Below are 57,671 nucleotides of genomic sequence, written 5' to 3' on the forward strand. Positions count from 1 at the left end.
GGCTTTGTGAGTTATTTGAAACTGGGCCAAAATTATGATTATCAGCTGACACAAGATGATTATTTGAATGTGCTTATGTCAAAAAACTACAATATTGTGTGTTACAAGAAAGGCTGCCCATATTGTGAAAGTAGTAAAACATCTATTTTAAAGGCAAAGAAAAAGAGCCCTATTACAACATTCTTTGTTGATGTGGACTCAAAATCTGGTAAAAAAATAGTTGAAAAATACAGTATTGAAAAGGCTTTTTCAATCATTGTTGTCAGGGATAATTTTGCAAAAGTTTACCAGTATGCACATAAGGATGAGAACGGACATATTGGACCAAACCAAGCAAAGATTAAGGAGGCCTTCAATGACTCAAAAAAAGAAGATTAGTAGGTGGGCAGAAACAGCTTTTCTATCTGACGATGAATTATGGCGTGCGGAAATAACTGAGGGAATGGTTGTCTTAGGTAAACTTCCTGATGGTACCTATACCTTGCACCGTTTTAACGATGAAGGGGGACATCTAAGTCATATTTCAGAAAATGAAGCTTTATGGTTAACGTTGGAACTCGCTCCAGAGAAGATGGATGCTCTTTAGGAGGATTTAAAAATGGGAGAAAAACAAATGAGACAACATATGCTGAAATGTTATCCTCAGTATTTTGAAGCGGTAAAAAGTGGTATCAAAAATTTTGAATGTCGCTATAACGATAGAGATTTTAAGGTTGGCGATGAATTATTATTGAGAGAATATGATCCAAAACAAGGATATACGGATCGATGCATAGTTAGAAAAATAACCTATGTTTTATCGGACTTTACCGGTTTAAAAGATGGCTATGTGATTTTAGAGTTGGCTAAGAGAGAGTCAAGTGAAATTGAACGAGAAAGAGCCTTTGATATCCTTAAAAGAAAAAACAGAGTGTTATCAACAAAAAATACAGAGTTAGAAGTTGATAATCTAGCTAAAGAATTTGAAATAAGGCTGTTAAAAACTGCTTTTGGAACTATTATAAAAGGTATTGCAAGTAAAGAAGTAGCAGTAAATTTGTTTGATTTATCTATGCAAAAGTTTAAGTTTAGATTGTCTGAGGTGTCAGTAGATAAAGCAAGCTCAGATAAAGTATACATAAAACAAATCAAGCAAGACTTTGAGCAGATTGAAAGTGAATTAGAAAGAAGAATTAGAACGGAGCAATAATGGGAATAATAGAATTAGATGCAAAATACTTCGCAAACTTCGGTAAAGTCCCCCCTTATAAAGCGACAGAAATAATTGGAAAAGGCTATCCAGATGATTTTATCACCCCAGGAGAGGAAAAGAACTTCCTTATTTTGAATCAAGAAAAAGCATGGATTGTCCATGCAGATTCATTAGTATCTGTAGCTGAAGAGTTAGAAGGATTCTTAGGGATGTCCGTGGATGATTTCATTATGGTTTCTCTTGGAACACCGTATCATAAGAGATTTATATTTAATGATGATTACGAGATTTGGGAAAGCTACTTTAAAAAATTAAGAGAGGCCTATTATTCGGACCAATCTTTTAAATAGAATTTATTTAAAAGATTACTGTCGGGGGTCTCTCCTTTTAAGAGACGGATTTTTAAATTTGAAGTGACGAAAAATTTTCCCCAAATATAGAGATGGAAGGGCTCACCAGATTGACAATGTTTTAATAATTTTTGATGTTGCTGGATATTTTCTTTTAAAACATCCGCATTGATAAACACTGCAGGTTTCTCAAAATAGGCATCATCAAGTTGACATTTTTGTTCAAATTCTAACAAAATCAAAAGTTGACCATTTTTGTTTCTTACTTTTTTAGCACTAGCTTTACCATGATGGATTTTCTCCTCAAAAGATAGCTTGTAATGTCCGTGACGCAATTCATAAAAGAAAGAATCTAGTGGTCCAGTTGTACCGTTGAAATTAACGATATCTTTTGGATGTGAGAGAAAGTGGTTAACGGTTGACGATAATTTTGAAAGACGAGTAGAACGGTGTTTAACTGTTGGAAACTCAAAATCAGATTGATATGTCTGACTGTTTTTCCCAGTTGAATAGTTCTTCTGAGAAGTTCCAACTTCTTCATAAGATGTTGGGTTACTTGAAGATAAATTGATAATTAAGTCTTCAGAAGGTTTATAAGTATGCGTATTTTTTTTCTTAGTAGAGCGTTTTATAACTTTAGTTATTTTAGAAATATTTGGGCATGAGGTGGTGTGCTTGCCATCATATCCACTCCGATATTTAAAGTATGGAGGAACCTTCCATTTATCTGGAGAGCTTCTTACATTGACTAAGGTTACGGGCACGTCACAGTTTTTATTACACCTGAATTCATCTGAATCAAGAGGACGCTTATGGAAGTAGGCATAGGCCTCTTGGGGTGATATGTCATCTTTGAAATGTTTCGAATATGCATGGTCGTGTTTCATATATAGAACCTCTTCTTGTAGTTACTTTATTTTACCACTAATTTATTATTTATAGAAAGCGTGTAATTAACATGATAGAAAAAATAGAAAAGATTTTTTTGACCATAACAAATGGTCCACTTGGCCAATTCATTCAACGGATTGTTTCTTGGTTTCAAGAGAATGTTATAAAAAGAAAACTCATCATTTTTAGCCTTTTAATGACGGTGTGGATTGGTCTCTTACTTTCAGCGATATTATCTCCGGAAAGGAAAACTTATTCACCAGATCAATTAAAAACGAAGCAAATATTTTCAAATGAATCTGGTGAAATTAATTTGATTAGTCAGCTCTATTCTCCAGAGACTGGAATTATTGTTCTTCAGTTTGAAACGAATGATGCTACTTCCAATATTGATCGTGGAATTGATACTAATAGACTAGAATGGAAGCTCTACTCAAAACAGAAGTCACTAAACGCTACTATGGACGTCGTACCAATCATTGATAAAAAAATATCGGTTATCATACATAATGTACCAAAAGATTTTGAAGCTTTTGCTATCGATATCAAAAATAAAACAGTAGTTGTTAAAGATGTTGATGTAGATTTAGATACGACTCCATCCTCAGCTAGGAGTAACAAATCAGCTCAAAGTTCTCCAACTAGTACAGTTCAGTTTTTTATAGCTAAGGAGAATCCAGAATTAAAATCTAAAGTAATTAAGAATACCACACGAGAACAGTTTACTTTATCTGAGATTAAACAGGAACTCAAATTTCAAAAAAGTCAAAAAACCAAGCTAAACAATTCGATTATTAAACTAAAAAATTCAATTGCTGATGATGAGAGCACAAAAATAAATCTTAATAATGAGGCTAAATATTTATCAGGTGATGACCTTGTTCAGAATCAAAATGATATAGAGTCAATCAATTCTAATATGGAGTCAAAAAACCAATCCATTGATACTGCTAATCAGAATATAGAAAAAGTAAAAGAAAAAATTAAGTCTCTTAAAAAGAAAGAGGCTGCTGTTAAAAATGGTACTTTTGAATTCTCTAGTTCAATAGTAACCATTCAAAAGAATTAAGAGTTAAGTTAAATTATGGAAAACGTTTTATATGTTTTGCTTATCAAATTATTGGGAATACTTGGTCTAACTGTACTATATCTAATTGCTATTTTAATTATAATAATTATTACAATACATAGGAGAATTGAAAATGAAAACTAAACTAAAAAAGATTATTCCTGAGGATAAAAAAGGAATTCAATTATCATTACTAATTTTTTTTAATTGGCTCATAAAATTTTTGTCTAGATGGACCTTTTTAATTCTATTAATGATTTGCATCGCTGGTCTTTGTGGTCGTGCTGCTCGGACGAGTGATTCAATTCATTTTATTCATGGAATATTTTTCATTCTTTTGGTAATAGAACTTTTAAAAATTAGACCAGGTAGAGAGTATAAATCATTAAAAAAAATATTTGAAATATTATTGTTAAATATTTTTTTTACCTCTGCATTAGAACAACAACTTACTGTCCCTTTGGTGAATAAAGCCCTTCAATTAACAAGTGTTTTTGCAATTATTTATATACTAGTCAGTTTCTTAAGTACAAAACTTTTACACCATTATCTTTATAAAAAAGTTCTAAATAAATCGTATTTAGGTATTCGCAAACCAAGTGATCCTCGAATGCCAGAAGATAATGTCTATAATGATTTTAAGATTCAAGATGTTAATGAGCGCTTAAAAAAGATTAATCTAAATGCCGTTCAAAATACCTATCATGAGTTTGTTAGATTAGATGAAGTACATTTAGAAGAAGTTTACTTTAATAAAATTCCTTTTGATATAACAAAAATAGAACGAGAAATAATTTACAATAGGAGTTATCAAAAAATAAATTTAGATTTTCAACTTTATCCTCTTGGTTTGCACTATTTTGGACATCGATTGATAAAACTTTCTACAAATTATTCTGATGCTACTTTTTATTATGCCTCTAAACTTTCTCTTAAATTACGTAAAAAATTTAATATCAAATAAAAAAATGAACTTCTAGAGAATACTACTAGAAGTTCATTTTTTACCGAAAAACTAAAGTTACCCCTTAACACCAAATAAAAATTTATCACTTATAATGGTTCTATATTTTAGAAAAAGGAGAACACTAATGGCAAGAAAAGATTTATCAAAAATTGATGCGGATCTTGAAACTGCAAAAGCAAAAGTAGCACTACTTGAAGAGGAAAGGAAAAAAGCTGAGGAAGAAAGCTTTCAAAAAATTGGTCAAGCATATTTTCAACTCAAGCGAAAAATGAATAAGACAATTACCCATAAAGAAGTTTTATCTTCAATAAAACAAGAAATTGCTACACTAAAAAATGAGTCAAAAAATTTCCCAGCTGAAGTTCATTTGAGTGATAAAAGCGATCAATAATATTTTGAATTGATCTTAAATTGATAAAAATTCCAACTTTTATCCTAAAAAATAGTGTGCTATAAATCAATTAAAAGATGTGCTATATGAAAAGAGGGATAAAAAAAGTGTGCTCTAACCTCTTTTTAGGGGTGTGCTATACTGACACACCTTGTGTGTCATAGGTAGGCTATGCCGAGAAAATTGGGGACACTGGAAACGTTGATACTATCAACATATCCCGACTAGGGATATCGGTTTCCCTTATGCTCTTTTTTGACTTTAAACACAGATTAGACAATAGTCTATATCGATTAGTGTTTATGAGTTAAAAAAACCGCAAAAATAGAAAATTTATTTTCGTACTGTTGCGAGGTTTAGGTTTTATTTTTTGCTTCTTTTTGCTTTTTCCTCGTGAAAAGAAAAAAGAAGGGTGCATTTTTATTGTGCTACATTTTAGAAAATGGAGAAATCTTCAAATGGTAAATATAAATAATAATGTGGAACTAAAAATTCGTGGTCTCGAAAAACAGGAAGTCGAATTTTTAAAATTACTTGCAAAGAAAAATAAGTTTTCTTCTCTAAACCAATTCTTAGTTTCAATTTGTCGAGAAAAAATAGAGGTTGGAAAATTAAATAGAGCAGAACATTTATATATTACATACTTGGAAAATATAAATCAATCCTCGAACTTTATTTTAAAACAAACTGAAAAACAAGTTAGACAACTTCAAGAATTTGAAAAACAAATGGATAGCTATGCTGATAAAATCTCAATGTGGTTGGAGTATGAAGGAGAGATAGAAGATGAGTAAAAAAAACATCCTGATTCGAAATGTTCCTGAATCATCTTTCCATCAACTTCATATGAAATCAAATGATTACCATTTTACAAGCTTTAATGAATTTATGCTTTCTCAAATAGAAAATATTGTTATTAATGACGGTTTAAACTTGTATCAAAATAAATTTGCTGAGACTTTAGAAAAAATAGTTGAACAACAAAAAGAAATATTAAATAATCAAAAGCGAATTGAAATAAATCAACTGGCTTTAAAAAATAAACAAATTATTGTTGAAGAATTGACAACTAATTGGCTTCATTTTATGGATGATATCGATGCGTTAGCTGCAGAAAGAAATGCAGGAGAGCTATGATGAAGAAAAATAAATTTTTTACTGTAATGATTATTTTTTTGTCAATTATTTTTGTTCAACCAAGAAGTAGACAATTTCTTGTATCAGTATTTACACATAATGATTTTGCTAGTCAGATTGGTATAAGTAATTCAACTGAAGAAAAAATAATAATACTCAGTCCAGAAAATAAAAAAATAAATCAAGAGTTGGTTAATAAAAAATTTGAAGGACAACAAGTTATTCAAGTAAATGACCATGCTCAATTTACACCAGAAGAACTGTCACTTAGTAAAAATTCATGGCAAAGTTTCTCACCTCTTGATTATTTAAATCGTGTACAGGTCGCAAATGCGATGTTGGGTAAAGAAATAATGCCGACTGTTCAGAGAGATGAAAGACTCACTGTAACACCTACAGGGTTTAGGAATAAAAAAATAATTATTAATGGAAAAGATGGCTATCTATTTAATAGATGTCATCTCATTGGTTATCAATTAACGGGAGAAAATTCTAATCCTAAAAATTTAATGACAGGAACTCAAAATTTAAACGCAAACTTTGAAGATGAAAAATCATCAATGGTCTACTATGAAAATATGGTGGCTCACTATATCAGATTGACAAATCATCATGTGAGATATCGTGTTTCACCACTATTTAAAAATGTTGAGATGGTTGCAAGAGGCATTCGTATCGAGGCCCAAAGTGTGGAAGATAATCAGATATCGTTTGATATTTATATTTTTAATGTACAACCAGGATACAAAATAAATTATTTAACAGGACATTCCGTAAAGGAAAATTAAAGGAGAAAAAATGGCCCAAGAAATTCGCAATAGAAGACATGTTTATTTAACTGATGAAACAATATATCAGTTAGCTGAGATTACAGAATTTTTAAAGTCAAGCCAAATGACATTTAAACAGGAACGTAATCATTCACAAATTATTAATCTAATTATTTCTACTTTTTATGACCTATTTATCAAGGGAAATGAGTCGAAAAATTACTTTGAGTTACTTGGTCAATATCAAAAGGGACAATTTGATTATCTAAATAGAATGGAGTCAACACTTAAATCATTTCAAAAACAAATAGATTTACTTCAATATTTAGAGCTAACAAATTTCCATGCAATCTCAAAAGGAACACAATTTGACATTCAAGATTTAGAATCTATTCATTCAAAAATTGATCCTCAACAACATGAATTAATTGCTCGTATTGAAGATATTATTAAAGCAGATATTGCAAGAGGTCAAACTCAAAAACATTATCATTAGTATTTAGTTATCAATTAGAAGGAGATAACATTGAGTGAACAAACAAGTCCTGGAATAACTTTTATGTTACAGTACACAGAAGCTAACAGCGGTTACGTGGATTATACCAATCGTTCAGAAGCTGTTTCAATTAATAATGAGTTAGCTTTAACGAAAGATCAAAAAACATTTGAGGATATCACTGAAGAACAACTCGTTTCAATTCAAGAAACGGTACCAGAACAAAAACTAAACTTCAAAGAATATATTGATTACATGAATAGATCATATGCTACTGAAAAACAAAATGAAGATGTGACGGCGATCTTTAACCAAGAATCTAACTATCTTCAAAGAGGAAAGATTTCTGAATTAAAGCAGAATTTAGAAGAAGCTTATAAGAATAATTCTCTTTTATGGCAGGGTGTTATTTCTTTTGATAATTCTTTTTTAGAAAGTCAAGGTCTGTATGATAAAGCTACTGGTCAAGTTGACCAACAAGCAATAAAAAATGTGATTAGAGATGCAATGCCAAAAATGATTGAGAAAGAAGGATTATCTGAATCAGCTTTCTGGTGGGGAAACATTCATCTTAATACAGATAACATTCATGTTCATATTGGTTTGTCTGAAATTAAATCAGACAGAGAAAAAATATTTTACGCTCCTCGAGGACGGATGGAATATAAGGGGAACTTCTCCCAAAAATCTATTCAAAAATTTAAAAGTGAAATATATAATGGTTTGATCAATGAAGAAACAAGATCAATTATTTTAAGGCAAGAACAAATTCTTTCAAATATAAAAACAGATCTCTTAAATAATGTGCTAGATCATAGTCAAACAATCACTTCAGCTGAAAAAAATTTTTTGGAACAGGCCTTCAATCATTTACCAAATCACCGAGTATCATATAAATCAAATGCGAAAGATTTTGCGGTTAGTAAATTCTTTATTAATAGATATATTGATTCTTATCTTATGAATGAGGGAAAAGCTGAATTTGATAACTATCTATCTGAAACAGTAACTTTTTTAAAAACATATGATGCAGCCTATTCAGGAATTAAAGGACAAAAATTTGATAAGTTACGATATGTTAATGGCCAAGCTATACGTTCTGAAGAATCTTCCCAAGGATATGACTTAGATAAATTATTAAACAAACGTATTAATGAGTTGAGAGAGCGATTAGGAAATAAAATACTATCAAAGTTTAAAGAAGAGGGCCCGCATTTTCAATCAATTCAGCTGAAAAAAAATTTGGATCAGTTTTCTTTCAAAAATCAAGAAAAAATATTATCACAATGTCCAGATGCAAGCGTGATAAAGGATGCTTCGGGATGGCAAAAATTGGGCTTTAAAGTTTCAAAGGATATTAAGCCAATACTGATTTCTAAACCAGTGTATGAATCTTATGATAAATATGGAAATGGTATTGGAGAAGTTAGTTACACATTAAAACCATTCTATGATATTAGCCAGGTATATAATGATATAGCTAATAAGCAATTAAATTTAAAAGATTTATCAATACTCAGTACAAATGAACTACGTCAATTAGTGGATGCTGCAAAGAAGAAAGAAAATCCTAATCAAAAAGAGCGACAGGAATTAGGGACCTATCGCTTTGCTTTGAAATTAAGAGGTATTGAAGATGAACGTGCTATGCTATTAGTCACTTCCCAGTTACTAAATTCTGTCCAACCAATTGATAGTGATAAAGCTTTTCTAACTGTCAAAAAAGAAGAAGTGACAGAAAGACTAAAACTAACTGAATTACAGTTAAAGCCCAATTATCAATTGACCCAAGTAGAACTAAATGAGAAAAAAGAACTAAGTGATAAATATGTCAATTGTGTACAATATCCAATAAAAAAATCAGATGACATCAGTGTTCAAAAACCCATAAATCAATTATTAAAGGAAATGAAGTCATTAGAAAGCTTAAAGGATGAAACTATTTTGACATATGTAAAAGGTTTTGAAGTTTCTAAAAGTAACTATATTGAAGAACTGAGAAATCAAATTACTATTTTTAAATTAAAGAATACGATTTATCATAATAATCACTTAATTGAGCAATCGTCTAATAATCAATCAGGTGAGTTGCTAAAACAGCAGAATGCAATTCACTTTAAAGAACTAAAAGAATTATATAAAAAGCTAAATCCTCCTGATAAAGAAAGTCAAAACCAGATAGCGCAAAGCGTATCTAAACAATTGTCACAGAATCGCCAACAAAAACAAATACTTCAGACTGAAAAAGTCCCATTTAAGCCCAGTAATGATTTTATGAAAGGGTTATCTAGTGTTCTAAGAGGCGCAGGAAGAAGCAATAAAAAAGCTCTTGAAGAACGTATTAGAAGCGATGAAAGAGCTGAGAGGGAGGAAAGAGGATTAGGACTATAGTTTTAGGTAAGAAGAAAGCAAAAAACAAGAAGCTATATTTCACCTCAAAACCACACTAATTAAACATATTGACTACAAAAAATTGTAGTCTTTTTTATTTGTCTTTTTTCCCCTTAATGCATGCTATTTATATATCTACTATTCTTAATATCAAGGAGGAAAACAAATGAAATTACTTTTTCCAGATTTTGAAATGCAAGACTTTGATTTTAATGAATTTTGGTTAATCAAAGCTATTAATGATGAGTCAAAAGACGTTTTATTTGAAGGACGTGGAAAGAACGCTGATTTAGAGGTTGTTCTTAACTATGCATCAAATGAAGATGATTTTAAACTCTTATCTGTTGGAGAACTGATCGTTCTATCCTCTCATCAATTTGTTGTTGATGACGAGGAAAATTATCAACCAATAATTGAACTCTTTTAAAGAAAGGATAAAAAATTTATATGGAAGATCAGAATATATTGAGTCCAGAAGCTAGAAAACAATTCAGAAAAGAACGTGTTGAAAAGGCTAGAACAAGGTCCATTTTAGATGTTGCTGAAGCTTTAAAAATGGAACTAGTTAAATCTGGAAATGATTATCGTTGGAAAGAACATAATAGTCTAGTGATTACACCAAATAAAAATGTTTGGAAATGGTTTTCTCGTGACCAAGGTGGGGATGCTATTGCATTGGTTGAAATGATAAAAGAGGTCAATTTCAATCAGGCTGTAGACTTTTTAAATGATGGAACTTTTCAGGAATTTATTGGTAATAATGAAATAATCGAAAACTTTAGTTACTATTTAAAGCCTTATGAACAAGAGTTTCTTGAAGGAAGAGATTATCTAAAGAATCAACGTAACTTATCAGATGAAACGATATCTTTCTTTCATGATCAGGGAGTTTTAGCACAAGCAAATGCTAAGTTGAATAATAGTATTGAACCGGTTATTGTCTTTAAGACCTTATCTTCTTCAGGCGAGGTGGTCGGAGCAACACTTCAGGGAATCAATGAGAATAGAGAAAAATGGCCAGAACGTGGCTATGCAAAGTCTATTATTCGTAATTCTGAAGCTTATAATGGAATGCACGTTGATATTGGTAAACCGAATCGATTAGTCTTTACAGAAAGCCCTATCGATTTAATGTCTTATTATGAAGTACATCAGAATGAGCTAAATGATGTGCGATTAGTTTCAATGAATGGTTTAAAAGAGTCGACTGTAGGACGTCATTTATCAGAATTAGAAGCAGAACTCTCTAATAGACCTTTAAATTGGTCAACTGAAGAACTTGGAAAAGGTTTAGATATTGCTTTAGAGAAAGGTTATTTTAACAATATTCAAAACGAAGGGAAAATTACCTTTGCGATTGATAATGATGGAGCAGGTATTGAATTCTTAAATAAGATGAAAGCTAAAGGGATTATCTTTATAGAGGATTTACCTCCCCTGCAACCAGGACAAAGTAAAACGGATTGGAATGATTATTTAAGAACAAGTAGACAAAAAAAAGCACCTGAAATTCAGGCACAAAAAAAAGAGAGGACCAATGGTAGTTCGGGGTCTTTACAGGACAATCCTGAAGGCAGTCCCACACCTGCTTCACAAAGTGAAACCTTTGAACGCTCTGTTACCAGTCGTCCTACACTATCCTCTCATTTACTTCATTTTAGCATAAGAGAGGACTTCAAGTCAAGTGGACGTGGTTCTTATAGGTATATTTCTCCAGCTGATTTAGATAAATTAAATAGACGGAGTGCGATTATTCAAGAAGGAGCTAATTTCTATTTGAAAGAACTGGCAAATTCAACTATAAGTTATATAACTTCTGAAGGGAAAATTGTTCAAGTACAATTCAAAGAAGAAAATTTTATGCATTTAACAGGGATAAAACCGTTAGGACATAATCAAACTGCGGAAAAAACATTACATGACTTTGCGAAAGGTAATGGTAATTTTGATAATATTATGCTTTCTCGAGGAGATGGTGCGTTTTCAAAACTTAATGTTTTACCTGATTTGCCAGTAACCCTTAGTTTAGATGCTTTCTATTTTGATAATCTTAATGACATTAATCGTTATTCAGGACGGTTTGATAGCTTAATCAAGTCCGATGATAAAGATATTATGTTACTCTTTAGGGCTACTGAAAAAGATGGAATACTTCCAGTTTCTGTATGGGAAGCTAGAGAGATACATATAAATGAGCTTAATCAAGCTAAAAAAAATGAAATCATTGCTATTTATCGAGAACGTGAGGGACGATTAGAACAAATTGCAATTAATGACTATTTCATACAAGACCAAGGAAAAGAACTACAAACAATCTTAGCTGAAAAACAATTTAACAATATTAATGCAACTGATAAAACAGAAAGCTTTACAGCTATCAATGATTATCATGTAAAAGTTAGTCAAGCTCAAAAACTTGGAGTAAGACAATTTGAGAGTGGAGAAAGCATTTCATATCAAGAATTTGTTTCAAGTTTATATAAAATAAATCAAGAAAATGATAATGAGCATTTAAGGATAAGTTTCAATATTTATGATCCTGATGGTCAACTGATTAAAGACAACGTTAATTATATTGTCGGCGAGGAGACAGAACCAGTTTCCAGACTATTAGGACTTGGTTTCGCTCGTCTAAAAGGACAACCAGAGCTTGCTGAAATTGATGAAAAAGTCTTATCACAACTAGAGGAATTAAAAGTCAATGAAGAACTGTCACTTGAAGCAAATGAATTATCAAAGAGGCAGTTAATTGCTGAAGAAGATAATTCAACTAGTGACATTAATCATTCATATAAGACAGCTAAACAGTCAGTTAAGGAGAGTCTAGCTCAAAAAGTAGAACAGATTGTAGAAAGGGAGAGTCAATCACAAGCTATTGAAGAATCACCTTTTGACTATAATACTGCTAGTGCTTACGATTTATCAGAAAAAGCACTTCAAAATATTAGAGATTTTACAGAGTCCCCTGAAAAACTGGAAGAATATCTAAATTTCATGAGTCAGTTTCCTAAACTATCACCTCGAAATGTCGCACTTGTTCAGGCTCAATGGCCTGGCGCAAATGCTGTGGCAACTTTTAATCAATGGAAGGAAATTGGAGATCAATTAGGTATCACATCAGATGATGTGACTATTTCAAAAAACACTTATACCAATAAAAAAACGGGTAAGACTAAAGAAGTTATCAATGATAGTCTGTCAGTTGCTGCTGGAGAAAAATCAAGAATTCGGTTATTTAGACCCCAAATGGTAAAAATGATTCCAGTCCTTGATAATGACGGAAATCAGTTGATAAATAGTAAAGGAAATCCAAAATTTAAACCACTTTCTGAGGCTACATCTGAAGAAAAAGAAAAAATCACCAATGGGGAGTTGCAGGTTAGACAATTTCAAGATAGAGATCTTAAAACTGGCCAAGGCAAGTTTACAACTTATAAAGTATTTGAACTCTCTCAAACTAATTTGAAACATGAAAGTTATCCTAAAGCAATGCCTAATAGACAATTTGACTTTAATATAGATAAGATAAAAGCTAAGAAAGTTTTTGACGGGCTCAGTCACTATGCTAAACAATTAGGAGTTCCTATGGAATTAGACCACACAAACTCTTTAGGAAATGCAAAAGGTGCCTTTTCTCCAGCTGAACAACGTATTTTATTAAATTCTAAAAATACTCCTGGAGAACAAATTGCAACTGCTATTCATGAATTAGCTCACGCCTCCTTACATAATCCAAAGTTTATTAAGGGGAGTCAGTTGTTGCTAACTTCTACTAAAGAATTTGAAGCCGAAATGTCTAGTTACCTAGTATCAAAACATTTTGGTTTAGATACATCAAAGGAAGCTATTTCTTATATGGCTAATTGGACTAATAACCTCAAAAAATTGGATGACAAAGAACTTCAAAATGCAATGAAACGAGTTCATAAAACTGTTTCAACAATAGTAACTAGTGTTGAAAAGAAAGCTTTACCAATAAAGTCTCCTAACTTGAAACAGAAAAAATCCGTAAATTTTTCTCAGCCTCTGAAGAGAGGTATTAAACTATAACGAAAAGGTCCATTCATTTATGAATGGGCCTTTCCCTTTAATGCAGTGATTAAATTTATTGATTAGACTACTAACAATAGTAAATAAGGAGAATATTATGTTAACAGTTATTTTAGCAGAAAAAGATCAACAAGCTCAAGACTACGCTGAAGCTCTTGGTCAGTACGTGTGTAAGGATAAAGTCTTTATTGTTGAGCAAACAGATTATTTCGAAGGTCCAGTTCATATTGTAGCTTCTGAAGGTCATTTATTTGAGTATGAAGCTCCTCAGGATAATTGGAGTCTAGATAGTTTGCCACTTTTAGATGTATCTTTTAAACAACATCTGAAAGAAGATAAAAAATCAAAAGAATATTTCAATCGTATTTATAAGGAAGTTATTAAGTGTGATCGTATCGTTATTGGTACTGATTCAGATCGTGAAGGAGAACGTATTGCTTATTCCATACTTTCGCATATTCCTAACGCAAAAAATAAAATAACAAATCGCTTATGGGTATCGTCTCTCAGCAAGAAAGGTTTAGAACAAGCTTTTAAAAACTTAAGGGATCCTCAAGAAACCTATGATTACTACTTAGAAGCTGAAGCACGTGCTCAAAGTGATTGGCTTGTAGGAATGAATCTATCACCCTATACAACATTAGAATTACAAAGACAAGGCAAATTACCAAGAAAAAAAGGTAATACGTTATCAGTAGGTCGTGTTCAAACGAGTATTGTACGTCTGATTTGTGAAAATGATGTTGCAATTAATAATTTTGAATCCACACTATTTTATAAAATCAAATTGGAAGATCAAAATACAAATATTATTTTTTCAAACACTGAAAAGATTGAAAGTAGTGAAGAAGCCTTAACGATATCAAGAGAATTCCAGAGAATATCACTGGTTTCTAAAGTTGAAAAAACAATCAAACAAACACCATCTCCAAAATTATTTAATTTGGCTCAAATACAGTCATTTGCTTCTAGTCGATGGAAGTTCTCAGCTGAAAAAACTTTGAATCTAATTGAGGCTTTATATTTAAAAAAATACATTACCTATCCCAGAACGGATTGTAATCATATAACAGAACACGAGTTTAACTATTTGAAGGATAACCTGGCCCGTTATCAACATACTATTAATTGTCACTTTTCTCCTTACTACTTAGAGCCTAGAGAAAATTATGTTGATGGAGAAATAGTAGCTAAATTAAGCCACTATGCTTTAGTACCTACAGAAAACATTCCAAATCTCTTAAGTTTATCCTCAGATGAACGCCTTATCTATGAAGCAATTACCAGGAGAACACTTCTTATGTTTGCGGAAGATTGCAGTTACCATTTAACAACTGTTTCAGTTGCCAATAACGGTTTAGTTTTTAAAACCACTGGTAGACAAATGATTACTAAAGGATGGACTGAATTATCAAATCAACCACTAAAAAAAGATGTTATCTTACCAGATTATAAAGTTGATGACGAAATAGTGAGTAGAGTAACTATTGAAGAAGGACAAACACAAGCTCCTAAACGCATAACTGAAGATCAGCTTATTGGAACGATTTTACCAAAATATGGACTTGGAACATCGGCTACTAGAGCAGAAATGTTAAACACAATTCAAAAGAAAGAATATGTGGTTAAAGATACAAAAACGTCACAATTTACGCCAACAAATAAAGCTTACTTATTAATTGATTTCTTATATGATAATGAATTTTCAAATCCTGAAACGACAGCGGGTTGGGAGTTGTTCCTCAGCCAAATTGGAGAAGGGAAAATTAATCCAAGAGAGTTTGTTGATGCCATCAAGGAGAAGATTCAATCCCAAATGAATTTAAAAAAGAATGGAGAAATAAGTGACTAAAGAAAATAGCAATACCCCGATGTTAGATCGCTATACGGATAATCTTTCTGCTGATGTTTCTTTAAGACCAGAAGACTTTCATGTATATGGTAGAGATAAAGAAATACAAATGGTTATTCGGTCTTTGAAACGTAGATCTAAGAATAATCCAGTTTTAGTCGGTGAGCCTGGAGTAGGTAAGACGGCAATAGTTGAAGGGATAGCTTTAGCAATCATACGTGATGAAGTACCTGCCCATCTAAAAGGTATGACAGTTAGATCTCTTGAATTATCTAGTTTAATGAATAATGAAGAGGGTGGTAATTTCATTACTAAGTTTAAGGGAATCATCGAGGAGATGGTTGCTACTAGTGATGAGAATCTCTTATTTATAGATGAGTTTCACACCATTATGGGTGCTGGTAAAGATGGACAATCATTAGATGCAGGAAATATTATTAAGTCGGTTTTAGCTCGAGGCAAACTAAAAATTATTGGAGCAACAACTTTAGATGAATACCATGAATTTATCGAGGAGGATAGGGCTCTTGAACGTCGAACACAACCGATTATGATTAATGAGCCAAGTGCTAAAGAAGCCTTTCAAATCATTTCACAAGCTAAGTCTGTCTATGAAACGTTTCATCAGGTGACTATTTCTGATATCGCTGTTGAGCAAGCTATTCAACTTTCAGTACGATATGTTCTTGATCGATTCTTGCCAGATAAAGCATTTGATCTATTAGATGAAGCAGCAGCTTATTGTTCAAGTGAAGGTAAAAAGATTGTTACTGAAGTAGAAATTGCTGAAATACTGAAGTTAAAAACCGGCATTCCTATTTCAACTATTTTAAAAGATGATAGCTTTCGTTTATCTGAACTAAGAAGTCGTTTGAAAGAAAAAATTAAAGGACAAGACCAAGCAATTGATGCTGTTGTTGATGCAATAGCCATTTCAAAAGCAGGTTTACAGGATGAAGATAAGCCAATTAGTTCATTCCTCTTTCTTGGGCCAACAGGTGTAGGAAAGACCGAATTGGCTAACACCCTTGCGACAGCTTTGTTTGATGATCCTGAAGCTTTACTTCGATTTGATATGTCTGAGTATTCACAAAAAGAAGATGTCAGTCGTATGATTGGGGATCGAAAATCGAAATCTAAAGGGGCTTTAACCGAAGGTGTAAAGAGAAAACCTTATTCTATTCTCTTAATCGATGAAATCGAAAAAGGGGTTCAAGAGGTTCACGATCTTCTACTTCAAGTTTTGGATGCAGGTCACCTCACAGATGCTACTGGGAGAAAGATTAGCTTTAAAAATGTCATTGTCATTATGACTACAAATATAGGCGCCCAAAAGATAATCAATAAAGCTGAAATGAGAGGAAATATTAAAGACCTGACAGATAGAGATAGACAACAATTTGAAGCTAGTATGGATATAGAACTTCAAACAGAATTTAGACCCGAATTTCTAAATAGAATTGAAAATCAGGTTGTCTTTAATCTTTTAGATAGAGAAACAATCGGAGAAATAGCAGTAAGTAAGTTAGCAGAGTTTGAAAGCAAGTTAAATCAACAAGATATTGAACTCAGCTATGATCCTGAAGTGATTGACTATTTGATTGCTAACGGAACTAATGTCAAAAAGGGTGCAAGGCCATTGACACGTTTAATTAAGAAGAAAATTATCGCACCAATATCCTTTAAATTACTGACATTAAAACTAAATCATGAACCTCAGTTATTAAAAATTTCAGTTGAGGGGAATGCACCTGATGAAAATCATCGCATCGATAGGAGAAAATTACTTTTTCAGTTAGAAGAAAAAACTCATTTTAGAAGTGAGCTTACCCCTTAAAGCTTATTTGTGTGTTATCTCTTACACTTAAATAGTCAGATCAGTTCAAAGGAGGACAAAATGAAAAAATATTTGGCAAAACAATTATTATTTGTGAGGAGTAAATCAAAACACTTTTTACTATCTCTTTCTCTATTTTTAGCAACGTTACAAACCCATGCGGTTTTCGCGGATGATCCATTTGCTAAAACAGAAAACTTAGCTAATCAAGGTATTTCAAAAGTACAAGGAATTGGAATTGTTTGTTTTGGATTTGCTGCTGTAGTTACGGGGCTTGTCTATGGTTTTGGAGGACGTGAATTAAAAGCAAAAATTAAATCTCATTGGCTAGCAATTGCTATAGCGATATTTGCTGTTTCAGCAGGACCAAGTATTGTTGAATGGTTTTTCAATTTTGTTAAAGGAGGATAAAGATAAGACACTATGATTTTATTAAAGAAAAATCCAAGGTGTCTCATTACAGATGAACTATTTTTAGAAGTTGAATGGCAAGATGATATATCACCTATGAATGATCCATCATTATTTGAACTTATAGAAACAATTGATGATCATTTATTAAGAGAAAGTCATCAAACCATTGAGGCTACTCTTCCCTATTTATCTTTTTATCAAGCTGATTTGTTATTTTCAGCTCTCTCACAATCATACGGCTATTTTACATTTAAGAAAGTTAGCTTGTGTCATTTGGATAATAAAGGTAAAGGAGCAAGTTCAGAGGGGGAACTCTTTGCTTCTCCATATGTTGTTCCGGCAAATTATACTAATTTGTTAGAACCATTTTTTATAGCTATTACATTAGACAAACAGTTTAGCGATTTTTCTTATAACGAAAAAAGAGAATATTTTGTTGTAACGGTATTTCCGACTTATAAACGAAGCCTAAAGTTATCAGAAAGTGCTATGCCAGTCTTTCCAAGTGAAAGTGACTTAGCCAAAATAGCACACGAAGCAAAGGATTACAATCAGACATCATCTGTAAAGACACCAAATAATACTAAAGCTGATTCAAGAAAATCTAATCAAAATTCATTGAAAATATGGTTAATTTTAGTGCTTATATCAAGTTTAGCGATTGTATCATTCTTTTTAAGTTTTTCTCTAATGGGTAGAACAAATGAAGCTAACAAAAAAGTTACTTACCTTAATGGAGAAATCCAAGTGTTAAAAGATAGCCAAAAAATAGAACATCAGATAGATGTTTTCAGCCGTTATTTTATTCCGGTTTATTTTTCGGGTGATAAGCAACGCTTGTTAAATTTTCTTGATGATGGAGATGCTAAGTACACAGAGCCCAAGAAAGAAGTTGTTCAATCAGTTATTTTAGAAAAAGTTTCAAAAAACAAAAGTAAAACTTTTAATGTTGTATATGTTTTATCCCTTAAAAACAAAGATGATACATATAGACAAATAAGAATATCATTTAATGTTAAAAAGTCAAAGGTAAAACCATATGGTTTTGTTCTAATTAGTGAGCCAGAAATAACAGATTATTTTAAAGATCTCAATAATAAATAAATGTGATATCCCAAAATATCGCAACAAGGAGAATAAATTAAATGGATCAAGCAAAAATTATTATAGGTTTAGCAGTCGCTACTCTATCAACAGGTGCCGGAATTGTACACGCTGAAGACGTAACACCACCAACACCAGTTAGAGAAGCATCAACTACAAATGAAAAAGTCACTGCTCCTCAGGTAACACAAGAACAAGTAGACAGCGCAAAAGCCAATGTTGATCAAGCAACAAGTAATGTTAATGCACAACAAAATGTAGTTAATGATGCTCAAAGTCAAACCAACCAATCACAAAATAATGTAGTTAGTGCAACAACAGCAGTAACAGATGCTACTGCAACTGCTCAACAAGCAACTCCTGAAGTAATAACAAAAGCTCAAGCAAGTGTAGCGGAAGCTAATACAGCAGTGAAGATTGCTGAAACAAACCTAACAACTGCTCAAACAGAAGCTACACAAGCTAATACAGCAGTTTCTAAGCAAACACAGGTTGTTGCTGAAAATCAAACGAATGTAGCTCAAGCTCAAACAGATGCTAACAAAGCTCAAGAAGCAGTTGATACTGCTAAACAAGCAATTGATTCTACTCAAGCCAATACTAATTTAGCTGATGCGGAAAAGGTAGTAGTTGAGAAAACTACTAATGTAGCAACTGCTGAAACAAATCTTACAGACGCAAAACAAGCTGATGCAAAATTGACTGAAGAAACAACACAAGCTCAATCAACAGTCACTCAAAAAGACTTAGCTGTTAAAGATACTCAAGCCTTGTTAAATCAAGTGGCAAGTGAAATGATTAAGGAACAAGTGACAACTAGTCTTCAAAATCAAGCTTATTACAATCAACGTGATGGAGTTTGGGCAGGCTACTATGGTAGTAACAGTTTTGCTGCAACAGGCTGTGTCCCTACTTCATTAGCCATGGTCTTTACTGAATTAGCTCGAAGAGGGGTAACACCGACCGAGGTCGCAAACTATCTTTATAACAATACTAATTATTTTAACAAGTATTTTTCTGGTACTAGTGCCAACGGAATTGTTTCTGCTTCCCAACATTTTGGCTTTGTTCCAACTCACCTTGGAAGTCAATCAGCTATCGTTGAAGCCTTACAAGCAGGACATTATGTTGTAGGTGCTGTACAAAATAATAAGTTTTCACCTTGGGGGCCTGGTTATAGCCACGAGATTGTTTTGAGAGGTTACTCTAATGGTAATGCTTATATCTATGATCCTTATAATCGAGCAAACATTGGCTGGTATCCAGTTGCTAGTCTTTGGTCAGAAAGAAGTGGAGATAAAGACGATAATGCTTTAGGTGTTCCGTTCTTTAAAATTACTACTCAAAAAATGGCTCAACTTGAAGCACAACAGGCTCAGTTAACATCTGCTGTAAATACTACAAAAACACAATTGGCAAAGGCAAAACAAGCGTTAAATAACTTACAAGCAACACCTCTTAAAACTCCTGATGCACAGGCAAAACTTAATCAAGCAAAAGTGGAGTTAGCACTTGCACAAGATAACTATGTTAAAGCACAAGAAGCTGTTAAGTTAGCGAGCCAAGAATTAGCTGTTAAAGAAGCTAACCTAAAAAATGCTCAAGCTGAGCTATTAGCTAAGCAAAATATTTTGAATGAAGCACAAGCAACCCTTGCAGAAAGTCAATTAGTATTAGCTGAATTTGAAGCAGCTTTGGCTAATGCGCAGAATAAGGTGAAAAAAGCTCAAGATAGCTTAACATCTGCTCAAACGATTCTTGGACAAAAACAAGCTGACTTACAAGCATTGCAAAATGCACCAAAAGTCCTAGCAGAGGCTCAAGCGAAATTGCTTAGTGCGAAAGCTGATTTGGTAAATAAAAAGGCTATCTTAGACAAGGAAGTCGCAAAATTAAAAGAATTACAAGCTGTTCAAGCTGAAGCACAAAATCAATATAGTATTGTTTTTGAAGCATACAAAGTAGTATTAGAAGCTAAAAAACAAGCTGAATTAACAGAAATCTATAATCATATTATTGCAGGTGGCGGTGAAGCAATACCAGTTGTGGATGAAACAGGTAAAATAACTGGTTACGTAGACGGTAGTCAAAAAGCTGGTGGTAATGAAGTGACTCTTGCTTTAACTAGTAACGGTCAAGCACCCCTCGAAAGTCCAGTTAATAAAGAAAACCATGCTCTAACAAAAACATCTCAAGTTCTACCACATACTGGTGAAGCAGGAGTATCCCTCTTATCAGTATTAGGTGCAGGTCTTATCTCAACACTTGGGCTGATTAGTTTGAAAAAACGTCGCACACATTAATTAGTGAAAGGAATTTATGATGTCAAAAAAACAATTATTACTCTTAACTTGCGTCTCAACTCTTGCACTCGTAGGTCCTACAGCATTTGCGGAAGATGTAGTCCCAGTAGATCCAACTACACCATCAACAGAAGTGACTATACCACCAACCCCAGTAGATCCTGGTGTACCAACTGACACAACAGATCCTAGTACCCCAGTAGAACCGGAGACTCCTACTGATACGACAAATCCTAGTACTCCAGCAGATCCAGGAACTCCTACTGATACGACAACACCAACTGACAGTTCGACTACACCAGGGACTTCTACTAAACCTTCAGACTCAGAGTCAACGAATACAAATCCAGGAACAAAACCAACAGATGAAGTTAAGCCAGAAACACCTAAAACTCCTGAAGTGCCGTCAACAGTAACTCCAGAGGTAATTGATAAGGTAGACAAAGAAACAGGTAATATTACGATTAAACCAATCCCAATTAGTCCAAATAAAACTATTATTGGTACACAAAATGGCCAATTAATCGTACAAGACTATTTAGGAAAACAATCCGTTGAATCAGCTGAAAATTATGGTGGACGTGTTAACGATGATGGAACGGTCACCATTAAAGATGTTGAAGGCAAAGAAAAGACATTACCACATACTGGTGACAACAAGGGGACTTTAAGTATCATTGGAGCAATGTTCCTTTCCTTAACGCCTTTCTTATTCAAAAAGAAAGCATTGTTTAACTAAAAAACTAACTTTTTAGACTTGGAATGTCGAAAAACTTATCCTAGAAAAATATATTGGAGAAAAATGATGAGAGAAACAAAAGGACATGGCTATTTTAGAAAATCAAAAGCATACGGTTTAGTATGTGGAATCGCACTAGCAGGCGCTTTTGCTTTTAGTAGCGGTAATGTATCGGCAGATGAAGTAACTGCTCCAGCAACACCACCTCAAACCGTTGTAACAACTTTAACAGAGCCAACTAATAATCAATCTCAGCCAGTAACTTCACCTTCTCTTGATAAGGCAGTTGACACGGCTAAAGAAGCAGGAGTAACTGTTAATACAACATCAACAGTAAGTCATACAGATGTACCAAGTGCTCAAGCTGACTTAGATAAGCAAACCCAAGCTGTTAAAGATGCAACGGCAAAAGCCCAAGCTAATACCCAAGCTATTAAAGATGCTACCGCAAAAAATGCACAAATTGATGCTCAAAATAAAGCTGAAGCAGAACGTGTTGCCCAAGAAAATAAAGCTGGTCAATTAGCAGTTGATCAACAAAATGCGGAAGCACAAGCTAAAGCAGATGCTACCAATGCTCAATTAAAAGCAGATTATGAAGCTAAATTAGCTGAAATTAAAACTATTGAAGATTATAACCAAGCAGTTGCTGAACGTAATGCTTTAGCTAAAGCACAAGCAGATGCTACCAATGCTCAATTAAAAGCTGATTATCAAGTTAAATTAGATGCTTATAACAAAGCACTAGCTGACCGTGCCAACTTAGTCGCAAATGATGTCAGCTTTGAAGGATATGGCAAATCAGAAACTCTGAATGGCTATGGGCAAGTAACCAGTGATGTTGTAACAGTTGATAAAAATGGTAATTTTATAATTAAAGAACCACAAGTCGATACAGATGGTACTTTTGGAAATACCAAGGTTACAGGTAAGTTCATTTATACTGTAACTTATGATGAAGCTACTAACAAAGCTATTATTAAAATTACAGGTATCAGTCTTAATACTTGGCAGTTAGATTTAACACGCCAAACAACAGCAGTTAACCGTAATATTTCTGCATCCTATAAAGACTTAGCAGGTAATGTTCTTTACACTCGTAATTTTGATGGACTCTCTTCAATTGGTGTACAAACCATTAATAAGAGTTTTGCTTTAGATAAAGAAATTATTTTATCAGACGGCGAAACTTCTGCAGAAGTGATGTTCCTTAAGACAGAACCAAAATGGATTATCTCAGCACCATCAACACTCTTTGCTAAACTGACTTATGATACAGCTGATATTCCATCAAAACCAATCCCACCAACATTAGTTACTGTTACTCCAGAAGCAGAAAAACCAGTCCCTAATACCCCACCAACACCAAATTATGTAACTCCAGTTTTAGTAACATTCACACCACAAACACCAACTATTAAACCTCACGTGTCTGTTCCTGAAAAGCTAGTAGTAACTGTTTCAGTACATCCCGTTATGGTACCAGTCGCAAATCCTTCCAAAGATGTTGTAGATGAAGCAGGAAAAACCATTAATGGATTATCAGTATTACCTAATTCTGAGTTAAATTATGTGGCTAAACAAGACTTTAGTCAATATAAGGGTATGACAGCGTCAAATGATAAAATCGCAAAAAACTTTATCTTTATTGATGACTATAAGGATGAAGCTCTAGATGGTAAATCAATGACTGTTAACTCCATAACGGCATCAAATGGGGAAGATGTAACACAATTGTTAGAAATGCGTCATGTCTTATCTAAAGAAGCTTTAGATGCTAAACTACAAGCTATTATTGCACAAAGCGGACTTTCTCCAGTTGGTGAGTTTTATGTGTGGGTTGCTAAAGATTCACAAGCCTTTTATAAAGCCTATGTGCAAAAAGGCTTAGATATTACCTATAACTTATCTTTTAAAGTCAACCAAAGCTTCACAGAAGGCGATATTGTCAATGGTGTGGCACAAATTGACTTTGGAAATGGGTATCTTGGAAATCTAGTTGTTAATGATCTTCCAAAACCAGAAGTACATAAAGACGTACTAGACAAAGAAGACGGCAAGTCTATCAATAATGGCACAGTTAAACTTGGTGATGAAGTGACCTACAAACTTGAAGGTTGGGTAGTACCTGCAGATCGAAGCTATGACTTATTTGAATATAAATTTGTCGATCAATTACAACAAACACATGATCTTTACTTGAAAGATAGTGTTGTTGCAAAAGTTGATATTACCTTATCAGATGGCACTGTAATTGCTAAAGGATCAAACCTAGCGCAGTACACTGAGACAGTCTACAACAAAGAAACTGGGCGCTATGAGTTAGCCTTTAAGAAAGATTTCTTAGCTAAAGTCGTTCGTTCAAGTGAATTTGGAGCAGATGCTTTCTTAGTTGTGAAGCGTATTAAAGCAGGTGATGTCTATAATACAACTGATTTATTTGTCAATGGATATAAAGTGAAATCTGAAACTGTGGTAACACATACACCAGAAACACCAAAACCAGTTGAGCCACAAAAAGCAACTCCAAAAGCTCCAGCTAAAGGATTACCTCAAACTGGTGAAGCCAGTGTTGCCCCTCTTACAGCAATTGGAGCAATCATCTTGTCAGCTCTCGGACTACTAGGATTCAAAAAACGTAAAGAAAACTAAGAAATAAACAACTGGCCACAGGAAGGAACTGAAAAGACACTTGTGGCCTTTTGTTCCTAGGAATGAAAGGAATAGACTATGCAAGTTTTTATCGCAAATGGTCGAGTAGCCTCAGATATAGAGACTAAAAAAACAACTAATGGAAAAAATAGTTGTCAGTTTGATTTTGTTTGTAATTCAAGTCAATTAGATGAGAAAAATAAGCTAATCCCAACCTTTTTTAAAGTTCAAATATATGGTAAACAAGTGGAGACTATAGCTAAAAATTTATCTAAAGGGTCTCCAATAATCATAGAAGGTGAAATTATCAAAAGGCCTTACACTGATAAACAGGGAAATAAGAAGACTTTTGAATATATTGCACCATCATTATATAAAGGAATTACTTTCTTAGAGAATAAATCAGAAAGTCAGAAGCGTCAGGATAAACAAGGTAGTAATAATATTAATCTAGAACAAAATCAGTTTCCAAAGGATTCTTTCTCTCCAGTTGATGCGGAATCTCCATTTTAGTAATTGTCATTCATAATTAAGTGTGTTACACTATACATGCGATGATTAAAGATGATATCACTTTGCTAGTCAAGATAGCATTAAGTCCTCAGTATATTAGTATACTGAGGAGTTTTTTATTTATTTCAAAACAGGTATAATATTGGTAAAAGGAGTACATAATTTGAGTAAGAATAGATTACATTTAAATGTAGAGCCATTTTTCACAGAAAAACTTTATCAATATATTTTTGAAATGGATCAATGGTCAGCAATTAATTTATCTTTTTATATCGATAATACCGCTGTTTCTCGTATAAAATTAAATAAGTCCTCATTATGTCCAGATGCTGATAATGGTTCTTTTTACAATAAAGTACATAATATTTCCAGAGACTTCAAAGTTATTCATTTAAATAAGATAAATATCTTAAATGAGGACTATTATCACCAAGGGATAATGACCTCAATGGTTTCTTTTCTATTTCTTAAATTATTGACGTGTACAGAATTTATAGATATAGATTTTGAAGTACAGCTAGTAAATATCTCAGATTTATCAAAGTTAAGTGAGCCATACGGAATTTATAATAAATTTAAAAACAACGTGTATAGTAGGGTATTAAGAAAAAATCAAGGGAACTTGTATTATCAGCCATTGCTGAAAGAAAATCGGTTGGAAGATATTAAGTATTATACGGAATTGTTTTTGGAAAAGGGAAATATTATTTATGAACGAATGCCTAAAGATTTCTTTGAGAAATACAAAAATAAAACTGCTAAACTTGAAGAAATAGAAAGAAACTTTCTTAATCTCGAAACTTATTTTTTCCAAGTAAAAGAACAGTCCTTAAAAGTTAAGCTTAGGTTAATGGTTAGAAAGAGTTACTTAAATACGGTAAGTCAAATTTTTCCAAATAAGAAAGCAATAACATTTGGAAATAAAACTTTTTTTAAAATCAAAACTATTAATGATGGTAGAAAATTTATCTCAGAAGTTTTATTAACTTATTTAAGAAATAATTACGAATATGAATCTAATTATTCCATGTTTGATGAAGATGACTATAGGTATGATATTAATATCTTCAGAGGAGATTTTTATAAGGGTTATTATGGTTATGATGAATTCAGGATTAATATTGGAAGCGATAGACTTATAGGGAAGTTTATTTGCTGCGATACAACCAATTTAAAACCTAAAAAAATCGCTTTTAGATAAAAACGATTTAATGTTAAAGCATTGCTATGGCGTATATTATACCATAGTTTTTTTATTTTCCCTTTAATGCATTGTCGTTTTTTATCCTTTAAACTTGATAAAAAGAAAGGAAAGAAATATGACGAAAACTATTGATCCAGATGAATTAATTGCAGAATCTTTTCAAATGGAAAATTATATCATGCAAAGATCTCATTATAAACATAACTATTCCCCGATTTTAAGAGATATTGATACTCAACTATCACATTATCTTTCTTACTATAGGGATATCTCAGTACAACTACAGTTTCAAATATTCTTGTATTCACGTTTTTTTGCTAAAAAACTAACTTTAAAAGGGATAGATATAAAAAAGCATGATGATGGAGGGGGATATGAAAAAAATACAGCATAAGCATAATGACTACTTTAATTGGTTATTGAATTTACTTAAAAAGCTTTGCTCTATAGTTTTCCTTATTTTATCAAATATAGTGATAAGGCTTGTTCATTTATTGCCATGGGTATCAAGAGGCCGAGTTCGTTTTGAAAAAGAGGCAGAGCCTATATTCTATTTCAAAACCTATAAAAGTTTTACGGTAATGGGATTATTATTTAGCTTGATTGCATTTTCTCTAACAAACTATCTAGTTACCATTTTAAGAGATTCTATTAATTATTGTTACTTAACCATTACTTCGCAAAACTTGATTTCATTTCCTTTTGAGAGTTTATTGTTAAAAAATCTCTTTAACTATCATGTATTTAGTATAGCTCCAATCTTTGCTTGGCCAATATTCTTTATAGGTCTATTCATTGCCTGGCGTTCAGCCTGGGTTAATTTTGAGCAATACCGAAATTATAATTTTAATGAAGAAGGTGATGATCGTTTTGCGACTGTGAAAGAAATTCACCAGCAATATAAAAAGGTTGCTAACAAACAAAAAGTGTTTCCAGGCGATGGTGGAATTCCTGTTTTACATGAGACAAAATCTAATTTAGTAGGCTTCACTCTGGAAACACAGATTTTGTGGCAAAATAGGAAATACAGTCATCTTGTCACAAATGCTCAAAAAGTGTTAGGAATGCAATCAACTCCTTCAGGATATTATTATATTGAAGATGCTGCTACTAACACATTAGGTATTGGTATGACCCGTTCTGGTAAAGGCGAAGGGTTTATCACTGAGACCATAGACATTAATAGTCGTGCTGAAAATCAACCTTCAATGATTATTGGTGATCCCAAAGGAGAACATTACCAATCTTCTTACAAGACTATGCGAAAAAGAGGAATGGACGTAGAAGTACTATCTTTTCAAAATATGGATTGGTCCATGTCCTACGATCCACTTGCACTAGCAATAGATTCTGCTAGACGTGGCTACTATGAAAAGACTCAAACTCGAATAAATGCAGTATCTGAAGCTATCTATCGAAAAACAAAACCTGGACAAGGTAATGGAACTGCCATTTATTTTGAGAATAGCTCGATTTCTCTTTTTAATGCCATTGCAATGGCTTTAGTAGACCGTGCAAATGAAGCTTTTCAAAATGGTGAAGAAGATGCTTGGGATACAGTTACCGTGAGAAATATTGCTAAATTCTTAACAGATTTAGGTTCTGAAGAAGTTTTTGTGGATGAGTTAGGCGAGGTTGTCGAAGCCCCTGAAAAAGATGATAGAATTAAAGTTAAATCTAAGCTTACTGTTTATTTTGATAATTTACGAAAAATTAATCAAGAACAATTTTCAAAATTTAGGGAAATGGCAGATATCAATTTTAGGGCCTCTGATTTTGCATCAGAAGAAACTAAAGGGAATGTCTATTCATCTATGATGACAGGTATTAATCTGTTCTTACAAGACAATATCGCTAAATTAACATCTAAAAATTCAATTGATTTAGAGTCAGTTGGTTTTCCACGCCGATTGTCAATCAAATTTCGTTCAAATAGTCATGTTCAGCTACAAAATGATTTTGCTCACAGAACCGCTAAGGTAAGTATATTTAGTGAAAGAAAGTGGGGTAAGACATCTAAAAAAGTCACTCATGTTAAAGAAGCAACGGCTTTAATTGATGCAGAAGGGTATTTGACTTATGTTATTGAACCTAAGTTACCAAATGAATTTACGATTATCATTGATTTTAATCATCCGAATAATGATAACTTTGCATTAAGTGGAGTTAAATACACTCTTCAGGGGAAGAAAATTTATAGAAAAAATAATGATATGATAATTCTTGATCAGTACACAAATAAAGCAATATTAGATTATGTTGATATTCAAATAATTGATAAACCTCAGACTAGTTTATTACAAGAATCCGATATTGAAATGATCTATTCGGATAATCCCAAAATTATTTACCTGGTAACACCACCAAACCGAACAGAGTATAATGCTTTGATTTCCTTGTTTTTGGATCAACTCTTTAATGCTAATTATGAATTGGCTTTGTCGAATGGACGAAAATGTGTCAATAGAATTCTGCATGTTTTGGATGAGTTTACTAATATTCCTGAGGTTCCTCATATGGATACTAAGATTTCAATAGGTTTGGGTCAAAACATTTTATATTGTCTTTGGATTCAAAACTTAGAACAGTTAACCGAAAAGTATGGGAAAAATACAAGTGCGACAATTAAAGATAACTGTTCCTTAAAAGTTTATATTAAGTCGACGTCACCTGAAACAAATAAGAGTATTAGTGGGGACTTGGGTACTAGAACGATTACGAAACGACGAAAATCTGGTAATATACTTGATGAAGCCAATCCAAATGTTTCATTTGAGGGTAAACGTCAAGAATTACTGACCCCAACACAACTAGGAAAACTTCAAGAAGGTGAGGCTGTTATTCTAAGAGGGGTAAAAGGAAGAGACCTATCTGGCCATAAAATCACAACAGACCCTATATTCCTTCATGAGAAGACAAGTCTTCCCTATCGATATATGTTCTTACAAGAAGAATTTGACCATAGTATGACACTTGCGGATATTCCAGTTGACAGTCCACATCGAAATCTTGATTTACAAGATATTGCCGTGGAAGCAAAAAGTACATTTGATAATATTATTGATTGGCGAAGACGACTGACAAGTAAGATAGCTACAAGTTCTGGTCGACCAAAATTAGCAGTACGTATGAAACCTAATCAATTAAAGACTGCAGCTCCCTTTGATTCTCCAGAAGAAGTCATAAAAGCTACTGTGAATGCTACTTTGAACCCCTATGATAATGTAATAGATTATGATGAGGACCTTTTTGTAGATGATGTAATTTAGAGTAAATACATAAACATGTATATAAACATGTTTATGTATTGCTTTTAGAACTGTTATTTGTTATAATAAGCTCAAGAAAAGGAGAAGCCATATGAAATTCAAAAAAATATTAGGGATAACTATTCTATCAGTACTCAGTATCTTCTTAGTAGCTTGTGGTCAAAAAACTCCAGAAAACGTCGAAAAAACAGAATTAAAAAAAGAATATATCGGAACTTCTAATCATTCAGGATATGATAATCCATTTGATGAAGGAACTTATACTTTAACTTTTAATAAATCTGAAAAAACTGTCTCAAACTCTAATAGGGACGAAAAGGTTTATTATGAAATAGTTCCTGACAAAAAGGTCCCCAAAAAATATCTTTCAATATATGAAGATAAAGCTAAGGGAAAAGATCACTTCTTTATCAACGTTGGTTATCAAAAAGATAAAATATGGGGGAAAGTTGGCGATCAAATGTATTGCGTAATATTAACTGAAGGTGGTAAAAAGATTCAAATTTTGGAATTTGAAACGGGCTATTCATCTGATGGATATTATAATTTTATTGGGAAAGCAGAATAAATAATTAAAGCCTCTACTGTAGAGGCTTTTTTCTTACCCTTTAATGCACCTAATTAAATTATCCCTTATAGTGATGAAAATAAGGAAAGCAGGTGTAATTATTGGAATTTAATACATATTCTGATGTTGTCAAAAGTATCACAAAAGAATTTTGGGATCTTAATGGCGCTACGAATGGAAATATAACCGGGGATAACGGAAAAAAGCTAGCCGATTTTTATTTATATTGGGGAAACTATCTTGAACCAACTCCGGCATTTTTAGCTTACCTCATGCAGCTTGTAGGAGGTATCGTTAAGGCCTTATATCTAATTTGTGTAAGTTTGGAACATGTTTTTAATAATATGTTTAAAGCATTTGGGTTATTTGGCTATTTAGGAGATCAGACAACTCTTTTTGGAAAATTGTTTTTTGGTTTTCAAGTTTTAGGAACAACTCTTTTTACGCTCATATTAGTAGTTAGTGCTATTACGGGTGTATTTTCAAAACCAGTAAAATATAAACATGTCATCACTAATTTTTTATTAGTAACTCTTGTGACCGCTGTTTTGCCTCTGGCCCTAACGACTATTTCTCAAACAGTCGCTCAAGATGCCCAATCAATTCAGACAATGTCAACTGGTGACTCAAAAGAAAATTATTCCTCCTTGGCAATACAACCAATGAAAAATAATGTGGTTGATGTCAAAGTATTAATGGACAATGACTTTAATAAAGAGTTATTCCCGTTGGATAGTTTTGGTTTTATTAAACCATTAAAAGAAGGTTCTACTGCAGTCAATAATATAACGGATGATACGAAAAAAAGAGATACAACAAACTTTGCAACTAAAATAGATTTTTCTGCAATGTATGGAGTATCTAATGAACAGTTATTAAAAGATTTGGAAAAGAAAAAGGAAGGTACGAAAGGACTTTTCCTTCATAAGCTAAATACAAATCAGGATGGTGTTGAAACAATAAATACTCATCGAGTAGTCGGTGGGCTAAATGCCTTTGAACCTGTTTATCTTCGTTATAAAGTTAACTGGATAGGTATGATTGCTCAGTACCTTATCTTGATATCACTATTCATTGTCATGTCAATTAAGTTTGTTAAATCCGTTTTTGATATTTTTATTGAATCACTTATATCTCCCATTCAAGGGTATAGTTCCCTCAACTCAAAAAAATACAAGGAATTATTACGAACAATAGGAGGAGGTCTTGCAGGTATTTTCTTTGAAATCGTCATTATGCGAATTACTTTGGAAATTTGTAGGGATCTCCCAACCTTATCTGTAACAGGTATTTCAAAACTTTCTGGAGGCTTCTTTGATGGTCTCAACATGTGGGAACAATGTATTGCTGCATGTGTTGTCTATATTGCTTTATTTTTATCTGCAATGCAAGGTGTAACTATGATTGAACGTTGGCTTGGGGTTTCAACTGGTCATAACGAGACTGCACAACAATTGATAGGTGCTATGATGATGGGAAATGCTTTTGCGACAGGAGCTGGAGCTCTTGGCTCTGGGGCTTTGGCTCTTGCGACAGGAGGAACATCATTAGCTGCACAAGCTCCAGGAGCTATTGCAAGTGCTGGTAAACATGTTGCTAATAGTTTTGCGAATACTGCTGGTGGACTAAAAGGTATCTCTGACTCTATTAAAGATCAAGGCTTTGGCAATACTGTAAAAGGTGGGGTATCAAATGCTGTTGATCTTGCGACACTTATGGGTAATAAAGCTGGAGATAAAGTCGGCGGTGCAATGGATTCCTTAGATCAGAAAGCACAAGATGCTCATAGCTCGACCTATAATGCTTTGAAAAATAATGCTACAGTACCTGAGCCTGGCTGGGAGTCAGAAAACTTTGGACTAACTGGAGGAGAATATACACTTAATCCGAGTCATAATAATTATGGTGAAGATTTCTTCCCATCAGGAGGTGTTAGCGACCCTTCAGAGACTACAAGTCACTCAGTGGATACTACAGCACCAAAAGCACCAAAAATCGAACAGAAACAATCTCATCAGTCTACAAGTGGTTCCGAAATCAAGCGTTCCTTACAACAAATGAATTACATGCAACAACAAAGTCAACAGGCTGCTCAAAGAATGCAACAACCAAGTAGTGTAAAAGGAGTGGAAATTGATGAGGAAGAGTAGGTCATTATCATGGATTTTCAAGGAAAAGTAGTGGCAATAACTGGGAGCCTCAGACCCTTAGAAAGGTCAGAAGTTATTGAATTCATTAACGTGAAAGGTGGAACCTATCAAAACTATGTTTCTTCTCAGACAGATGTATTAATAATTGGCCACAGACAATTGACACTTTTTGAATTAGATCACTACTCAAAAAAATATGAAAAAGCAAAAATGTTAATCAATAATGGTCAGAACATTACCCTTATCGGTGAAGAAGACTTCTTTACATTTTTTCAAGAGTCCCTTTAGGGGACTCTTTTTTATGTCAACTTACCCTTTAATGCGGTCCTACAATCTATATCATAGAATAGATTTACTAACATAAAGGAGAAAAAACATATGAATGAAAAGTATGGTGTTCCAAGAGATATCTACGCTAAGGTAAAGATCATTGGTTTGTTTATTTCAGATATCGTATTAATTGGTGGTTCAGCTCTAATTGGAATAACTATAGCGCCAAAAATATTTCCGACGGATATGTGGCTTCAGATGTTCGCTTTTATTATATTGACTCCCATAATCACTTTGTTTTTGGTCTTGCCTAACAATGGTGGCAAGAGGAACTGGCAATGTATGTATCTTTATTTTCGCAGAAAAAGAAGACGATATATCAGTATTAATCCTAAATATGGAGGAAACTAATAATGGCATTTAAACGAAAAGAAACAGTAATCCCCAGTAGCACACTTCGTATTTCAAAAGAAAAGAAGAAGTTATATAATCAAGACTTTTTTGATCTGACGTCAAGTGTTGAATTACTTGATGTAAAATCTATTCTAAATACGAAGGATGAACATATCTCACTTGTAGATTATGGTTATCTTCAGTTGTTAGAAATACCAGGAAAAGACTTGGGTTCACTAAGCCATAATGAAATCTTACGAACCATTTATAATTTTGAAAAATGGCTCACAGATTTTAATAGTAATATCCAAATTGAGACAACCACATTACCAACCAACACTGATAGTCAGATTGCTGACATGAAACGTTGGCTGTCAATCGTACGAGAAAAGAAATCTTTAGCTGAGATTGGAAGTCGTTATTATAATCAATTAGATGATAGAGAAGCACGTTTATTGGATAGTATTCAAACGGAAGAAAATATCCAAAAAGAGATCTATAATGCTGAGTTTATTCTTTGGCTCTTTGCGCCAACGACAACGGAGTTGGATGACCTTGTGAGAAGGGCTCAAAGCTATGGTAATAATGATTTTGTCCCACAAAAGATTTCAAGGCGTAAAAAAGAACAAATTCTTAAGCAATATAACAACATGAATGAAAAAATTTAGGAGATAATATGCCAGATTTATCAAAGAAAAAGCAACGTCAATTAAGAGCTGACGGTTACGACTTAGAATTTATTAGTAAAATACAACCACAAGGGAATGTTGATTTTGAAAAGCATGATCGTTATTGGACAAGCGGTGATGGGTACCATACAGTGCTTCACTATTATGAATACCCTTCCAAAGATTTAGATCGTTTTTGGTTATCCGACTTACTACAAATACCAGGAACTAGGGCTTTCTTAGCCAGTTATCGGGAAAACAATTCGGTTTTAAAAAGTGTTATTGCTGACTCCATTGAGGAGAAGTCTACACGTATAACAGGTAATAGTAAAATTACTGCTAACCAAAAAGAACTTGATGAGATTCAAGATCTCCAAGAATTAAATAGAGATATTACCAAAAAGAATATTACGATGCTTGGCTTCTATATTCGAGTCTTTGTCTCTGCATCAACCAAAGAGCAATTATTCAAAAAAGTTGATGAAATAAAGGATAAAACATCAAGCTATAAATCAACAATTCTTTCAGGTGAATTAGATTTTGAGTATCACTCTACCTTTATCCCCGCAGAGTATCAAGTTGATCAGTTAAATCATCGACGTGGGATGCCTATAAGAGCTCATGATCTAGCAGGAGGATATTTCTTTAATCATACTAAATTGGAAGATGAAAGAGGCTCCTACATGGGGTGGACGCCCACTGGAGGTGCTGTTAATTTCAATTTTCTTGAAAGAGATGATCGACGTACACGTTCTTTTATGCTTTTGTCCGGAAATCCGAAAATGGGGCAAAGAACATTTCTCTTAAAGCATACAGATGCCCTTTATGCTAAAGGAAATTTTATACGTAATTTTGATGCAAACGGAAGTTTTACAAATCAGACCAATCAACAATTTGGCCAAGTGTTAGACCTTTCAGGTGGTAATAATAGGATTAATATCTTACAGATTTTTCCTACAGTAACAGAACAAAACGGAATAGATGTTGATGAAGAGAAATCTTATAAACTTCATATTCAAAAGTTAAAAAACTTCCTAAAACTTTTGAATGAAGATATCACTAGCGATGACTTAACAACCTTTGGTCGAGTTCTCAATGAATTTTATATTGAGAATGATTTATGGTTTAGAAATCCTACTCTACATAAACATGAGTTAAGAGCAACAAAATTAAACAGGGAAGAATATCCAATTATTTCAGATTTGGTTCTTTATTTAGCAGATTGGAAAGGACGCCTGGAGAGACAGAAAACTCCAAATAAAATTGAGCTAAAAGCTATTAACCGTATTTATAATACTTTTGATGAACTAATTACCTCTAATGGAGATATGTTTGAAGGGACGACTGAATTCAAAGACATCTCTTCAGAACAGGTCGTTACTTTTAATTTTGCGGGTCTAAAATCTTCCCCAAATCTCCTTAACGCTCAGATATTATCTGTTTTATCACTTGTTTCAGCTGATATTTTAAATAACAGTAAAAAATGTCAACAACTTCGACGAGAAAATCCATCTCTTTCTGAAATGGATATGTTGCATTATATCGTTAATATCAGTGATGCTCAAACACTTATCAATCCAAAGTTTGAAAGTAGTGTTACATTACTTGCTGATATCATCGACTCAATGGGGGATAACTATGCAGGTGTTGTACTATCTGTTAATTCTTTACAAGGATTATTGTTTGAAGAAGGAGCAGGTTCCCATAAAGACCCCTATATTTTAGCTGTGAAGCGAATATTCGGATTGATGCAGTATCGTGTTTTTGCTCAAACCGACGAAACGAGTATTCCTTTACTAGCAAATGCTTTAGCAGGATCAATGAATCAATCAGAATTGGAGACATTACCTAGATTATCTCGTGGTCAACTTTTTATGAATATCGCAGGTGTCGGTAATATTGTTTTTAATCAACAGCTACTTCAGAGTGAAAATGTACGTTATGGTGGAATAGAATAGTGGAGAAAAAACATGAAAAATCAAAATTTAAATGATAACAAGTTAGGCTACTTCGAGAGAAAAAAACAAGCGGTTAAGGAATATATTCTAATCCGAAAAATACGTGCTAAACAAGAACGTGAGTACTTTGCTTCTGAAGGAGATTCTGATCCTAAAAGGTTAGAGGCTCAGCGACAACGTGACATTGAGTTTCTTCAGAGCTTAAAAAAACTAGGTGTTTGTGTGATTATCTCCTTAATATTTTATGCTATTTTAAGAACCATCCTCGGCCTTTGGTAGAAGAGAGGTAGCAAGTGAAAAAAGTTAGTCAGTTTAAACTTTTTCTTGGACTCTCTGGCATTTTCTCAATTTTTGTTGTCATAGTGATGTTAGGAGCTGCATTAACAGGGGCAATATCCAATAAGCCTAAAAGTGATTGTACGCCTGAAACAGCTGTTACAGCCCCTTCAAACGGTTCTGTCTCTTCAGCTAATACTTCGATAGATTCGTTTGTAAAAGAACATCAAGATGCTTATATTAAGTCCTGGAAGGTAGGAGGATTTTTACCTTCAGCATCAATTGCTCAAACGATGATTGAAGTCTCATTTTCATCAAGTGTTCCTTCATTTGCACAAGCTCATAATATGGGTGGTGTTAAATGGTCTGGAGTAAGTTCATATACTAAGACTATTGAACTTTTTGGATCTGATGCTGTTAAAAGTAGTGGACCTGGAACTAGTGTTGGAGACAATACTGGAGGGGGATATACTTGGTTTAGAGATTTTGATGCAGGAATAGTCGGTAAAGCTGAATTTATGAGCCGTCAATCTCTCTACAATAAAGCAATTAATAATATTGATGGTGTCAGCACTCTAAGTGCGATTGCAGATGGTGGATGGGCAACTGATCCAAGTTATAAAGTCAAACTCATTGAGATCTATAATTCTTTAGGAAAGAAATATAAATGGTTAGATGAAAAGGCCATTGCGGAATATGGTGAGAAACCAGTAGATATAAATAAGTTAGATAAACCATCAAGTCAAACGTCAAGTGAAGATTCTATTTCTACTGTTAATGAAGTTGATCAAGAATGTAATGAAGAGAGTAGTACAGAGTCTGCTAGCGACGGAACGGGCTTAGTACCTTCAGATGCTAAAGCATGGGGTTATAAACCTGATGAACTACCAGCTAGTTTAAAAAAATATGCTATTGATCCAACAAAACTTGGACTTAATTATGGTGGCGGAGCAGGCTGGGTTGAACACTCAGGACAATGTGTTGATTTAACTGAGAGTCTAGGTAATAAAATTTGGGGAGGAAGTGGCATTACTGTAGCGGATGGTTGGCAACAAGCTTATGCCTGGGCCAGAAAGTTTGGGAATGATGTTAAACACAAAGCTAAGGCAGGAGCAATTTTTTCTACGGGTATCTCAGCACCAGGTCATACAGGAATCGTATGTCATGTTTTCCAAGATGGTTCAGTTCTTGTTATTGAACAAAACACTCCATTATCAGGAATTACTTATTATGGTAAAAGAGATACTTGGAATTATAGAATATTTTCTGTATCACAGCAAAAAGCGGATAATATGAAGTTTGCCTATCCTGATAATAAAAATCCTAAACTCGGTAATTAGAAAGGTAAAGCATGTTAAATTGGATTAAACAAAATAAAATTTTAACATTATTAACTCTTTTCTTGTTAGTAGCATCATTCTATGCTGTTTACAAGCAAATAGATAATTATAATCCACAAAGTAAAAAGCCAAAACACTTAGTGGTCAGAAAAAAAGGAGAAGATATGAAAGAGGAAACAACAAATGAAAAGAATTATCGTAAGGCAAAACTTAAACTAGAGCATCCTTATAGCCCTGTAAAAGAAGATATAAGAGCTTCAGCCTTGCCGATTGTTGAGAGTGCACTAAGTACCATTCAGAAGTCTAAAAAGGTAACTGACACTACAGGGACTTATGATAATCATTTATCGATGACTGATAATCCAATGATTCAAACAGTTGCAATTGCAATGCTTATTAACCACTATACTTACCAGGCAGATCGAATTGAGATTTTAGAATCAGATAGTGATGATGTGGTACAGGTTCTAATACCACTAACAAAACAAGGTGCTGATAATGTTTACTTTGTTGCAAATTATAATTTGACTGTTCAGCAGTTACAGATTGCCGATTATGTCGGTGGACCTATTGGTGGTACATTTGGATAATAAAAGGAGATGGAGAATAGCTAGTTATTGAACTGGCTATTTATTTTATGAATATATACATATACATGTTTACAAACATATTTAATTGTGTTATCATGTATATAGATATAAACATATACATGTATATAAAATAGAAAGAGGATCTGCTATGAAGATTATGAGTTTTGAAGCAATCAAAGGTGGTGTTGGTAAAACAACTTTAGCCTATAATTACGGTGAGTGGTTAGCTAGTCAAGGAAAGAAAGTATTATTCATTGATTTTGACTTTCAATGTAACCTGACTCAAACGTATAGAATTTATCAATCAGAAAATACAGTAGCTAATATCTTTGTAGGAGGTAAGGTGGATATTATTTCAATTAAAGAAAATATTGATCTAATACCTGGTTATATGAAATTAGATCGTATTGAAAAAGATCTTAGTCAAGATGAAAACAAAAACATGTATATGTATATGTGGTTAGATGATAACTATTACTCTCGTGATCTCGAAGCCTACGACTATATTATTTTTGATTGTAGACCAGATTTTTCAGTTGCGACAAAGAATGCGACTATTGTAAGTCACATAGTATGGAGCCCACTAACACCTAGTAAGTACGGATATGAAGCAAAATACAATATTGAAACACAGATGAATGACTTAAAGGTAAAGGCCATTAATTTTTCAACTCGACAGAGTTATGTGACAGCAAAGTTAGTCTTTATTGCAAATATGGTTAAGCATAATACTAAATCATCTCGTGAACTAATCAAAATTTTAGAAGAAGATGAAAATATTGATTTGATTATTCCCTACAAGGAACTATTTAATACGTCGACACTTGAATATTTACCAATTTCGGATATGATGACTCTGAAGAAATACTCAGAGCATAAGAGTTTCTTTGATAAAATCAATAAAGTCTTTTCTCAGATGACTTCAACAATAGATAGATTAGTTTAAGGATTTGTGATATAATATATTCATAAACATAAACATGTATATATCTATGAAAGGAATTTAGTATGGCTTTTATAAAAGATCAAAGTGAAATGACCAAAACATTGAGAGAAACTCTCAATAAAGAAAATAAAACAAAAATTCAAAATGATGAAGAGGCATTATTTGAGAGAAAGAAAAATTATCAATTTATGTTGAAACCATCAAATAGGGAAAAGCTACGACAATTGGCGACTGAATCAGGTAAACGTTCAGACTCTGCATTCTTAGATGATTTAATTGAAAATCTATAAGTTTTAGTCATAAAGGAAGAAGGTTCGAAATGGTTATTATTAATTTCAAAACGTTATGGCGTTTAGTCGGTATTTTCTTAGCTTTAATGAGCTACCAATTGTTTTATGACAAATTTGGAATTGCTTTATCATTTATGTTAGTGTTAGGGGTATTAAGTTTAGTCTTCTATCCAAAAGCTTTAATTATTATTGGAGTATTTAGTACAGGAGTTTATTTCAGTAGAGGATTTTCATTTATTCCCGAGCTACTCATTAATGGTGTGCTATTGTTGCCAATTACAGTACTTGCTTATGGATTCCTTCAAACAGAGATATCTAGATATAAAAAAAATCGTTGAAAAAGAGCTAATATTTAGTTCTTTTTTCTGCATTGAAATCTATTTCATTTCTTTATAGAATAACTATTATCGATTAAAAAATGAAATTAGAGGAATAACATGGAAGTCATTCAAGAGTCATCTATTCGGGAACAATTTAAGTCTAATAACAATACCTGGTTTCAAAATTTCATTAATGAGTATGATAATAAGATGGAAGCAACAATGAAAAACAAAGGCTATAGATGCATTCATTCCATGGAACGAACTGTCATTTTCACATTTGGAGAATTTACATTCAGACGTAAGCGCTGGAAAAAAGGAAGTAAGTGGGTAGTTCCTGTTGATACTATGTTAGGTCTCGAGAAAAATACACGTTACTCACTTGAATTTATGTACCAAGTAGCTTGCCTATCTACGCTAATGTCCTATGATATGGTTGTCAAAGCAATTGATTTAGTTTACCAAGTATCAATAACAAAGCCTTCAGTAGTTAAAGCAGTTAAAATGTGTGGAGAGTTGATCAATGAAAAAAATAATTATCGCTACTTTAATGAGTACAAACCTAAAGAGTCAATTGATATCCTGTATATTGAGGGAGACGGTGTAATGGTCAAGGCTCGAGAAAATGGTAGTGATAATAAAAATTTTGATTTGTCTCATTTCGTTTTACACACTGGTAGTTATGAAGAATATAAAAATAGATACAAATTAGATAATAAAAAAGAGTTTATTTCTATGAAGAATTCCTCAGCAAGGGAACAGTTAATTGATTATATCTACAATACTTATCAAATAACTACAAAGACAATTTTAGTGACAAATTCAGACGGTGGTCATGGTTATACTCCGTACATTTTTAAAGAGCTTGCGAAAGACTTGAATGTGAAGTATCATGAGCACTTCTGGGACGAATACCATGTTAATAAATTAGTCAAAGAATACTATAAAGAAATGCCTATCACCCTTCTTGAAAAAGTTTTTAAGGCCTTAAAAAAACACTCTAAGAGTGAGTTAGAGATGGTCCTAGATACTACAGAAAGCATTCTTACAAGTGAAGTCGAGGAAGAAAAATTTTCGATATTCAAAAGAAAACTCCTAAATAACTTTCAATATCTTAAGCCTGCTAAGTTTAGAGGATTAAAGCCACAAGGAATTGGCATTATGGAAAGTCAGCATCGAAAAGTAACCTATAGAATGAAAAAACGGGGGATGTACTGGAGCAAGAGGGGAGCTAGTACAATGAGTCAAATGATTGTGTTGTCTTACGAAGGAAAACTTCATGATCTTTTTTTTGGTCCTTGGAGAAAAGAATATGAGCCGTATAAAGAAATTACTAATTTTTCAGCTGCGGATATTTTTAATTATTCTTCAGATGAAAGAAATTATCAATTGCCTAAGTTAGCTTTAAATGCGACATATCGATATAAAAAGTAACATCTTTTAAGTAAAATAAAAAAGCGCCATTAAAAGGGCTTATTTGTCTTACATTTTTCTTAAAAAAGCTTGTTATTCCTATACTAGTGTGCTATAATTAAGGAAATTTAATCGAATAAAAGAAGCGCAGTGGCGGTAACCACTACGCTTTACCGAGTAAGACCTATTTCAACGCCCCTTACTCAGTCTTTATCATATGATACAGGATAACACCGAATCTGTCAAGACTGAGCAAAGGAAAATTTGTTCAGTCTTTTTTAAAAAGAAACTCGGTAGGTTCTCCTTAATAGATAATTGACGATTCTAAAAAATTCTTCCACATACCGTTTAAAATTAAGAGTTGAACTATTCTGAACTATATTGTACAATTATAGAATATTTCGGCAGGTGGACATCGATTGTACACCGAAAGCCTTGTTAAGCAGGGCTTTTTTGTATTGTTTTTGTTTTCAAGTTCCATATTGGGATGAATATAGTTTTTTTTATCAAATTGGTTGATACTATAAAAAGTCAAATATACCAGAGTTTACAGACAATATTTATTAAAGATCTTTCAATACTTAATAACCTTATTTTTCAAAAATTATGATTAAAAGTGTTATAATAGTACCTATCAATTTCGAGGAGTTTTTTTCAAAAAATGAGTGACAAAAGTAAGGGTATTGACTTCTGGTTGATTACACCTGTTTTAATTTTACTAGCGACTGGTTTACTTTCTATATATATTGCTTCATCACATGATTATCCTAAAGAAGTGGTTTCAATTATGTCTCAGCAAGCATTGTGGCTAGTTATTGGGTGTTTGATTGCAGCAGTGGTAATGCTTTTTAGTACGGAATTTCTTTGGAAGGTAACTCCGTTTTTATATGCTTTTGGATTGATTCTTATGGTATTGCCGATTTTTTACTATAGTCCAACCCTCTATCAGGCAACGGGTGCAAAAAACTGGATAAACATCCAGGGTGTTACCTTATTTCAACCATCAGAATTTATGAAAATTGCTTATATTTTAATGTTAGCAAGATTATCAATTTGGTTTAAGCAAAAAGAAAAACAGCCAAGTTTCAAAAATGATTGGAAAGTTATTGGCTTATATACTCTCGTAACGATACCTGTGTTAGCATTATTAGCCTTACAAAAAGATTTCGGGACTGCATTAGTCTTTATGGCTATATATGCAGGAATGTTGATTTTGGCTGGTATTTCCTGGTGGATTATCCTACCAACAGTCTTACTTGTTGTTGTGTTTATTATTTCATTTATTGTTTTGTTTAGTTTTGAGCAAGGAAAAGAATTCTTATTTAATATTGGAATGGACACATACCAAATTAATCGGATTTCTGCTTGGCTGAATCCTTTTGATTTTGCAGAATCAATTGCCTATCAACAAACTCAAGGTATGATTGCCATTGGAAGTGGTGGTATTCATGGATCTGGTTTTGATGTTGCCAATTTAGCCGTTCCTGTCAGAGAAAGTGACATGATTTTTACAGTTATAGCTGAAAATTTTGGCTTCTTAGGATCTGCTTTTATTTTGGCATTATATCTTCTCATTATTTACCGAATGATTCGTGTCACATTTGCTTCTAATAATAAATTTTATACTTATATTTCTACTGGCTTTATCATGATGATTCTATTTCATATTTTCGAAAATATCGGTGCATCATTAGGTATTTTACCTTTGACAGGTATTCCTTTACCTTTTATCTCTCAAGGAGGAAGTTCACTTGTTTCAAATTTAATTGGTGTTGGTTTAGTACTGTCAATGTATCATCAAAATTATTATCAAGATAATCCGCAAACACTTGTTTACAAAAGACGTAAAAGTAAAAAGAAGAGCCACTGAAAACTCTTCTTTTTTAGTGATTTCTAACTATATAATATTGCTAAATTATGATATAATGTTAGCATGAGATACCGTGATTATATATGGGACTTAGGTGGAACTTTACTTGATAATTATGAAGTTTCAACTCAAGCTTTTATTGAAACATTAGACCAGTATGGTAAAGTTGCAAATCATGACCAAGTCTATTCAAAATTAAAAGAATCCACTGCAATTGCAATTGAAACTTTTGCAAGTGATATTCCACATTTTTTAAAAGCTTATAAAGACAGAGAAGCTCAGCATTTAGAGTTGCCACAGTTAGTTCTTGGTGCTAAAGAAATTTTAGCTAAGATTGTGAGAGAAGATTCGAGAAATTTTTTAGTCTCTCATAGAGATAGACAAGTTTTGAGCCTATTAAAGGCAACCGATATTGAGTCTTATTTTGTTGAAGTTGTCACATCAGAATCAGGTTTTAAACGAAAACCAAGTCCAGAGAGTTTCATCTATTTAAAAGACAAATATCATATTGATAATGCCTTAGTTATTGGCGATAGAGAAATTGATAGTTTGGCAGGAAAGAGCGCAGGTTTTGATACCTTATTAGTAGACGGAAAAACGTCTTTGTTGGAGATTGTAAAATAAATGACAGAAGAAAATAGAAATTTAGAAGAATTAGCAAAAGAATATGATGCTAGCCAGATTCAAGTTTTAGAAGGACTAGAAGCTGTTCGAATGAGACCAGGGATGTATATTGGGTCTACCTCTAAAGAAGGGCTACATCACTTAGTTTGGGAAATTGTTGATAACTCTATTGATGAAGCTTTGGCAGGGTTTGCTAGTCATATTGAAGTGTTTATTGAACAAGATAACTCAATTACCGTAGTTGATGATGGACGAGGAATCCCAGTCGATATTCAAGAAAAAACAGGTCGACCTGCTGTAGAAACTGTTTTTACAGTACTCCATGCTGGTGGTAAATTTGGAGGTGGCGGTTATAAAGTTTCAGGTGGGCTTCATGGTGTCGGTTCTTCTGTAGTAAACGCTTTATCAACACAACTGGATGTTAAAGTCTATAAAAATGGTTCAATTCATTATCAAGAGTATCACCGAGGTGTTGTTGTGGCTGATTTACAAATCATTGGTGAAACAGATTTAACGGGAACCACTGTTCATTTTACACCAGATGATACAATCTTTACGGAAACTACAGAATATGATTTTGAAAAATTAGCTAAACGTATTCAAGAACTAGCTTTCTTAAATCGAGGACTTCGCATCTCAATTACTGACAAACGTGAAGGTAAAGAACAAGAAAGACACTTCCATTATGAAGGTGGGATAGCTAGTTATGTTGAGTATATCAATGAAAATAAAGATGTTATCTTTGAGAATCCAATTTACACAGATGGTGAACTAGAGGGCATAACTGTTGAAGTTGCTATGCAATACACATCAGGTTACCATGAAAATGTTATGAGTTTTGCTAATAATATTCATACTCATGAAGGTGGTACACATGAACAAGGCTTTAGAACTGCATTAACACGTGTCATTAATGATTATGCTAAGAAAAATAAAATTCTTAAAGAAAATGATGATAATTTATCTGGTGAGGATGTGAGAGAAGGACTAACTGCAGTTATTTCTGTTAAACATCCAAATCCACAGTTCGAAGGTCAAACGAAAACAAAACTTGGAAATTCTGAAGTGGTTAAAATCACAAATAGACTTTTTAGTGATGCTTTTAATCGTTTCTTACTTGAAAATCCTCAGGTAGCTCGTAAAATCGTCGAAAAAGGAATTTTGGCATCAAAAGCGAGAATTGCTGCAAAACGAGCCCGTGAAGTAACACGTAAAAAGTCTGGTTTAGAAATTTCAAATCTTCCTGGTAAATTAGCAGATTGTTCATCAAATAACGCTGAGATGAACGAATTGTTTATTGTCGAAGGTGACTCAGCAGGTGGTTCAGCTAAATCTGGTCGTAATCGTGAGTTTCAAGCTATATTACCAATTCGTGGGAAAATCCTTAATGTTGAAAAAGCAACAATGGATAAGATTTTAGCTAATGAAGAAATCAGATCACTTTTTACAGCAATGGGAACTGGTTTTGGTGCTGATTTTGATGTGACAAAATCAAGATATCAAAAACTTGTTATTATGACAGATGCAGATGTTGATGGAGCCCATATCAGAACATTACTTCTAACACTTATTTATCGTTTTATGCGTCCAGTACTTGAAGCTGGTTATGTTTATATTGCACAACCACCAATCTATGGTGTTAAAGTTGGAAGTGAAGTAAAAGCTTATATTCAACCAGGAAATAATCAAGAAGAAGAACTAAAATTAGCTCTTGAAAAATATAGTTCAGGTCGTTCAAAACCATCAGTTCAACGCTATAAAGGTTTGGGTGAGATGGATGATCACCAGTTATGGGAAACAACAATGGATCCTGAAAATCGTCTAATGGCACGTGTAAGTGTTGATGACGCTGCTGAAGCTGACAAAATTTTTGACATGTTGATGGGTGATCGTGTAGAGCCACGACGTGAATTTATTGAAGAAAATGCTGTTTACAGTACGCTTGATATTTAATCTGATATTATTTTGAAAAGCATTTTATAATATGCTATAATCTTAATGTTATAGTGTATTTTTACGTTAAAAGAATCATGTGTTAAGGAGATTAAGATGTCTAGCGGAGTTATATTGCTGATTGTAGCGATAGTCTTATTAGTGATTATTGCCTATTTGATCGGTGTTATTATAAGAAAACGAAATGATTCGTTGATTGCAAGTCTAGAAGAAAGAAAGCAAAAATTATTTGAACTGCCTGTAAATGATGAGATTGAAGAAGTAAAGGCACTTCATTTAATTGGACAAAGTCAAGTCGCTTTTCGTGAATGGAATCAAAAATGGGTTGATTTATCCTTAAATTCATTTTCTGATATTGAACATCATATTTATGAAGCCGAAAGTTTAAATGACACTTTTAATTTTATTCGTGCAAAACATGAAATAAAAAATGTTGAAAGCCAATTAAACTTAGTTGAAGAAGATATCACTTCTATTAGAGATGCACTTGCTATCTTAAAAGAACAGGAAGAAAAAAATAGTGCGAGAGTTACACATGCGCTAGACTTATACGAGACACTACAAGCTTCCATTGAAGAAAATGAAGATAATTTTGGGTCAACGATGCCTGAGATCGATAAGCAAATGAAAAATATTGAAGCTGAATTTTCTCAATTTGTTGCTCTTAACTCTTCTGGTGACCCTGTTGAAGCTTCTAAAGTATTAGACAAAGCTGAAGAACATACTATTGCTTTAGGTCAAATTAGTGAACAAATACCAGCTATTGTGGCAAAATTAGAAGATGACTTTCCAGATCAACTTGATGACCTAGAAAATGGTTATCGTCGCCTTCTAGAAGAAAACTACTATTTCCCTGAAAAAAATATCGAAACGAGATTCCAAGAGATTCGTGAATCTATCCGAGCAAATTCTTCTGAGTTAGTCACACTTGATTTGGATCGAGCTCGTGAAGAAAATAGTCATATTCAAGAAAAAATTGATCTTTTATATGATATTTTTGAAAGAGAAATTGCAGCTTATAAAGTAGTTGTTAAGAATAGTAAAATTTTACCAAAATATCTTGAACATGCGAAACAAAATAATAAACAGCTTGAAAGCGAAATTAAGCGTTTATCACATAAATATATCCTAAATGAAAATGAAGGACTAAATGTCAAATTATTTAATAAACAATTAGTTGAAATTGAAGAAACTTCATTACCGCTAGCAAAAGAATATAAAGAAAAACCAAAACCTTATTCAGATATAATGGTAACATTAGATAAAAGTATTGACTCCTTATCAACAATTGAAGAAGGTCAAATGTGTGTTTTCAATGAAGTAAAAGATATCGAACATATTGAAACAGTTGCTAGACAAAAATTAGATCAATATGTTAATCAACTTCATATGATTAAACGCTTTATGGAAAAACGTAATTTACCAGGTATACCTCAAGATTTTCTTACAATTTTCTTCACAACAAGTTCTCAATTAGAAGCTTTAATGGATGAATTAAGTAAAGGACGTATTAATATTGAGTCTGTTTCAAGATTGACAGAAGTTGCTTCATCAGCGATAGATAATTTAGAAGAAACGACTTATCAAGTTGTTCAAAATGCTACATTAACGGAACAATTGTTACAATATTCAAATCGCTACCGTAGTTTCGAAGCTGGTGTTCAACATAGCTTCGAACAAGCTTTGAAATTATTTGAAGTCGATTATGATTACAGAGCTTCATTTGAAGAGATTTCTTATGCTTTAGAAACAGTTGAACCTGGTGTAACAGATCGATTTGTTTCATCATATGAGAAAACAAGAGAACAAATGAGATTTTAAATTAAAATGGTTAGTTTTCAATTGAAGACTAACTTTTTTTTGAAACTTAAAAAGAAGGTGATTTAATGGTTAAAGGGTTATTAGTCATGGATGTTGATTCAACATTAATAAAAGAAGAAGTTATCGATCTCCTGGGTGAGACCTATGGGGTAGGTCAAGAAATTGCAAATATTACAGAATTGGCGATGCAAGGTCATTTAAACTTTGAACAATCTTTAAAAGAACGTGTAAAATTATTGAAAGGAATGTCTACGTCATCATTTGATCATATCTTATCTCATATCCACTTAAATGATGGTGCCAAAGAATTAATTGATTACTTACATGAAAATGATTATAAAGTAGGTCTTGTATCAGGCGGTTTTCATGAAATAGTTAATATTATTGCAAGAAATTTGAAAATTGATTTTGTAAAAGCAAATCACCTTGAAATTGCAAACGGAAAATTAACTGGAAATCTTGAAGGTGAAATTGTCACGCCAAATCTTAAAAAAACTATGTTAATAAAGTGGAGAGACAGTTTGTCGATTGATAAAGAAAAGACAGTTGCAATGGGTGATGGGGCTAATGATATCTTAATGATAAAAGAAGCTGGTACTGGAATAGCCTTTATGGCAAAGCCAGCATTGAAAGAAGTTGCGGACACTGAGATTAATTCTGGTAAATTGAGTGACTTGATTCCTATAATAAAAAAGAAAATTGACGATGACTAAAGACTATTTGTTGCTCCTAAGAGGAGTTAATGTGGGTGGAAAACATCCTGTAAGAATGGCTACTTTAAAGGATGATTTAGAAAAATTAAATTATTCTAAAGTGAGGTCATACATTAATAGCGGAAATATTATTTTTTCATCAGTGGTTGAAAAAAATAAAATAGAAGAACAATTAAAAACTTATTTTAATCAACATTATCCATTTTCAATCCCATTTATTTTATTAGAAAAAAATGAACTCGAAAGTGATTTTAGAAGCTTACCCGTATGGTGGCAAAATCAGTATTATCGAAAAAATGTTCTTTTTTATCTACAGGATGTCACTAAAGCTATTAAGTTAGGATTAATTGAACAGATTAGTAATAATGGTAATGAAAAGATTCATTTTGGAAAGAATGCTCTTTTCTGGGCGGTGTTAAATGAAGAAGATTATCAAAAATCTTTTTATCATAAAACATTATTAACGTTACCAATATACAAAAATGTAACGGTCAGAAATGAGAAAACCTATCAAAAACTAATCAGTATGTTGACAATAAAAAAAGACTAGTTTGCCTAGTCTTTTTTGTTTTTATGAAATAAACCTGACCAAAAAGATTTCTTTTCTTCTAAAGATGATGACTCTTTTTCTTTTGTTTTTTCAAAAAAGTCGTTTAAAGAAAAAATTGACTCTTTTGAAATTGCATGATTGGTGTGAATGACAAGTCCATAAGGTGATTGGGAAGATGATTCTGTTACTATTGTTGCAGCAATACCTTTAGACTGAGCAATTTTCATCAATTGAACTTGTTGGGAATTTGATAGTTTAGATGCTATTTTAACAAAAAGTGGCTTTTCTTTTTGCATGATACCATCTAAAATAGTATCAAATCGTTTAAGCAGTTGAGCTTGTTCTGCATCATCGATTGTCAAATATAATAAGACTCTCTCTTCAAAAGTTCCTAAATATTGTCTTTGCTGGTCAGGATCTAGACGTTTTTCGCCTGAAGCAGCTCTCATTAATTTATCATCTAAATTTGTCATTAAAACTCCTTTCAATCTTTCTTTTTACCATTATAACTTAAAATATCAAGAAAAACATAAATCTTTAGTTTTCCTGTTTATTTTCAAAATTACAGAAAATAATGATCTTTTCAAAATCTCAAATTTAGTGTAATAATCGTTAAATTAGGATTTCTAGGGCTTTTCATTTTCATAAAACAGCATTTTCGTTTGCTTAAATCATAGCTTTGTGGTATTATTAACATGTAAAAAATTAACTCATAAGGAGAGTATTATAATGTCAATTATTACTGATGTTTACGCTCGTGAAGTTCTTGACTCACGCGGTAACCCAACACTTGAAGTAGAAGTTTACACAGAATCAGGTGCTTTCGGTCGTGGTATGGTTCCTTCAGGAGCTTCTACTGGTGAACACGAAGCAGTTGAACTTCGCGATGGTGACAAATCTCGTTACGGTGGTTTAGGTACACAAAAAGCTGTTGACAATGTAAACAACGTTATCGCTGAAGCAATCATCGGTTACGATGTTCGTGATCAACAAGCTATTGACCGTGCTATGATCGAACTTGACGGTACTCCAAATAAAGGTAAACTTGGTGCTAACGCAATCCTTGGTGTTTCTATTGCTGTTGCTCGTGCAGCTGCTGACTTCTTAGAAATCCCACTTTATAGCTACCTTGGTGGTTTCAATACTAAAGTTTTACCAACTCCAATGATGAATATCGTTAATGGTGGTTCTCACTCAGATGCTCCAATCGCATTCCAAGAGTTCATGATTATGCCTGTTGGTGCACCTACTTTCAAAGAAGCACTTCGTTGGGGTGCTGAAGTATTCCATGCTCTTAAGAAAATTCTTAAAGAACGTGGTCTTGAAACTGCTGTTGGTGATGAAGGTGGATTCGCTCCTAAATTTGATGGTACAGAAGATGGTGTTGAAACTATTCTTAAAGCTATTGAAGCTGCAGGATACGAAGCTGGTGAAAATGGAATCATGATTGGTTTTGACTGTGCTTCATCAGAATTCTACGACGCAGAACGCAAAGTTTATGACTACACTAAATTTGAAGGTGAAGGTGGTGCTGTCCGTACTGCTGCAGAACAAATTGATTACCTTGAAGAGTTAGTTAACAAATATCCAATCATCACGATCGAAGATGGTATGGATGAAAATGACTGGGAAGGTTGGAGAGCTCTTACTGAACGTCTTGGTGGACGCGTACAATTAGTTGGTGATGACTTCTTTGTTACAAACACTGACTACTTAGCACGTGGTATTAAAGAAGAAGCTGCAAATTCAATCCTTATCAAAGTTAACCAAATCGGTACTTTGACTGAAACTTTCGAAGCTATTGAAATGGCTAAAGAAGCTGGATACACTGCAGTTGTATCACACCGTTCAGGTGAAACTGAAGATTCAACAATTGCTGATATCGCAGTTGCAACTAACGCTGGTCAAATTAAAACTGGTTCATTATCACGTACTGACCGTATTGCTAAATACAACCAATTACTTCGTATCGAAGATCAACTTGGTGAAGTTGCTCAATACAAAGGTATTAAATCATTCTACAATCTTAAAAAATAATTTTTAAGAGATAATGAGTAGAATTTAATTTTGGAAAAGCACTAGAAAGAAATTCTAGTGCTTTTTCATTTTTCTCTCATTACCTTACCAAACGACCTTTAATTTAGCTGATTACTGTGGTATAATGTAAACTGTCGTAAAACGACCCTTGGTGCTTAGTTCCCTTTCACCAAGCATATTAGAAACGTAAATGATCCTTAGATTATTTGGCGTTAAAGGAGAAAAAATGAAACAATTTTCAGTTAAAGATTTAGTTCAAATCGCGCTAGTAGCAGCAATCTATGTTGCTTTGACCTTGACACCTCCATTAAATGCAATTTCATATGGAATGTATCAGTTTAGAATAGCAGAGATGCTAAACTTCTTAGCATTTTATAATAAAAAATATATTGTTGCAGTGACTATTGGGTGTATGATTGCTAACTTTTATAGTTTTTCAATGGTTGATGTCATTGTTGGTGGTGGCTCTACACTAGTGTTTGTAACCTTAGGTGTATACCTTTTTAAACGTTACCAAAATAGTAAACCAATTCTTGGAATATTCAATAAAGCATTCTTTTATTTTTCTTTCTTTTTTGCAACAAGTATGATTACAGTTGCAGTTGAGTTAAATTTCTTTGGAATGCCATTCTTATTAACTTGGTTTACAACAGCTGTAGGAGAATTAGCTTCTCTATTAGTTGGTTCACTTATCATTGAAAAATTGGCCAAACGCATTGATTTTAAAGCCTAAGAACGATGTAATATCGTTCTTTTTTAGTTGTTTTTAGTCTATGATTTTGGGTAAAAAAGAGTTAAGTGTGATAGAATATACATATGGAAAAAAGGATGAGAGAATTAACTGATCTCTTGAATCAGTACCGCCAAGAATACTATACCAATGATGCACCAAGTGTCTCAGATAGTGAGTATGATAGACTCTATCGAGAGCTTGTTGAGCTTGAAGAAAAATACCCAGAGCTAATTGCGGATAACAGTCCCACACAGCAAGTTGGAGATAAGGTTTTAGATGGCTTTGAAAAATATCAACATCAGTATCAACTTTATAGTTTACAGGATGCTTTTTCAAAAGAAGAATTACTTAACTTTGATCGAAGAGTCAAAAATGAATTTCCCAATGCCAACTATATTGCTGAGCTAAAAATTGATGGACTATCAATTTCTTTGCACTATGAAAAAGGTAAACTTGTAGCTGGTGCAACTCGCGGTGATGGTCAAATTGGTGAAAATATTACTGAGAATTTAAAGAAAATAAAAGATATTCCATCAACATTAAGTCAACCAATCGATATTACAATTCGTGGCGAGGCCTATTTACCACGTGCATCTTTTCAAAAAATAAATCAAGAAAGACAAGAAAGCGGACAAGTTGAATTTGCCAATCCAAGGAATGCTGCAGCTGGAACCTTGAGACAGCTTGATACTGGAATTGTCGCAAAACGTAATCTAGCAACGTTTTTATATCAAGTGGCTAGTCCAGTCACATGGGGAAGTCAGTCTCAAGTGCTTGAAAAGGCTAGTGATTTAGGTTTTTCAGTAAATCCTGTACGTATCGAAGCTGACTCAATTGAGACAATTTGGGAATTTATTGAAACTATGCAAGAAAAAAGAGACAGCTTAGCTTATGATATTGATGGTATTGTTATCAAAGTCAATGATTTAGCCATGCAAGACGAACTTGGTTTTACTATAAAAGCACCAAGATGGGCTATTGCTTACAAGTTTCCAGCAGAAGAAAAAGAAGCTGAAATTTTATCTGTTGACTGGACTGTTGGTCGAACAGGCGTTGTTACACCAACTGCTAATTTAACACCAGTCCAATTAGCTGGAACTAAAGTCAGTCGAGCAACACTTCATAATGTCGATTATATTAATGAAAAAGATATTAGATTACATGATGTCGTTATTGTTTATAAGGCTGGAGACATTATTCCTGCAGTGTTAAGAGTTGTAGATAGTAAGAGAACCCATCAAAAACCAATGGAAATACCACGATTGTGTCCATCTTGTCAGAGTGAATTAATTCATTTTGAAGATGAAGTCGCTTTGCGTTGTATTAATCCATTATGTCCTAACCTTAGACAAAGAAGTTTAGAGCATTTTGCTAGTAGAAATGCTATGAACATCGCTGGTATGGGACCTTCAATAGTCGAAAAATTGTTTAAAGCTAAATTGATTACAGATGTTTCTGATATCTATCGCCTAACTCTGGAAGATTTATTAACTTTAGAAGGCATCAAAGAAAAGTCTGCTCAGAAGTTAATAAATGCTATTAATAATTCAAAAGCAAATACTGCTGAAAAATTATTATTTGGATTGGGTATTAGACATGTAGGTGCAAAGGTTAGTAAGCAATTATTAGAAGTTTTTGGTAATTTACACCAATTGATTGAAGCTGATGAAGAATCTATAGCGCAAATTGATGGTATTGGACTGGTAGTTGCAAAGTCACTTCATAGTTATTTTGAGCGACAAGGTGCAAAAATATTACTTGAAGAATTAACTGAAGTAGGTTTAAATTTAAATTATTTAGGAAAAATTGCTGCTAAAGATGCTGCTTTATTTGGAACGACAGTTGTGTTAACTGGAAAATTAGAAAAAATGACACGTAATGAAGCAAAAGAGAAACTTGAAGCTTTAGGTGCCAAAGTAACGGGATCAGTCTCTAAAAAAACAGATTTGGTTGTTGCTGGTAGTGATGCTGGTTCTAAGCTAACAAAAGCAGAATCATTAGGGATAAGAGTTGAAGATGAAGACTGGCTTTTAAACCAGTAAATAAGGGGTAGTCATGAAAAAACAATTAAAGGCACGTTTGATTTATAATCCAACATCTGGCCAAGAAATCATGAAGAAAAATGTTGCAGAGGTCTTAAATATTCTGGAAAGCTATGGCTATGAAACTTCTGCTTTTCAAACAACGCCTGAAGAAAATTCTGCAAAAAATGAAGCAGCTAGAGCTGCAAAAGCAGGTTTTGATTTAGTTATTGCAGCTGGTGGTGATGGGACAATTAATGAAGTTGTGAATGGCATTGCACCTCTTCCTAAAAGACCTAAAATGGCAATTATTCCAACTGGAACAACTAATGACTTTGCTAGAGCTTTAAAAATTCCACGTGGAAATCCTATTGAAGCTGCAAAAATTATTGGTAAAAACCAGGTCATTGCGATGGATATAGGTAGAGCTTATGAAAAAACTTACTTTATCAATATTGCTGCAGCAGGTTCTTTAACAGAATTGACATACAGTGTACCTAGTCAATTAAAAACGATGTTTGGATACTTGGCATATCTGGCGAAAGGTGTGGAATTACTACCACGAATAAAAAATGTTCCCTTGAAAATCACTCATGATAATGGTGTTTTTGAAGGAAAAGTTTCTATGATTTTTGCAGCAATCACAAATTCAGTTGGTGGGTTTGAACAAATTGCACCTGATGCTAAATTAGATGATGGTCTTTTTACATTAATTTTGGTTAAAACAGCCAACCTTTTTGAAATCGTTCATCTGATTCGACTAGTGTTAGATGGTGGTAAGCACATTAATGATAGAAGAATTGAATACATTAAAACAAGTAAGATTGAAATAGAACCAAAATCAAAACAACGAATGATGATTAATTTGGATGGTGAATATGGTGGCGATGCACCTGTTAAGCTAGAAAATTTTAAGAATCATATTCGTTTCTTTGCTGATACAGATGAAATTTCAGATGATGCTTTAGTACTTGATACAGAAGATTTAGCACTGGAAGCAATAGCCCAAAAATTTACACATGAAGTAGAAGATTTGGACCAAAACTTGGAGGAATAGTGATGTTTGATAATACAGTGATTGTGCATTTTCATAGTCAGCACTCAAATTATTTTGACATGAGCATATGGAAGTGGCGTGATGGTAAGATGGGAAAGGATGCTTATTTTTCAAGATTTGATAGTTTTGGAGCAGTAGCCAATCTCCAATTTCCCGCTCATTTTACTCTAAGCTATGCCTACCTAATCATCAAAAATAAAGACTGGTCATTTAAAACCAAAGATTTTAAAGTGAATCGTAACAGCAACCCGATAAAAACGGAAGTTTGGATTGTAGAAGGAGATGAAACACTTTATTATTCAAGACAAGCAGCAGTTGCTAGTAAATATTATTCAAGATTTGATAGTACAGCTTTTGACATGGCTGTTAACTCAAAAACATTTGATAAAAAATGGGGCTTTGATGGCTGGCTAGGTTTTTCTTATAGTGAAAACGAAACCCAATTTCGATTATGGGCACCTAGAGCTGAACGAGTTGAACTACTTTTTTACCATTCAACAAATGAAGAAGCAAGTATCTCTCAAGTTATACCAATGGCTAGAGGAGATCAGTATACACCTGAAAATCACAAAACAAATACTCATGGGGTATGGTCTATCAATATTTCAGGTGATATAAACTATCAAGCTTATGCTTATCGCGTTTATCATCGTAAGAGAACATTTATTGAATCCAGAGACCCATATGCTATTGCAACCACTGCTAATGGTAGAAGGTCAGTCGTTATTGACAAAAGTCATCTTATTCCTGAAGGGTTTAGTATTAAACACGGAAAAGAAGCTAATTGGAGACTTTCAAATCCAAATAAAGCAGTTATCTATGAAATGCAAGTTCGCGATTTTTCAAAATCAAAATCTTCAGGTGTCTCTCCAGAAAACCGTGGAAAATATCTAGGCGCTATTGAAGAAGGAACGAGAAATGAATTTGGTGATGTGACTTGTTTTGATTATGTTAAAGACTTAGGAATAACTCATATTCAATTACAGCCTGTCTTTGACCATCATCAAATTTTAACCGAACATGGTGACTATGCTTACAACTGGGGATATGATCCTGAGAATTACAATGTTCCAGATGCCACTTTTTCAAGTAATCCGCATGAACCCGCTACCAGAATTTTAGAATTAAAACAGTTAGTTCAAGCTTATCACGATGCTGGAATTGGGGTCATCATGGACGTTGTTTACAATCATACCTATTCAAACATTGACTCAGCATTTCAATTAATAGTGCCAGATTATTATTACCGCATGAACCCAGATGGTTCATTTCAAAATGGTACTGGTGTTGGGAATGAAACAGCTAGTGAAAAAGAAATGTTTCGTAAATACATGATTGATTCCCTAAAATACTGGGTTAATGAATACAATATTGATGGATTTCGATTTGATTTGATGGGGATTCATGATGTTGAGACAATGAATCTTATCCGTCAAGAAATGGACAAAATTGACCCTAATATTCTTCTTTATGGAGAAGGTTGGGATATGGGTGTGGGTCTACGTCCAGAAGATAAAGCCAAAAAAGACAACGCCTGGAAAATGCCTAGAATTGGTTTCTTTAATGATGATCAACGTAATGCCATTAAAGGTGCAGAAGTCTTTGGAGAATTGAAAGTTGGTTTTGTTTCTGGCGCCTCTACAGAAAGTATTGTAGCTAAAGCCATCTTAGGTAGTGATGAGTTGTGCTCTTACCAAACCCCTTCTCAAGTGTTAAATTATGTTGAAGCACATGATAATTATAATCTCAACGATCTTCTTTGGGAATTGCATCCCAATGATTCTAATCAAGACCACCAAAAACGCGTTGAATTGGCAACTGGTATGAATTTGTTGATGCAAGGAATGTCTTTTATGGAACTTGGACAAGAATTTTTAAGAACAAAATGCTATCCAACTGGAAAAAACGGACATCTGACACATGAAGATAAAGAAAGAGCCATGAATTCTTACAATGCGCCTGATTTAGTGAATCAAGTTGACTGGAATAATGTAACCACTTATCAATCATCAGTAGACTTTGTCAAAAACGTTATCGAAATTAAGTCTAAGACGAATCTTTTTTCAATAGAAGATTATCAAACCATCAGAGAACGTGTTTATATTGAATCAGCAAAAGAAGGATCTGGTATTATATCTTGGAAAATTTTTGATGGTGATAATACCCATTTTCATTTCACAATTGATGGAAAAAATATGAAAATTAACATGACAGCAGAAGTAGAATATGATATAATGAATTCAAAAATAAAGCGTTTACATAAACAAGGGTCAACTCTTGAAAATGAATCAACGTTGATCCTTGAAAGAAAAAATAATCCAATGTAATTGGATTATTTTTTTTAGTTTTATAGTTTAAAATTCGAATAGAAGTAAAGAAGGGATGATGCCATGGATATAAAAAGTCAGGAATACACCTTTGGCATTGGTGAAAATTATCATTTACAAGATTTATTAGGATCACATATTGATGAAGACGGTGGTGCTCATTTCAGAGTTTGGGCTCCAAATGCTTTAAACGTTGAAATTATTGGTGATTTTACTGATTGGCAAAGTCAACCAATTACTATGACAAAAAATGAATCTGGTATTTGGTATGGTTATTCAGAAAAAGCAAAATGCCAAGATTTTTATAAATATTTGGTAACTCGAGAAAATGGTCAAAAAATCGAGAAGATTGACCCTATGGCTACTTACTTTGAAGCTAGACCAGGTACTTGTGCTATTCTTGAAAAGAATAAAAAATTCAAGTGGCAAGATAGTTTGTGGATGGGTAGACGAAAACGTTTTGGTTTTAAGGAAAGACCAGTCTCTATATATGAAGTTCATGCGGGATCATGGAAACGGCATTCTGATGGGCGTTCATTTACTTTCACTGATTTAAGAAATAGCCTGATTCCTTATCTTAAAAAAATGAATTATACCCATATCGAATTTATGCCTCTAATGGCACATCCTTTAGGCCTTAGTTGGGGATACCAATTAATGGGTTATTTTGGATTTGAACATACCTATGGGCATCCTGATGAATTTAAAGCATTTGTTGATGAGTGTCATAAAGCGAATATTGGTATACTAGTTGATTGGGTTCCAGGTCATTTTACTCAAAATGATGATGCTTTAGCTTATTATGATGGAACACCAACATATGAGTATCAAGATCCAAATAGAGCTCATAATATCGGTTGGGGAGCATTTAACTTTGATTTAGGGAAAAATCAAGTGCAATCTTTTCTCATTTCCAGTGCCTTATATTGGATAGAAAACTTTCATATAGATGGTCTAAGAGTAGATGCTGTTAGTAATATGCTCTATCTTGATTATGATCAAGGACCTTGGACGCCAAATAAAAATGGAGAACACACCAATTTAGAAGGAATCGCTTTTCTTCAAAAGTTAAACTCTGTTATAAAAACCTATCATCCAGATGTTATGATGATTGCTGAAGAGGCAACTTCAGAAATTCCTATTACTAAAGCAATTACTGACAACGGTTTAGGTTTTGATTATAAGTGGAATA

51 protein-coding genes, 1 pseudogene and 1 riboswitch (2 of these 53 only partly in view) are annotated in these 57,671 nt (G+C 33.2%); of the genes and pseudogenes, 50 read left to right on the forward strand and 2 right to left on the reverse strand.

Going from position 1 to position 57,671, the window contains the following annotated elements:
- From STRUR_RS04090 to STRUR_RS04105, 4 genes and pseudogenes are all read left to right on the forward strand, one after another.
- Positions 1 to 378 carry the 3' portion of a hypothetical protein gene (locus STRUR_RS04090; protein ID WP_006738442.1) on the forward strand. It extends 51 nt beyond the left edge of the window, so only the last 378 of its 429 coding nucleotides appear in the window; its start codon lies beyond the left edge, outside the window; the stop codon is at positions 376 to 378.
- Positions 356 to 586, forward strand: a complete 231-nt coding sequence (locus STRUR_RS04095) for a hypothetical protein (protein WP_006738792.1) — start codon at positions 356 to 358, stop codon at positions 584 to 586. Before STRUR_RS04090 ends, STRUR_RS04095 begins: the two co-directional genes overlap by 23 nt.
- A 27-nt stretch (positions 587 to 613) precedes the next feature.
- Positions 614 to 838, forward strand: a pseudogene (locus STRUR_RS11620) (DUF3850 domain-containing protein); the annotation flags it as partial.
- Positions 839 to 1,188: 350 nt separating this feature from the next.
- Positions 1,189 to 1,542 carry a hypothetical protein gene (locus STRUR_RS04105; RefSeq protein ID WP_006739176.1) on the forward strand — a complete coding sequence of 118 codons (354 nt, stop codon included), beginning with the start codon at positions 1,189 to 1,191 and terminating at the stop codon, positions 1,540 to 1,542.
- On the opposite strand, the gene STRUR_RS04110 is transcribed toward STRUR_RS04105, so the two are convergent.
- A complete protein-coding gene (locus STRUR_RS04110; protein ID WP_006739856.1) occupies positions 1,518 to 2,429 on the reverse strand; it encodes a hypothetical protein in 912 nt (303 codons plus the stop codon). The genes STRUR_RS04105 and STRUR_RS04110 overlap by 25 nt on opposite strands.
- A 71-nt stretch (positions 2,430 to 2,500) precedes the next feature.
- Here STRUR_RS04110 and STRUR_RS04115 point away from each other — a divergent pair, with 71 nt between their 5' ends.
- The 40 genes from STRUR_RS04115 to STRUR_RS04310 all read left to right on the forward strand — a co-directional run bounded on the left by STRUR_RS04115 (position 2,501) and on the right by STRUR_RS04310 (position 48,304).
- Complete coding sequence (locus STRUR_RS04115) at positions 2,501 to 3,502, forward strand: hypothetical protein (protein WP_006738590.1); 1,002 nt, start codon at positions 2,501 to 2,503, stop codon at positions 3,500 to 3,502.
- 133 nt (positions 3,503 to 3,635) lie between these two features.
- On the forward strand, positions 3,636 to 4,466 hold the full coding sequence (locus STRUR_RS04120) for a hypothetical protein (protein WP_006739064.1): 831 nt from the start codon (positions 3,636 to 3,638) through the stop codon (positions 4,464 to 4,466).
- Between the two features lie 127 nt (positions 4,467 to 4,593).
- Positions 4,594 to 4,860: a hypothetical protein gene (locus tag STRUR_RS04125; RefSeq protein ID WP_006738445.1), complete on the forward strand. Its 267-nt coding sequence runs from the start codon at positions 4,594 to 4,596 to the stop codon at positions 4,858 to 4,860.
- Positions 4,861 to 5,318: 458 nt separating this feature from the next.
- Positions 5,319 to 5,654 (forward strand): hypothetical protein, encoded by a 336-nt coding sequence (locus STRUR_RS04130; RefSeq protein ID WP_006738888.1) that lies wholly within the window; start codon positions 5,319 to 5,321, stop codon positions 5,652 to 5,654.
- Positions 5,647 to 5,997 carry a hypothetical protein gene (locus tag STRUR_RS04135; protein ID WP_006740261.1) on the forward strand — a complete coding sequence of 117 codons (351 nt, stop codon included), beginning with the start codon at positions 5,647 to 5,649 and terminating at the stop codon, positions 5,995 to 5,997. Before STRUR_RS04130 ends, STRUR_RS04135 begins: the two co-directional genes overlap by 8 nt.
- On the forward strand, positions 5,997 to 6,785 hold the full coding sequence (locus STRUR_RS04140; protein WP_006739932.1) for a DNA/RNA non-specific endonuclease: 789 nt from the start codon (positions 5,997 to 5,999) through the stop codon (positions 6,783 to 6,785). The genes STRUR_RS04135 and STRUR_RS04140 overlap by 1 nt, the downstream gene beginning before the upstream one ends.
- Positions 6,786 to 6,795: 10 nt before the next feature.
- Positions 6,796 to 7,263, forward strand: coding sequence for a hypothetical protein (locus tag STRUR_RS04145; RefSeq protein ID WP_006739020.1), 468 nt, complete (start codon positions 6,796 to 6,798; stop codon positions 7,261 to 7,263).
- 30 nt (positions 7,264 to 7,293) lie between these two features.
- A complete protein-coding gene (gene mobP2, locus STRUR_RS04150) occupies positions 7,294 to 9,654 on the forward strand; it encodes a MobP2 family relaxase (RefSeq protein WP_006739082.1) in 2,361 nt (786 codons plus the stop codon).
- A gap of 166 nt (positions 9,655 to 9,820) precedes the next feature.
- Positions 9,821 to 10,081, forward strand: a complete 261-nt coding sequence (locus tag STRUR_RS04155; RefSeq protein ID WP_006738619.1) for a hypothetical protein — start codon at positions 9,821 to 9,823, stop codon at positions 10,079 to 10,081.
- 20 nt (positions 10,082 to 10,101) lie between these two features.
- Positions 10,102 to 13,704: a PBECR4 domain-containing protein gene (locus STRUR_RS04160; RefSeq protein ID WP_006740028.1), complete on the forward strand. Its 3,603-nt coding sequence runs from the start codon at positions 10,102 to 10,104 to the stop codon at positions 13,702 to 13,704.
- Positions 13,705 to 13,801: 97 nt separating this feature from the next.
- A complete protein-coding gene (locus STRUR_RS04165) occupies positions 13,802 to 15,556 on the forward strand; it encodes a type IA DNA topoisomerase (RefSeq protein ID WP_006739580.1) in 1,755 nt (584 codons plus the stop codon).
- Positions 15,549 to 17,393, forward strand: coding sequence for an AAA family ATPase (locus STRUR_RS04170; protein ID WP_006740496.1), 1,845 nt, complete (start codon positions 15,549 to 15,551; stop codon positions 17,391 to 17,393). Before STRUR_RS04165 ends, STRUR_RS04170 begins: the two co-directional genes overlap by 8 nt.
- Positions 17,394 to 17,453: 60 nt before the next feature.
- On the forward strand, positions 17,454 to 17,804 hold the full coding sequence (locus STRUR_RS04175) for a TrbC/VirB2 family protein (protein ID WP_006739861.1): 351 nt from the start codon (positions 17,454 to 17,456) through the stop codon (positions 17,802 to 17,804).
- 12 nt (positions 17,805 to 17,816) lie between these two features.
- The gene (locus STRUR_RS04180; RefSeq protein WP_006740077.1) at positions 17,817 to 18,911 is read left to right on the forward strand and encodes a hypothetical protein; all 1,095 of its coding nucleotides are present in this window, start codon (positions 17,817 to 17,819) and stop codon (positions 18,909 to 18,911) included.
- A gap of 41 nt (positions 18,912 to 18,952) precedes the next feature.
- Positions 18,953 to 21,214: an LPXTG cell wall anchor domain-containing protein gene (locus STRUR_RS04185; protein WP_006738923.1), complete on the forward strand. Its 2,262-nt coding sequence runs from the start codon at positions 18,953 to 18,955 to the stop codon at positions 21,212 to 21,214.
- A gap of 19 nt (positions 21,215 to 21,233) precedes the next feature.
- Positions 21,234 to 21,953: an LPXTG cell wall anchor domain-containing protein gene (locus STRUR_RS04190; RefSeq protein ID WP_006739128.1), complete on the forward strand. Its 720-nt coding sequence runs from the start codon at positions 21,234 to 21,236 to the stop codon at positions 21,951 to 21,953.
- 63 nt (positions 21,954 to 22,016) lie between these two features.
- Positions 22,017 to 24,605 (forward strand): SspB-related isopeptide-forming adhesin, encoded by a 2,589-nt coding sequence (locus STRUR_RS04195; RefSeq protein ID WP_196792563.1) that lies wholly within the window; start codon positions 22,017 to 22,019, stop codon positions 24,603 to 24,605.
- A gap of 78 nt (positions 24,606 to 24,683) precedes the next feature.
- Positions 24,684 to 25,118, forward strand: a complete 435-nt coding sequence (locus tag STRUR_RS04200) for a single-stranded DNA-binding protein (protein ID WP_006739249.1) — start codon at positions 24,684 to 24,686, stop codon at positions 25,116 to 25,118.
- Positions 25,119 to 25,281: 163 nt separating this feature from the next.
- On the forward strand, positions 25,282 to 26,319 hold the full coding sequence (locus tag STRUR_RS04205) for a hypothetical protein (RefSeq protein ID WP_006739620.1): 1,038 nt from the start codon (positions 25,282 to 25,284) through the stop codon (positions 26,317 to 26,319).
- Between the two features lie 118 nt (positions 26,320 to 26,437).
- The gene (locus STRUR_RS04210; RefSeq protein WP_006740424.1) at positions 26,438 to 26,716 is read left to right on the forward strand and encodes a hypothetical protein; all 279 of its coding nucleotides are present in this window, start codon (positions 26,438 to 26,440) and stop codon (positions 26,714 to 26,716) included.
- Positions 26,697 to 29,591 carry a VirD4-like conjugal transfer protein, CD1115 family gene (locus STRUR_RS04215; RefSeq protein ID WP_006740518.1) on the forward strand — a complete coding sequence of 965 codons (2,895 nt, stop codon included), beginning with the start codon at positions 26,697 to 26,699 and terminating at the stop codon, positions 29,589 to 29,591. The genes STRUR_RS04210 and STRUR_RS04215 overlap by 20 nt, the downstream gene beginning before the upstream one ends.
- A gap of 91 nt (positions 29,592 to 29,682) precedes the next feature.
- Positions 29,683 to 30,159 (forward strand): hypothetical protein, encoded by a 477-nt coding sequence (locus STRUR_RS04220; RefSeq protein ID WP_006738904.1) that lies wholly within the window; start codon positions 29,683 to 29,685, stop codon positions 30,157 to 30,159.
- Between the two features lie 101 nt (positions 30,160 to 30,260).
- On the forward strand, positions 30,261 to 32,309 hold the full coding sequence (locus STRUR_RS04225; protein WP_006739402.1) for a pLS20_p028 family conjugation system transmembrane protein: 2,049 nt from the start codon (positions 30,261 to 30,263) through the stop codon (positions 32,307 to 32,309).
- A gap of 9 nt (positions 32,310 to 32,318) precedes the next feature.
- Entirely contained in the window at positions 32,319 to 32,597 is a 279-nt protein-coding gene (locus STRUR_RS04230) for a BRCT domain-containing protein (RefSeq protein ID WP_006740180.1), read from the forward strand.
- 90 nt (positions 32,598 to 32,687) lie between these two features.
- The gene (locus tag STRUR_RS04235) at positions 32,688 to 32,990 is read left to right on the forward strand and encodes a DUF5592 family protein (protein ID WP_006739713.1); all 303 of its coding nucleotides are present in this window, start codon (positions 32,688 to 32,690) and stop codon (positions 32,988 to 32,990) included.
- 2 nt (positions 32,991 to 32,992) lie between these two features.
- Positions 32,993 to 33,640: a TraC-like domain-containing protein gene (locus STRUR_RS04240; RefSeq protein ID WP_006739239.1), complete on the forward strand. Its 648-nt coding sequence runs from the start codon at positions 32,993 to 32,995 to the stop codon at positions 33,638 to 33,640.
- Between the two features lie 8 nt (positions 33,641 to 33,648).
- On the forward strand, positions 33,649 to 35,598 hold the full coding sequence (locus STRUR_RS04245; protein WP_006738762.1) for a hypothetical protein: 1,950 nt from the start codon (positions 33,649 to 33,651) through the stop codon (positions 35,596 to 35,598).
- A 12-nt stretch (positions 35,599 to 35,610) separates the two neighbouring features.
- Positions 35,611 to 35,877, forward strand: coding sequence for a hypothetical protein (locus tag STRUR_RS04250; RefSeq protein ID WP_006738946.1), 267 nt, complete (start codon positions 35,611 to 35,613; stop codon positions 35,875 to 35,877).
- 14 nt (positions 35,878 to 35,891) lie between these two features.
- Positions 35,892 to 37,214 (forward strand): glucosaminidase domain-containing protein, encoded by a 1,323-nt coding sequence (locus STRUR_RS04255; protein ID WP_006739568.1) that lies wholly within the window; start codon positions 35,892 to 35,894, stop codon positions 37,212 to 37,214.
- 11 nt (positions 37,215 to 37,225) lie between these two features.
- Positions 37,226 to 37,804 carry a hypothetical protein gene (locus STRUR_RS04260; protein WP_006738802.1) on the forward strand — a complete coding sequence of 193 codons (579 nt, stop codon included), beginning with the start codon at positions 37,226 to 37,228 and terminating at the stop codon, positions 37,802 to 37,804.
- A gap of 148 nt (positions 37,805 to 37,952) precedes the next feature.
- Positions 37,953 to 38,750 (forward strand): ParA family protein, encoded by a 798-nt coding sequence (locus tag STRUR_RS04265; RefSeq protein WP_006739428.1) that lies wholly within the window; start codon positions 37,953 to 37,955, stop codon positions 38,748 to 38,750.
- A 62-nt stretch (positions 38,751 to 38,812) separates the two neighbouring features.
- On the forward strand, positions 38,813 to 39,040 hold the full coding sequence (locus tag STRUR_RS04270; RefSeq protein WP_006738579.1) for a hypothetical protein: 228 nt from the start codon (positions 38,813 to 38,815) through the stop codon (positions 39,038 to 39,040).
- A 29-nt stretch (positions 39,041 to 39,069) separates the two neighbouring features.
- Positions 39,070 to 39,378, forward strand: coding sequence for a hypothetical protein (locus STRUR_RS04275; RefSeq protein ID WP_006740097.1), 309 nt, complete (start codon positions 39,070 to 39,072; stop codon positions 39,376 to 39,378).
- Between the two features lie 99 nt (positions 39,379 to 39,477).
- A complete protein-coding gene (locus STRUR_RS04280; RefSeq protein ID WP_006740144.1) occupies positions 39,478 to 40,794 on the forward strand; it encodes an ISLre2 family transposase in 1,317 nt (438 codons plus the stop codon).
- A gap of 640 nt (positions 40,795 to 41,434) precedes the next feature.
- On the forward strand, positions 41,435 to 42,643 hold the full coding sequence (locus tag STRUR_RS04285) for an FtsW/RodA/SpoVE family cell cycle protein (RefSeq protein ID WP_006739681.1): 1,209 nt from the start codon (positions 41,435 to 41,437) through the stop codon (positions 42,641 to 42,643).
- Between the two features lie 63 nt (positions 42,644 to 42,706).
- On the forward strand, positions 42,707 to 43,267 hold the full coding sequence (locus STRUR_RS04290; protein ID WP_006739835.1) for an HAD-IA family hydrolase: 561 nt from the start codon (positions 42,707 to 42,709) through the stop codon (positions 43,265 to 43,267).
- Positions 43,268 to 45,220, forward strand: coding sequence for a DNA topoisomerase (ATP-hydrolyzing) subunit B (gyrB, locus tag STRUR_RS04295; RefSeq protein ID WP_006739367.1), 1,953 nt, complete (start codon positions 43,268 to 43,270; stop codon positions 45,218 to 45,220). It begins immediately after the preceding gene.
- A gap of 96 nt (positions 45,221 to 45,316) precedes the next feature.
- Entirely contained in the window at positions 45,317 to 47,041 is a 1,725-nt protein-coding gene (gene ezrA / locus STRUR_RS04300; RefSeq protein WP_006740448.1) for a septation ring formation regulator EzrA, read from the forward strand.
- A 65-nt stretch (positions 47,042 to 47,106) separates the two neighbouring features.
- Positions 47,107 to 47,754, forward strand: coding sequence for a phosphoserine phosphatase SerB (gene serB, locus STRUR_RS04305; protein ID WP_006739996.1), 648 nt, complete (start codon positions 47,107 to 47,109; stop codon positions 47,752 to 47,754).
- Complete coding sequence (locus tag STRUR_RS04310) at positions 47,747 to 48,304, forward strand: DUF1697 domain-containing protein (RefSeq protein WP_037595574.1); 558 nt, start codon at positions 47,747 to 47,749, stop codon at positions 48,302 to 48,304. Before serB ends, STRUR_RS04310 begins: the two co-directional genes overlap by 8 nt.
- Positions 48,305 to 48,309: 5 nt before the next feature.
- Here the strand turns inward: STRUR_RS04310 and STRUR_RS04315 are convergent, their stop codons facing one another.
- Positions 48,310 to 48,777 (reverse strand): YueI family protein, encoded by a 468-nt coding sequence (locus tag STRUR_RS04315; RefSeq protein WP_006738558.1) that lies wholly within the window; start codon positions 48,775 to 48,777, stop codon positions 48,310 to 48,312.
- 256 nt (positions 48,778 to 49,033) lie between these two features.
- Between STRUR_RS04315 and eno the strand changes: the two genes are divergently transcribed.
- The 6 genes from eno to glgB form a co-directional block, all read left to right on the forward strand.
- Positions 49,034 to 50,341 (forward strand): surface-displayed alpha-enolase, encoded by a 1,308-nt coding sequence (gene eno, locus STRUR_RS04320; RefSeq protein ID WP_006739197.1) that lies wholly within the window; start codon positions 49,034 to 49,036, stop codon positions 50,339 to 50,341.
- A 115-nt stretch (positions 50,342 to 50,456) separates the two neighbouring features.
- Positions 50,457 to 50,570, forward strand: a riboswitch (PreQ1 riboswitch).
- Positions 50,568 to 51,074: a QueT transporter family protein gene (locus STRUR_RS04325; protein ID WP_006738728.1), complete on the forward strand. Its 507-nt coding sequence runs from the start codon at positions 50,568 to 50,570 to the stop codon at positions 51,072 to 51,074. Its footprint overlaps the riboswitch before it by 3 nt.
- Positions 51,075 to 51,157: 83 nt before the next feature.
- Positions 51,158 to 53,116, forward strand: a complete 1,959-nt coding sequence (gene ligA / locus STRUR_RS04330; RefSeq protein WP_006739332.1) for an NAD-dependent DNA ligase LigA — start codon at positions 51,158 to 51,160, stop codon at positions 53,114 to 53,116.
- A gap of 13 nt (positions 53,117 to 53,129) precedes the next feature.
- On the forward strand, positions 53,130 to 54,152 hold the full coding sequence (locus tag STRUR_RS04335) for a diacylglycerol kinase (protein ID WP_006738865.1): 1,023 nt from the start codon (positions 53,130 to 53,132) through the stop codon (positions 54,150 to 54,152).
- A gap of 2 nt (positions 54,153 to 54,154) precedes the next feature.
- Positions 54,155 to 56,479 (forward strand): type I pullulanase, encoded by a 2,325-nt coding sequence (gene pulA / locus STRUR_RS04340; RefSeq protein WP_006740306.1) that lies wholly within the window; start codon positions 54,155 to 54,157, stop codon positions 56,477 to 56,479.
- A gap of 63 nt (positions 56,480 to 56,542) precedes the next feature.
- Positions 56,543 to 57,671, forward strand: the 5' portion of a protein-coding gene (glgB, locus tag STRUR_RS04345) for a 1,4-alpha-glucan branching protein GlgB (protein WP_006739814.1). It continues 764 nt past the right edge of the window; 1,129 of the gene's 1,893 nt are visible here — the first part of the coding sequence; its start codon is at positions 56,543 to 56,545; its stop codon lies off the right edge, out of view.

Origin of the sequence: Streptococcus urinalis 2285-97, assembly GCF_000188055.2 — a bacterium.
In the GTDB taxonomy this organism is placed as follows: domain Bacteria; phylum Bacillota; class Bacilli; order Lactobacillales; family Streptococcaceae; genus Streptococcus; species Streptococcus urinalis.

Coding starts and splice junctions, on each gene's coding strand:
- STRUR_RS04095 (WP_006738792.1), top strand. CDS start 356: ATGACTCAAAAAAAGAAGATTAGTAGGTGGGCAGAAACAGCTTTTCTA.
- STRUR_RS04105 (WP_006739176.1), top strand. CDS start 1,189: ATGGGAATAATAGAATTAGATGCAAAATACTTCGCAAACTTCGGTAAA.
- STRUR_RS04110 (WP_006739856.1), bottom strand. CDS start 2,429: ATGAAACACGACCATGCATATTCGAAACATTTCAAAGATGACATATCA.
- STRUR_RS04115 (WP_006738590.1), top strand. CDS start 2,501: ATGATAGAAAAAATAGAAAAGATTTTTTTGACCATAACAAATGGTCCA.
- STRUR_RS04120 (WP_006739064.1), top strand. CDS start 3,636: ATGAAAACTAAACTAAAAAAGATTATTCCTGAGGATAAAAAAGGAATT.
- STRUR_RS04125 (WP_006738445.1), top strand. CDS start 4,594: ATGGCAAGAAAAGATTTATCAAAAATTGATGCGGATCTTGAAACTGCA.
- STRUR_RS04130 (WP_006738888.1), top strand. CDS start 5,319: ATGGTAAATATAAATAATAATGTGGAACTAAAAATTCGTGGTCTCGAA.
- STRUR_RS04135 (WP_006740261.1), top strand. CDS start 5,647: ATGAGTAAAAAAAACATCCTGATTCGAAATGTTCCTGAATCATCTTTC.
- STRUR_RS04140 (WP_006739932.1), top strand. CDS start 5,997: ATGAAGAAAAATAAATTTTTTACTGTAATGATTATTTTTTTGTCAATT.
- STRUR_RS04145 (WP_006739020.1), top strand. CDS start 6,796: ATGGCCCAAGAAATTCGCAATAGAAGACATGTTTATTTAACTGATGAA.
- STRUR_RS04155 (WP_006738619.1), top strand. CDS start 9,821: ATGAAATTACTTTTTCCAGATTTTGAAATGCAAGACTTTGATTTTAAT.
- STRUR_RS04160 (WP_006740028.1), top strand. CDS start 10,102: ATGGAAGATCAGAATATATTGAGTCCAGAAGCTAGAAAACAATTCAGA.
- STRUR_RS04165 (WP_006739580.1), top strand. CDS start 13,802: ATGTTAACAGTTATTTTAGCAGAAAAAGATCAACAAGCTCAAGACTAC.
- STRUR_RS04175 (WP_006739861.1), top strand. CDS start 17,454: ATGAAAAAATATTTGGCAAAACAATTATTATTTGTGAGGAGTAAATCA.
- STRUR_RS04180 (WP_006740077.1), top strand. CDS start 17,817: ATGATTTTATTAAAGAAAAATCCAAGGTGTCTCATTACAGATGAACTA.
- STRUR_RS04185 (WP_006738923.1), top strand. CDS start 18,953: ATGGATCAAGCAAAAATTATTATAGGTTTAGCAGTCGCTACTCTATCA.
- STRUR_RS04190 (WP_006739128.1), top strand. CDS start 21,234: ATGTCAAAAAAACAATTATTACTCTTAACTTGCGTCTCAACTCTTGCA.
- STRUR_RS04195 (WP_196792563.1), top strand. CDS start 22,017: ATGATGAGAGAAACAAAAGGACATGGCTATTTTAGAAAATCAAAAGCA.
- STRUR_RS04200 (WP_006739249.1), top strand. CDS start 24,684: ATGCAAGTTTTTATCGCAAATGGTCGAGTAGCCTCAGATATAGAGACT.
- STRUR_RS04210 (WP_006740424.1), top strand. CDS start 26,438: ATGACGAAAACTATTGATCCAGATGAATTAATTGCAGAATCTTTTCAA.
- STRUR_RS04215 (WP_006740518.1), top strand. CDS start 26,697: ATGAAAAAAATACAGCATAAGCATAATGACTACTTTAATTGGTTATTG.
- STRUR_RS04220 (WP_006738904.1), top strand. CDS start 29,683: ATGAAATTCAAAAAAATATTAGGGATAACTATTCTATCAGTACTCAGT.
- STRUR_RS04230 (WP_006740180.1), top strand. CDS start 32,319: ATGGATTTTCAAGGAAAAGTAGTGGCAATAACTGGGAGCCTCAGACCC.
- STRUR_RS04235 (WP_006739713.1), top strand. CDS start 32,688: ATGAATGAAAAGTATGGTGTTCCAAGAGATATCTACGCTAAGGTAAAG.
- STRUR_RS04240 (WP_006739239.1), top strand. CDS start 32,993: ATGGCATTTAAACGAAAAGAAACAGTAATCCCCAGTAGCACACTTCGT.
- STRUR_RS04245 (WP_006738762.1), top strand. CDS start 33,649: ATGCCAGATTTATCAAAGAAAAAGCAACGTCAATTAAGAGCTGACGGT.
- STRUR_RS04250 (WP_006738946.1), top strand. CDS start 35,611: ATGAAAAATCAAAATTTAAATGATAACAAGTTAGGCTACTTCGAGAGA.
- STRUR_RS04260 (WP_006738802.1), top strand. CDS start 37,226: ATGTTAAATTGGATTAAACAAAATAAAATTTTAACATTATTAACTCTT.
- STRUR_RS04265 (WP_006739428.1), top strand. CDS start 37,953: ATGAAGATTATGAGTTTTGAAGCAATCAAAGGTGGTGTTGGTAAAACA.
- STRUR_RS04270 (WP_006738579.1), top strand. CDS start 38,813: ATGGCTTTTATAAAAGATCAAAGTGAAATGACCAAAACATTGAGAGAA.
- STRUR_RS04275 (WP_006740097.1), top strand. CDS start 39,070: ATGGTTATTATTAATTTCAAAACGTTATGGCGTTTAGTCGGTATTTTC.
- STRUR_RS04280 (WP_006740144.1), top strand. CDS start 39,478: ATGGAAGTCATTCAAGAGTCATCTATTCGGGAACAATTTAAGTCTAAT.
- STRUR_RS04285 (WP_006739681.1), top strand. CDS start 41,435: ATGAGTGACAAAAGTAAGGGTATTGACTTCTGGTTGATTACACCTGTT.
- STRUR_RS04290 (WP_006739835.1), top strand. CDS start 42,707: ATGAGATACCGTGATTATATATGGGACTTAGGTGGAACTTTACTTGAT.
- gyrB (WP_006739367.1), top strand. CDS start 43,268: ATGACAGAAGAAAATAGAAATTTAGAAGAATTAGCAAAAGAATATGAT.
- ezrA (WP_006740448.1), top strand. CDS start 45,317: ATGTCTAGCGGAGTTATATTGCTGATTGTAGCGATAGTCTTATTAGTG.
- serB (WP_006739996.1), top strand. CDS start 47,107: ATGGTTAAAGGGTTATTAGTCATGGATGTTGATTCAACATTAATAAAA.
- STRUR_RS04310 (WP_037595574.1), top strand. CDS start 47,747: ATGACTAAAGACTATTTGTTGCTCCTAAGAGGAGTTAATGTGGGTGGA.
- STRUR_RS04315 (WP_006738558.1), bottom strand. CDS start 48,777: ATGACAAATTTAGATGATAAATTAATGAGAGCTGCTTCAGGCGAAAAA.
- eno (WP_006739197.1), top strand. CDS start 49,034: ATGTCAATTATTACTGATGTTTACGCTCGTGAAGTTCTTGACTCACGC.
- STRUR_RS04325 (WP_006738728.1), top strand. CDS start 50,568: ATGAAACAATTTTCAGTTAAAGATTTAGTTCAAATCGCGCTAGTAGCA.
- ligA (WP_006739332.1), top strand. CDS start 51,158: ATGGAAAAAAGGATGAGAGAATTAACTGATCTCTTGAATCAGTACCGC.
- STRUR_RS04335 (WP_006738865.1), top strand. CDS start 53,130: ATGAAAAAACAATTAAAGGCACGTTTGATTTATAATCCAACATCTGGC.
- pulA (WP_006740306.1), top strand. CDS start 54,155: ATGTTTGATAATACAGTGATTGTGCATTTTCATAGTCAGCACTCAAAT.